This window comes from Bacillus sp. 491mf (genome assembly GCF_900112415.1).
In the GTDB taxonomy this organism is placed as follows: domain Bacteria; phylum Bacillota; class Bacilli; order Bacillales; family Bacillaceae_G; genus Bacillus_A.
This window is the reverse complement of the sequence record NZ_FOLV01000033.1, coordinates 1-42,351: the sequence shown is the minus strand read 5'-3', so window position 1 is coordinate 42,351 and position 42,351 is coordinate 1. Positions and strand designations below refer to the sequence as shown.

Sequence of the window (42,351 nt, the reverse complement as noted above, 5' to 3'; positions counted from 1 at the left end):
TCTTCTGCTACTTCGCTTATTTCTTCTTCCGCAAGTTCTTCTTCTGCTGATTCTTCTTGCTCCGCAGGGTCCTCTGTCTCTTCTTCCATGACTGGTTCTTCTGCTACTTCGTTTATTTCTTCTTCTACAAGTTCTTCTTGCTTTGCTGATTCCTCTGTCACTTCTTCCGTAACTGGTTCTTCAGTCATTTCAAAGCTTGTCCCTACAACAGTAGGTTCTTGTACTTCATTTTCAGATGTATGAATTTGCTTAGCAAAATCTTCACTTCGTACGATAACATCTTCAGGCATACCCAACTGTTCTTCTTCCTGGGTATGTAACGTTGCTTCATTTTTGTCTATATCTACTGTGTGCTCTGCATCTGCTTTAACAATGGTAGGTTCAACTTCTGTTAATTCATCTTGTGATACATCAGAACTTATATAGCCATTCTTTTCTAACCACGCATCAACAACTGATTTTCCTTCCATTGATATTTCAATATCTTCTCGTTGTTGCTGTTGTTTACTTTCCTCATTTTCCTTTTTCTTGGTTTCTGGACGATTGTATCCAAAAATAGGCGAAACCATTTCTGAAGGGCGGAACGGTCTTCGATTACTTTCAACTTTAGGAGTATGTCTTACCTTCTCAGTACTTGGTTCCATATATGTCATTTCTTGCACTTCTTCTACTCGTCTTGATTGGCGCCGCTCTCTAATCGGTCTTTCTTGTATAGCGTGCTTTTCTAGACGAGATGACCCCTGCGTAATCTCGTCAAATCCATCATCAGGAATTAACGGGAACCGGAAATTAGCACCCGAATTTGATTTAGACGCTTTCAGCTCATCTTCTCGTTTATCAGAGTAGTATTTTACACGAGGGATCTGAGAAGTAACTTTTTTCTCTGCAGGTGTTTCTATTGCACTTAATGCTGTCGCTTCATTTTCTTCCTCTTTTTTAAAAAGCTTTTTCATCCAATCTAACATGCTTACCACTCTTTCTACTAAATAGTAACACCCTTTATTGTATCAGCATTCAACAAAAAGTGCAGATGAAATTGCTTTCATTTCATTTACAGAAAAATAAAAAATATCATTACATAAAAACGGCTCCATATACAATGGAGCTAAGAAAAAATTACCCTTTATTAACTCGATAACTCTCAACACTATCTGCTACACTTTGCAGTAAAGAACGTAAATAATTTACGTCTGATAATTTTTTGTCTTCTTCTGGATTTGACATAAATCCTAGTTCTAATAAAACCCCTGGTACCTCAGCCCAGTTAAATCCAGACAAATCATCACGAAACTTAATTCCGTTTACTTGTACATTACTATTTTCCTTTACTTTATTCACAATGAACTCAGAAGCGGTTAAACTCTCCTGATAAATATTTTTTGTAAAAGCATTCTCTTTTGACGTCGTCAACACCGCAAAACCCTTTTCTGTTGCACTTTCCGAACCATCTGCATGAATTCGTAAAAACAAATTCGCATGATGCTCATTAGCAACTGTCGCCCGTTCTTTATTACTTATATTTACATCATGCGTCGTTCTTGTCATGACCACTTCAACGCCTTTTGCCTCTAACATCTCTTTTAATAGAACAGCAGCTTCTAAATTTAGTTCATACTCTCGCTTTTTCGTGACAACTCCTGTTGTTCCATCTGTTACTTTATATTTTTGTTTCGTTGCCCCTGGGCCGATTGGCTCTAGCTCTAAATTCGCTTTTCGTTGGTGACCTGGATCAATACATACGACGAACTTCGGTTTTTCCCCGGCAGGAGCAGGTGCTGGCTCTTCTTTCACTTGCTCAGCTTTCGGTTCATTGTTTTGTACAGGACTTTCGACATGAGGAGGTTTCTTTTCCTCTTGCTTCGGTTCTGTTTTTACAGTTTCCTTCGTGCATCCTATCATACAAAGTGCTGCTATCATCATTACAGAAACATTTTTTATGTGCTTCATATTATCTCCCTATCTATAAAAAGAATTTCTTATGTGCTCTATGATTTCATCTACATGATCCGCAATACAATCAGGATTCCAAGTACTCATTCCCCGCTCCGCCGTATACACATGTAAATTTTGTATATCTACAAAAATAGGATTGCCAAGATCCGTATCATATCCAATCACAAACCAACTCTCTTGCCAATTTCCTTCTTGTTCTCCTATTAATAAATTTCCTTTCTTATCATACCGATAACCAACTTGGCCATCTTTAAATTCTTGTTTATGAAATAGGTAGATTTCTAACGATTGCAATTCAATGTCATGAATACGAGAAGTTTGCACGAGTTGAAACAGTTCGTAAACTTTTGGATGATGCATCATGTGATATACCTCTTTTCATATTTTTCTAGATTTTACCTAATTTGATTTCAAAATACAATTCTTTTCCGGGAGAAAATAGAATGTTTGTGTATCGTAGTTGTGATCGGAGTGTCAAACTTTGTCGAAGAGCCTTTATTCCATGTCGAAGCGCTGATATATTCCGAAAAGCGCCGATATATCGGTGGACAAACAAAAATAAGAGCTGACTCCATAAGTATGGGGTCAGCTCTATTTTTTATTTAGAATTTAAACTCTTGTCCAACTTCATAGTTGTCTTCAAGTACAAGGATTCCTTTTTCTTGCGGCGCATCTGGAAGCTCTAATTCACGCGCTGAACAAATCATACCGGAAGATGGAATGCCGCGAAGCTCTGCTGGTTTAATTAACATACCGCTTGGCATTACTGCACCTATTTTCGCAACTACTACTTTTTGACCTGCGTCAACATTTGGTGCACCGCATACGATTTGTAATGTTTCTGTACCAACTTCTACTTTACATACGTTTAATTTATCTGCATTCGGATGCTTTTCTTTTTCTGCTACGTAACCAACAACAAATTTTGGTGAAAGATCTGCTTCTACTGTTTCTGTAAAATCGTTCTTCGCTAAAATTTCATTGATTTTTTCAACAAGCTCTTTCGTTAATGTAAGATTGCCTGTTTCTGTTATTTCCATATAAGAAGAAGCATTAAAAATATTGAATCCTGCTGTTACATTGCTTTCACGATCGAAAACGCGCGCTACATCTCCTTTGCGTTCAAATGTGCGGTTTTCTAATGTAATATCTTGCAGGGCAACAATTAATGTATCCCCAATACCTTCAAGGTTATAAAAAACGTTCACTTTGTTCATCCTTTCTCTTTTTCACTTCGTTCCTTCCGATTTTTCGCCAAAATAAAGATTGGTTCAAAATTACCATCTTCATATACGAATGAAAGTGATGTAATCGGAACATGACCTTCTGCAAAAAACTTCATTGTCATTTGTGCAATAATATCATAACCCATTTTGTTCACGATATCAGCAACAATTAATACATCTTGGTGCGGAACTGCAACAACCATATCACCGGAAATTTGTTTACGCATGTCTCGTAATAATGAATCATTTAAAATTCGGCTTGCGTCATATCCGTCATTTGTATTTAAGAAATAAAATGTATTTCCAGCAACTTCATCTTGCTTAAATTCAGTGCGTAAAGAGCGTACGTTAAACAATGCCATTTCACGCACTTGTTCTTCTGTCATCCCAATTTGCTTTAGCAAACGCTGATCAATCAGACGATACGTTTTATCTGAATCTAATGCATAGTAAACACGCGTTTCTGCTGTATGTTCCATCATGACAAACGGATTTCCTTTGTCTGCTTCTTTCGGAAACGAAGTGGAACGGATTACAGGCAAAATTTTCGCCGTACTCGTTACTTCTTTATGCATCGCAACGAGGGCTTCTTCTACGTAATAGACAACCTCTTCAATTGCCTTCTCTTTTTGTACCTCCCACTTCGCTACAATACCTGGAAGAGAAATCGTAATTCCCTTTTTCGTATTTGTTTGCTCAATGCGAAGTGTTTCCTTTTCACTATCGTACTGAAAACCCCAGTCTGCTCGTGCAAGGCGCTTCATCAATTCGTCTTTCATCTTTTTACTCGTCATTTTCATACAATTTACCTCCCTTCCGAAAAAAACAACCTCCACATATGAAGATAGAGGTTGTTTTCAGTTTCACTTTATTTTAAACCTTCAATGAATTCTTCAATTTGCTCTTGCGTTTTACGATCTTTGTTTACGTAGCGGCCAATTTCTTCTCCCTTATTGTAAGCGACAAAGCTTGGAATACCAAATACGTCTAACTTGATGCATAAATCGATATATTCATCGCGATCTACATAATAGAAAGAGAAATCGCTATATTTTTCTTCTACCTCTGGCATAAATGGATCAATAAAACGGCAATCCGGGCACCAATCTGCCGAAAATAAAAAGATCACTTTCTCCTCATTTTTCAATTCTTGAAACTGCTCCATACTTTCTAATGCTTTCATCTATAATTCCTCCCTAAAAAAGGTATGTACTTACTAATTAAATCGCTGCCATGCCGAGTAAAGCATGTCCGCTACTTGCTTTCTACTTTTGTTTTAACCCTTGCACGTGGCAGAAAAAAGCCCCGACCGCTCTACACATAGCCAGACGCTCTCGCCATCTAAAAAGAAGCATGTTTATCTTCCTTTACAGAAAGCACTGCCATGCACATTAAAACATGCCCGCTACTCGCTTGCTCCCTTTGTTTTAACCCTCGCACGTGGCAAAAATAGACCCTGACCGCTCTACACATAGCCAGACGCTCTCGTCATCTAAAAAGAAGCATATTTACTAATTTAATCTTTCTTTACACAAAGTACTGCCATGCAAAGTAAAACATGTCCGCTACTTGCTTTCTACTTTTGTTTTAAACCTTGCACGTGGCAGAAATAGGCCCTGACCGCCCTACACATGACCAGACGCTCTCGCCCATCTAAAAAAAAGAGGATTTTAAAGGTTTTTTTAAAGTTTTTTAAATTGTATTTCTATACTACCATACATTACTTCCAGTGCAAGGTTTATGCTTTACTTCTGTCATACATGTACTGTCCAACTAATAGCTTCACAACATGCACAAATAACTCCGTCCGATCTACATAATTATTTGTAAAAATACCGATTGCTCCTTCGTTGCTACGAATGTCACGTTGCTTCGTATAGTCTTCCATCACTTCGCTTAATTCTTTTCCTTCTTCAAGAGGGTGAATAAACTCATCTGGCAGTTTCATACGTGCTCCGCCTGCGGTAAATAGCTTGCCTTCTTTCGTTGCTAAAGCCCCCCAGTTACACATAAACAAGCCGTGCTTTGTATGCATCACGCCGCCTTCTAAACCAATTCCGATATCGGCTTTTCCTTCTGCTAATGCTAATTTTGCCCGGTTGCTTGCTCCTTGGAGCGTTTCTTCATCAGAAAATGGTTGCGCGGACACATGAGACGGGACAGACAGTGAAATCATTTCTGCTTCTGTAAGCACTTGCTGAACTGCATTTACTTTCACTTTGTTTTTGGATCCAACTGCTACTTTCATATTTTCACCTCGAATTCAAAAAGAAAAGGCCTCATTTGGCCTTTCCCTATTAAACATTTTCTTTAATTGTTTCAAACGTTGTTTTATCTGTCGCTTTTACTAATTGAATCAGCAATTCTTTTGCTGCTGCATAGTCATCGATATGTAAAATCGAAGCGTGTGTATGAATGTAACGAGCACATACACCGATAACTGCAGATGGTACACCAGAGTTACTTGTATGTACGCGACCTGCATCTGTACCGCCCTGTGATACGAAATATTGATACGGAATGTTATGCGTTTCCGCTGTATCTAAAATAAATTCACGAATGCCGTGGTGTGTTACCATTGAGCGATCATACAAGCGAAGTACAGCACCTTTTCCAATTTGACCAAACTGCGTTTTATCTCCTGATGCATCGTTTGCTGGGCCTGCATCTAACGCATAGAAAATATCAGGCTGAATCATATTCGCAGCTGTTTGTGCACCGCGAAGGCCGACCTCTTCTTGTACTGTTGCACCGGAATATAATGTGTTTGGCAATTTTTCATCTTTTAACTCTTTCAATAGCTCAATCGCAAGGCCACAGCCATAACGATTATCCCAAGCTTTCGCCATAATTTTCTTTGGATTTTTCATCGGTGTAAACGGACAAATTGGTACAATTTGTTGGCCAGGTTTCACACCAATTTCATGTGCTTCCTCACGGCTATCTGCACCGATATCAATTAACATGTTTTTTATATCCATCGGTCTGTTACGTTGTTCGTCGCTTAATAAGTGCGGAGGAACAGAACCTACTACACCAATAACCGGGCCGTTATCTGTCATAATTTGTACACGCTGCGCTAGTAATACTTGGCTCCACCAACCGCCTAATGTTTGAAAACGAACCATTCCGTTTGGCGTAATTTGCGTTACCATAAAGCCAACTTCATCCATATGACCAGCTACAAGAACGCGCGGGCCATTTTCGTCACCCTTTTTCAAACCGAAGATACTGCCTAAACGATCTTGTACGATTTCATCTGAGTATTTGCTTAGTTCTTGCTTCATAAAACGGCGTACATCATGCTCAAATCCTGAAGCACCTTGCAGTTCTGTTAACGTACGAAATAGTTCCATTGTCTCTTTATTCATCACGGTACCCTTCCTTCAATCCAGTAATAGAATCACTATTTTCATTGTAACGAAATTTTCGAAATCTTTCTAGTTTCTTCTTTTTTTATGTAATTTGATTTATACTTATGGGGAAAACTTTAACAGGATAGAGGTGAATGTATGAACTGGAAAAGCTTATTAGCGGGTGTTGGTTTAGGTTTTGCAGCTGGATATGTTGTTGCAAATAAAGTTCAAGAGCAATCCCACATTTCTTCTGAAAAAGCATTAACAATGGTCAAGCAAGCATTAAGTCATAAAGGTGAAATTACAGGTTCTTGGGTACATATGGTTCCTGAGACGTTTGAAAAATATGATGTTACTTACGATGTATACCGCGGTGGTATTACAACGTTATTACACGATGTGCAAGAACGATTTGAATTTTTAGTAGATGCAAAAACAGGTACAATTTTAGAAGTGAAAGTTGCTTAATGCGAGGTGCAAATTGGTTTTAAGTAGTTCTAGCACCCAAAAGCTTGGATTACGTGTAAATCCAAGCTTTTTTTATTTCTATTTCTTTAAATAAGCCTACTTTTCATAAACAGAACTTCGCTAATTGCTCACCCCAAGATGATAATTCCGTCTCTATAAAACCTGCCTTTTGATAAGCGAATTTTGCGGCAAGATTTTCAGGATGATATCCAATCATAATAAGTGGAATATTAATATCATTCCTTCTCTTTATTTCTTCAATAACCAATTTTATCGCATGTACTCCTATTCCTCTTCCTTGGAATCCTTTATCAACCATCAGTCTGTAAATCCAATAATTATTATCGTCACCGTCTATTCCATACATAGTAAAACCTACGATTTCGTTATCAAGATATATTCCTTTTGCATAGAAATTGTCTAGAAACTGCACTTCTGCAATGGAATACAAATTGGAAGCGATAAATGGCTGTTGCTCTCGATTCACTGATAATTGAATCGCATCTTCCCAATTATTCTTATCGATTGCTTTTAATGATATATGTTTCAATATAATGCTCCTTCAAAAGAATATTTCCATAGTCTTCTTGTCGACTTTGTATGTTTACATCGTTTCTGCACCTCTTGTTATATTCTTTCAATAATTGTTGCCGTTGACATCCCATGTCCGATACAAATTGTAAGCAAACCATATTTCCCGTTTCTTCTTTCTAGTTCATGAAGAAGAGACGTCATCAATTTCACACCTGTTGCTCCGAGTGGATGCCCTAATGCAATCGCACCGCCGTTCACATTTACTTTATGTAAATCTGCTTCTAGTTCTTTTTGCCATGCAAGAACAATAGAAGCAAATGCTTCGTTAATTTCGACTACGTCCATATCATGAATTGTTAAGTTTGCTTTTTGCAGTACCTTTTTCGTCGCGGGAATGACACCGTCTAACATCGTTGTAGGATCTGAACCAACTACAACTTGATTGACAATCCGCGCCCGTGCTTTCAATCCTAACTCTTTCGCTTTTTCACTATCCATTAACAAAATGGCCGCTGCTCCGTCACTAATTTGACTCGCATTCCCTGCTGTAATCGATCCGTTCTCTTTAAATACAGTCTTTAAATTTGCTAATGCTTCAAGAGAAGTGTCTGCTCTTGGTCCCTCATCGTTTGTAACGAGCATTGTATTGCCTTCTTTATCTATCCCATTTACTGGGACAATTTCACGTTTAAAGTTACCTACTTCTATTGCTTGCAACGCACGTTGATGACTTTCATAGGCATAGTTATCTAGCTGCTCTCTTGTAATTCCATATTTTTCAGCAATCATTTCTGCCGACACACCTTGATGGACAATTTCATATTTTTCATGAAGACTACTTGGAATTGTATTTGCATTACCATCGCTTAAAATTGGTACTTTCGTCATATGCTCAACACCAGCAGCAATGGTAATATCCATATCACCAGACTTAATTTCTTGCGCTGCAAAATGAATTGCTTGTTGCCCCGAACCGCAAAGACGATTAATCGTTACAGCTGGAACAGTGATCGGAAAATCCGCTTCTAAAGCAGCAAGTCTCCCAATATTAAAACCTTGCTCTGCAATCGGCGTCACACAGCCCATGACAATATCTTCTACCATACCTTTTTCTATATTGGCACGCTTCATCACCTCATCCAATGCAACTGCCGCCAGTTGCACGGGATGAAGTTCACGAAACGCACCGTTTCTTTTTCCAACTGGCGTACGTACCGCTTCAACAATGACAACTTCTCTGTTCATATTCTCTCTCCCACTTTCCCTTTTTCATAGTTATAGAACCCTTTTCCAGTTTTCCTTCCGAGATGCCCTGCCTCTACAAGTTTCACAAGCGTTTGCGGAGCGCGGAATCTATCACCAAATGCTTCGCTTAAACCTTGACTTGCAAATAACATCGTGTCTAATCCAACATAATCCGCTAACTCAAACGGCCCCATCGGATAGTTCAAGCCAAGTTTAATCGCTTTATCAATTTCTTCTTTACTTCCTACGCCTTCCTCATACATACGCATGCACTCTAACAAATGCACGGCAATCGCTCTTGAAGTGACAAACCCTTGCATATCTTTCACAACAACGGTTTCTTTGCCAATCTCTTCTGCTAACTCTTTCACCGCTTGTATTGTATGTTCCGCTGTATCAACTCCTCTCACAATTTCAATCAGTTTCATAACAGGTGCTGGATTAAACCAATGCATCCCTAACACCTTTTCCGGGCGATTTGTCGCACTTGCAATCGCCGTTACACTTAATTCAGATGTATTTGTTGCCAGAATGGTAGACGAGGAAGCGTAGCTATCTAGTTGTTTAAATATCTCTTTTTTCAACTGCAAATTCTCTGGAGCAGCTTCAATAATAAGCTCTACATCTTTACATGCTTCTTCTATCGTTATAGTAGACACGATATTCACAAGAACTTGCTCTTTCTCTTCTTCACTCATCCGCCCAGCTTTCACAAAACGCTCTAGACTTGTTGTAATCCCTTTGTATGCTTTTTGTATACTTTCTTCTGACACATCATACATTTTTACGCTCTTTCCACCCATCGCTAATGCCTGAACAATACCACTTCCCATAATCCCAGCACCAATTACCGCAATATTCCGAATCATCATCTTCCTCCCTTTCATTACAAACCCATACTTTTCGCAATAATATTTTTCATAATTTCATTTGTCCCCGCATAAATGGCGCTTACGGGAATGTCCCGGTACCTTCTAGCAATCTCGTATTCTTCCATATACCCATACCCACCGTGGAGCTGCATGCATTTTGCCGCTACTTTCTTTGCAAGGTCTGTTACCCACCACTTGGCCATCGATACTTTCGTTACAATGTTTTCACCTTGCATATGTGCTGCAATACATTCATTCACAAACGTGCGACCAATTTCAATTTCTGTATACATTTCAGCAAGCCTAAACTGCACCGTTTGAAAATCACTAATACTTTTCCCAAATGCTTTTCGTTCTTTTACATAGTCCTTCGTTAAGCGCAGCATCACTTCTGCCGCTGTTATCGCCGCAATTGCGACAATGAGGCGCTCTTGCTGTAATTTATCCATTAAATAATAGAAACCTTTTCCCTCTTCCCCTAACAAATTAGAAGCAGGAACTTTTACATCTTCAAAAATAAGTTCCGCTGTATCTTGACTATGCAATCCAACCTTTTCTAGTTTTCTTCCTCTCTTGAATCCTTCCATTCCTCTTTCTAAAACGAGTAAACTAATTCCTTTATGCGCCGGCTTTACAGTTGTATCTGTCTTACAAACAACAACGACTACATCCGCATGAATCCCGTTTGTAATGAATGTTTTTTCACCGTTTACAACATAATGATCGCCTTCTTTTCGCGCCGTTGTACGAATACCAGCTAAATCAGAACCAGCTCCCGGCTCTGTCATCGCAATAGCAGTAATATATTCACCGCTCACACACTTTGGAAGCCAGCGCTTCTTTTGTTCTTCTGTTCCATATGCCGTCAAATACGGAACGACAATGTCATTATGTAAACCAATTCCTACTAAACTTGAACCAACCTTTTCTAACTCTTCATTTATGACAACTGAGTATCCAAAATCAGCTTCAGCTCCGCCGTACTTCTCTTCTATCATCGGACAAAGAAAACCATTTTCCCCCATCTTTCTCCAGAGAGACCGTGGAATCATTCCGTCTTTCTCCCATTGGTTATAATGCGGATACGCTTCCTTTTCTAAAAATTTACGGAAAGCATCACGGAAAATGTGATGCTCCTCCTCTAAATAGGCATGCTTCATCGTATTTTTTTCACCTCTGTCCCTTGATTACGCAAAATAAACTTTTGAATTTTCCCGCTCGCATTTCTCGGTAGCTGCTCCGTAAATACATACCTACGCGGGCGTTTATAATCAGCGAGCTTATCACTTTGCCTGCAATATTCATCTAACTTTTCTTCTGTAAGCGACCCGTCCTTTGAAACAACGTATGCAACGACGCGCTGCCCCCACAAATCATCTTTCTCCCCTAATACCGCAACATCTAACACACCTTCATGCGTGTATAAAAAGTCTTCTACCTCGCGCGGATAAATATTCTCTCCGCCGCTCACGACCATATCGTCAACGCGATCAGCTACATATAAATACCCATCTCGATCGACATAACCTAAATCTCCTGAATGGTACCATCCTTTATATAAAGCTTTTTCCGTCACTTCTGGCTTGTTGTGATACCCCGCCATCACGCATGGACCTCTCATAATAATTTCTCCAATTTCATAGGGAGGTAACACATCATCAGGTTCAGACGGTCCATCATCGTTCGGACGGACAACACGGATTTCGTGATTATATCCAGCCTTTCCTGCCGAACCAACTTTGGAAAGTTGCTCATGCTCCCGTAAAAATGTAACGGCCGGTCCCATCTCTGTCATGCCGTAAGCTTGTATGAGCGAAACATTCAACTTTTCATCGCAAGCTTTAACGAGCGCAGGTGCCATCGAAGCCGCTCCGTATAAGCCGTATTGCAGCGATGACAAATCATACTGCGCTAAATCTTCCTGCAGCATCATATTCCACATTGTCGGTGCCGCAAACATCACCGTCACCTTTTCGTTTTGAATCGTCTCCAAGACAAGCTTTGCATCAAAATGATGAAGAATGATATTTGTCGCACCGCTATGTACTCTCGGAATGAAACAACAATGAAGCTCCGCACAATGAAACATTGGCGCCGTCACAAGGCCGCGGCTATTTTCCGTGTAATGTAAATACGCAACACCCATCATACTTTGATCAATAATTTCCCGGTGGCGATGAAGCACACCTTTTGGCTGACCTGTCGTTCCACTCGTATACATAATGGAACAAATGTCATCTTCCTTTACTTCTACTTTTTCAAAATGCGGCGTAGCATTTGCTACTTTTTCTTCATATGAAACAGAAAATGATGGTTTATTTTGGTCAATGTACCAAAATTGAATGTGAGGAAATTGTGTATGAATGCTTTCTACTTGAGAGGTTATTTGCTGTTCAAAAAGTACAATTTTAGGAGAAGCATCTTCTAATATATAGGCAAGTTCTTGTGGTTTTAATCGAAAGTTGATGGGATTAAATATAGCTCCTATTTTTGCACAAGCAAAACACGTCGTCGCAAGTCGGCTACTATTAAAAAGGAACGCCGAAACGCAGTCACCCTTTCGAATCCCGCTTTGTTGAAACGCATGAGCAAGTTTATTTACCTGTTCATTCCACTCTGCATACGTCCAGCGAATCTGTTTTTCAGGCTCAACAATCGCTTCCTTATTCGGATAATTCCCAGTTGTTACTTCCAGTAGTTTCCCAATGGTCATATACACGTTATCTTTTCCCTCCATTCATTAAAACGCTTTCATTTTTTTCGCTATCTTCCTATAAAAAAACAAGATAGCTTGGGAATTATTATAACAATTTTCAGAACACTTTACGGGTGAATCTTTCGACAAATAGAGACAACTCCAATTCGCTTTGATAGTTAAAAAGGCCAAACAAATAGCATTTGACTTGTTCATCAAATGCTTCGTTTCGCTTAAGAATGATTAGAGACATATTTGTTACTTCCAGGGAGTTTCTTAATGTTATTCCATGCTTCCATCGCTTCTTTACGACCTTTTCCTTTATTGTTTGGATCTGCGAAAAAGTCACGAGTAAATTGATTGTATTCAAATTGAGGAGCAATTTGTTTCTTATATGCCGGATCTTTCTTGCGCTCTTCTTCTTCATACCAAGCAGCTACAACATCACGATACGTTTTTCCTACATTATTTTTAATATAGTTTTGTATATAAGTAGAAAAGTGAAACTTAGGACTAATCACTGTCTTAAAAAAGACTCTTACATCCTGGCTACAACGATGATTTTCTGTAATGACTGTATCAAGACTTAAATTACCTTGTGTTTGGGACTTTGTCTTATCTTTTGGCTTTCTCAACGCTTTTTTGATCTCCCCGGTTTGAAGAAACGTTTCAATTCTATCTGTAATCTCTATCTTAGAACCAGATGCACTCATTCCATGTTCCCTGCAAAATGATTGCAGCTCTTCTTTTAACCAGTAAAAATCTTTAAAATCTTGAATCGAAATATCTTTTGTCAGATTAGGTCTCACTATTCACACCTCCACATGTACTTTTATTCTAGAATGTATGTTCGTAAATTACAATTCATCATAACGAAAAAAGAGTTTATTTTAACCAAAATCCATTAAAACAAACTCTGAACATATTTTACATATATACAACTTAAGCCTTTGCTAATTGTCGTTCTTTTTTTGGAGAATAACTCATTCCCGCAAACACGAGAAAAATGCCGAGAAGCTGATACAGATCAGGACGGTAATGTAAAATCGTAACATCTAGTAAAATTGCGACAATTGGATCCACAAAGACTAAAATCGCAATTGTTTGCGCCTTTAATTCTCGTAAACTACTAAAGAACAAATAGAACACAAATCCTGTATGAATAAATCCTGTCACAAGGATATAAAACCAATTTTCAGCAGTAAGATGCGTAAATTTTGACCAATCCACAAATGGAATCAACAAGATAACACCAAGACCCGTTTGAATCACGGTCGTTAACAACGGACTCAGTAGTTGAATTCCCTTTCCTGTGATGGAAGTAAGTGCATAGAAAAGGGCTGCAGCAAATGCCCATAAGACACCTGTGGATAAAAATTCGGAAACGCTTGTATGTTGATGAATCCCGCCAACTAACAATGTACCGACGAAGCAAACAAAGAAAAAGAACAATCCTGTTCCTGTTATTTTTTCTTTAAAGATAATAGAGCCTAATAGAAGTACAATCACTGGTGCTAAATGATAAATTGATATCGCGACAGTAATGGGCATGACTTCAATGGAGCGAAAGAAAAAGACCCAGTTTATAATAAGAAACAAGCCACATAGTAAGGCAAGACCATACTCGCGGCGCGGAATAACGTTTTCTTGTTTTGCTGTGAATGTGCGAAAAAGCCATATTCCCCCTAACAAAACACTTGCACAAAGACATCGTACAAAAACCAATTCAATCGACGGGAGGCCTGTTTTAATCGAAAATAGACCGATAGAACCAAAGATAGCCATAGAGGCGACAAATTTTAATTTCGCATACATGTAACTCCCCCTAAAGTAGTCATCGTTATAACGACTATTGTTTTGTGCGAAAAAAACAGCTTTATCCCGCATTAACGGGCAGTACCCCCCACCTCAAGATTGAAAAAATACGAAGAAGATAGGTGGGGGATAACTGCCCGTAAATGCCCGATTCGTTCAACTAACCATCAGTGGGGAATACCACCCCACTGATGGAAGTTTCACTTTATAATAAGCTGTTTTTTCCTGTCATAACATGAGTTAAATCTTCCCTTTTCTTCCATAGTTCATCTAGCTTTTCAGGACCGAACGCAGTTGTAACTTCCTCTACCATAATGTCATGCCGAATGTATTCAGTAGCAATTAGAACGAGCGCAGGATCAGTTGACTTCACAGCCCACTCCGAACCTCTGTCGCTAAACTTAGCAATTAGAGCTTCTTCTTCATCTCGAACGAGAATCGTCAAATACCCACCCATACGTTTGCTCACAATGTCCGGCGCCATGTAGTTGTGATGATATGTGTGCCCTAACTTCTTATCTTCTGCTCCAAATAAAACTGTAAAAATCGGGATTGATCCTTCTTTTTCTCGAACAGCTTTTTCAATGTCTTTCACAAGAGGAGACCAAATGGATAACCAAAGTTCTTTGTTTGCCTCTCGAATCATCGAAAGCATTTCTTGAACAATATGTTCATACTGAACAATTCTCGTGACAACATCTATCTTTTGATCACTTTCTAACGTCGTAAGAGATGATTCGAGCACTTCTAATGACGCATCCATCTCTTCTTTCAAACGAGCAAGCAACAGCTTCGGTTCAACAGGTTTATAGACAATCGGATCAGAAGGAACCGTTTGAATCGCTCCCTTATCAAGCAATTTCCCTAACACCTCATAAATCATAGAGCGCGGAACACCGGAACGCTTACTTAATTCATAGCCGGTGATAGCAGGTGATTTCAATAAACCGATGTAAGCCTTACACTCGTATTTCGAAAATCCATGTTTTTGCAATTCGGCAATTGCTTTCTCTTCCATAAGCCCTCCTAATAGTAGTTATTGTATTAACTACTATAAAACATCAAAATTGAAATGTCTATATTTTCAGACCCTTCAAACGCAAAAAAGTATCAGTCAGCATAGACCGATACTTTTACTCATACGAACTATCTTTTCCTTTGTACAACGGCTTCATATTCGCAAATCGAAATTTGTCCACAGACATCGTTGTTTTCTTTTCTTCAACTACTGAGTCTTGTTTTTTCTGTGGAATAGGCACAAACCTTGTATTGAGTCGTTCCTTTATTCCTTGAACCATAAGATTTAAAACAAAAATCGATATTGCAAAAGCTACTAACGGCGCCAATATAATCCACGGTGCTGTTAATAATTCATTTTTGTTCAATCCAATTAATCCCGACCACTCATTTGTAAGGGAAAACGCAGTAGGGGGACCTCCGAAAGGATCCTTTACCATTTTCCTTCCACCAATTAATACTTTAAAAAAGCCCATATATATGAGTAGCGTAAATAATTGAACAGCCTGTTGCAGGAACAGAATCACAAGAATCTCTTTCACAGAGAGCCAAATATGCTTTCGAAACAAATGAAATTTTCGAGCACCGAGCACAATGGCGCTTGTAATATATTCTTTTTTCATAAAAAGATTAATCTCTTGGCTAATGTAAAGAATGAGATTTGGCAAAGTGACGATGCAAAGAATGAGAAATTGCTTAATAACAATAGATTCCTGAAAACCCGTATGCTCACTTTGGATCATTAGCAGCATCATGAACAAATTAACTAAAACAACTGTCGGAACAAAGAAATACACCTTACATACTTTTTCAATAAACTTTTGTAATGAATCGGGTGTATATGCTAATAAACTCCCCAATAAAGTTCCTACTAATAGTTGAATAAAACAAATTCCAAACACAAATAAGATCGTAAACTTTGCGCCAATAATAAGTTTAAAGAATAAGTTATACCCACTTCGATCCGATCCGAAAGGAGGCATCACCAAAGGATTAAACGGTGCACTTTGTGAAACATTACCGTCAGCACCTTTGATTAACACTTGCGTCTGAGAATACAAATCTTTTCCGTACCATGTGAATAAAAAACTAGCTAACACAAGTCCGCCGAAAAAAGAAAGGCCAATCCAAAAACGTTTCGAATGGAACATGCTATTTTTCATTTGCAAGTCCTCCTGTCGTACGCTTCACTTGAAAATGAGCAATCGTAAACACAATGTAAAATGGAATAAATAATAAAAGGATCCATTGTGCTATCGTTACAGGATTTAAAACAAATGGCTTTAAAATAAATGACATGTATCCATTAATATTAAAAGCAGCCTCCACTAGCAATAGACTTGAAATCATAACTAGAAAAGTAGATTGCAAATGATTAAATAAATGATAAATTACATTTCGAAACAAATGAACAAATAAAATATATTTTCTACTCAAGCCCTTTGCACGAGCAAATTCGACATACGGCTTATTCTGTTCATCCAATAAAAATAAAACCATAATACGGAAGAAATGAAGAGCAGGCACAAGACTCATCGTCACAATCGGTAAGAAATAAGCTTGTTTACTGCCGAATGCGTAAATATTTACGAAATTGATTCCTGTTTGTTTATATAACCAAACAAAAAATATTTGTAGCATAAAAATTAGTAACAAATCAGGAATAGATTCGATCAGCACTAAACATCGCTCAATTGTTTTTTTCACTTTCAAAGACGACAGTACATAGCCAAAAGATAGACATGTAGCAATGATAACTGTTAAACAAGTAGATGCTAGTAAAATAATACCCGAATATATATACGGCTCCCAAATCTTATCCCAAAACGGAAATTGGCGCATGTCCATAGGATTCCCAGCATCTCCATGGGTAAATATCTGTTGTAAAAACGCAGTAAAACTAAGAGGATTGTTCCCCCAGAAAACAAATGGCACATAACTAATAACCATAATAACGACAATGCAAATGCAAAATTCTATACATTTCTCAATGAAAAACCCCTTCATTTTGACTCTCCTCGCATCGTGATTTATTACATCAAATAAAACAACCCTTCGTTACACTTTGCTCGTCATTTCTATTTCTTTTCGTTCTAATTTTTCTGCCATATGCCCATCTTCATCCCACTTCACCGCACGGTAATAGGCATCATGATAGAACGTAAACCACGCATTCTGCTCTATGCCATATTTCATCCACTTTTGTTTACTTTCAATAGATGTCATCGGATAATCATCATACGCCATGACCCACAGTACATTTTGATGCGCATGTGTTGGTAGTAAATCTGCTAAATGAAGGAATGTTTCATCTTTACTTTGCCCAACGACAACGGCATGTCCATCACTATGTCCGCCTGTATGAACCATTCGGATTTCATCTGTAATGTGTACTTCTTCCATAAATGTTTGGACTTGATGCACAATTGGCTCCCAATTTTCTTTCCAATATGTATTGCATGAGCGAATATTCGGATTTCTCATTTCATCCCATTCTGTTTGTGATACATATATTTTGGCATTCGGAAACGTCGGAACAAGCTTTTCACCTTCCCATTTCGTTAAACCAGAGGCATGATCAAAATGAAGATGCGTCATTAATACATAATGAATATCTTCCGCTTTTAATCCAAGCTGAGCAAGCGATTGCTCAACAGATGACTCTTCTGTCACTCCTTGATTTCGCTTCATCTTCTCATTCATTTTGTTGTTGCCCATCCCTGAATCGATAAGCATGTTTCCATCTTTCGTTTGCAGCAGCAATGGATCTGTTCGTAAATAAATTTGATTTTTATCGTTATGACTATATTTGCGTGACCAAAGTACTTTCGGTACAACGCCAAACATTGCTCCGCCGTCTAAATGTGTATTTCCTCCTCGCAGCCATGTTACTTGTATATCACCAATTTTTAAATGTTCCATTTTCTGTATCCCCCTTTTTTTATATGTTATCATATAATTCAGAAAAATAATAAATTATCCAATAGAAGCAGCTCTTACAGCATATAAAAGGAGAAATATGATGAAACTAACAAACGAACAAGACATTATCCGATTAGTAAAAGAAGATCCATGGATGATGGATCTATTACAAACTGCTAAACAATTACAATTACCCGATTGGTGGGTATGCGCTGGGTTTGTCCGTTCAAAAATATGGGATACCTTGCACGGGTTTGAAGAAAGAACGCCTCTTCCAGATGTTGATGTTGTTTATTTTGATGCTGAAAATATTGATGAATCCGCAGAAAAGAAATACGAGCAACAACTACTGAATATGTTTCCAAATGTACCTTGGTCTGTAAAAAACGAAGCAAGAATGCACATCATTAGCAACATGCCACCCTTTTCTTCTTCAGTAGATGCTATATCAAAATTTCCAGAAACAGCAACAGCACTAGGTTTGAAATTAAATGAACAGGATGAAATTGTACTAGCTGCTCCTTGGGGCGTGCAAGACGTCATTAACTTAGAACTAAGGCCGACCCCTTATTATGAGGAAATGAAGGAATATACAAATATATATGTGGAACGTGTACAGAAAAAGAAGTGGGAGGAGAAATGGCGTAAGGTGAAGGTTTTTTATCCTCTAAATTTTATATAGAAACATGCAGAACGCTATTCTCTCAAAAAGAATAGCGTCTTTCATTCTATTAGATTAAAACATGCCCACCTTCAACATGCAGAACTGTTCCTGTAACAAACCCATTCTGCATAGCGTATAGTACAGCTTGTGCTACATCTTCAGCATTTCCTACTCGCCCTACAGGAAGTTTATTTCCTAAGTCAGTATAAAATGTATTACGCGCTTCTTCTGCCATTTTGCTGCGTGACGGTGTATCAATAATTCCTGGTGAGACAACATTTATGCGAATTGGGGCTAGTTCTAGCGCTAACGTTTGACCAAGGTTAGAAACAGCGGCATTGACTGCACCAAGTGTTGCCGATCCAATCATTGATTTATAAGCGACAACTCCGGAAAATAAAGTGATGGAACCATTACCAGCAATTTTCGGAGCACCATATTTCGCTGCATAAAATTGTCCCCAAAATTTATTTTCAAATAACTGACGTGCTGCGGCTGTATCTGTATCGATAAAAGAGCCTCCAGATGTTTCTGCTGCTGTAACAACTAAATGATCAATTGGCCCTACTTTTTCAAAAAAAGATTGAACTTGTTGTTCTTGCATCGTATCAAGCACATGAATTGTTACGTTTCCCCCTAACTGATCCTTTGCTCTTTGCAACTTTCCCTCAGAACGACTAGCAATGATGACCTCGCTACCATGCATAAGTGCAAGTCTCGCTGTTTCTAAACCAATTCCAGAACTACCACCGATAATGACAACTTTTTTATTGTGTAACATGTTCATTTCCCCCAGTTTTTCTTATTTTGTTTTGCTGGGGTTATTGTAATTCTATAACTTTCTTTTTTGAAGTAGTGATATTTAATTCATATAGTTACTTTTTGGAAAGTTTCTTTTTTAATAAGGGGGAACTTCTAAAAAAATTTACTGTATTCACTTCATCTCTTCATCTGATCGACAAACTCACTAACCGACTTCACATATTCATCGTCAAATAACCCTCTAGGGTCAAAAATAGATTTCACAAACATACCCAACTCCGAATTTACATATTGTGGTTTCAACATGGAGTGATTTGCTTCAGGTAAATAAGATACCGATAACAACTCTTTCCGCACTTCTTTTTTATAAACTTCCATCGTGTTTTTAACATCTACATTTTCATCACAGCCACCAACAATTAACTGAACAGGCTTTTTTGTTTCTATGAGGTCCTTTGTTGCATCGCTATTTACATTCTTTTTAATAAAATTCCATCTTTCTTTAGAGATACCTCCTTTATCATTCGTTACATCTTTGTATTCTTCATAATTACTATTTTTCAAAAGTAACTCTAGAACTTTTTCATTATTTTTCATTCGTTGATTGATTTCTTCTTTCGTTGCACCAGTACTAGTCATACTTTTTCCGTATAATACTTTCCTTGTTCGATCCAATTAATCGCAGGTGACACTAAAATACTAAACGAAACATCATCACTAGCATTCGCTACTTTTGGGACAACCCATCCTCCTTGACTCGCTCCCCATAAACCTATTTTTTTAGGATCAATATCAAGATTTTTCTTTGCCCATTCAATCACTTCGATTACTTCATTGGCGCGATCTTCCATCGACTGATTTAGCCAATCTCCAGTTGATTTTCCAATACCAGGCTTATCCCAAGCTAAGGACGCATACCCTTTTTTCGCTAATTCCTCCCATAAAGGTAAATAGCCATCATCATACATTGCGTTTACAGGTCCATCACCATGAACAAAAATAATTAATCCTGGCTTTTCTTTTTCTTTAGGAAAAGAAACAACACCGTGTAATGTAGTTTCTTTCGTTTGAATCGTTACTTCTTCTTGCTTCATATCATAAAAATGTTGGTATACAATCCATCCTGCCAATCCCAGTATTACAATTCCTAGCACGAGTAAAATCCTTTTCATTTTTTCCTCCTTGTATGATGAAATTCTTGTTTTCATCATGCTTAATAAAGTGAAACTTTAATCAGTGGGGGTTTTCTTCATCCCCCACTGATTATCAGCCCTCACCAATCGGGCTTTTACGGGCAGTTATCCTCCACCTATCTTCTTCGCTTTTCTCTCAATCTTGAGGTGGAGGTCTTACTGCCCGTTAATGCGGGATAAAAAATGAGAATGACCATTGTAAATTTATGTTAAAATTTATTTAAAGATTACGAGAATTTGCACGTAAACTGATAAGTCGCATTCGTTGAATAGGAATTTAAGTTATGTCAGCAATGATAAAAAGGGAGAGAAACCAATGTTACAATCATTAATTTTTGATATGGACGGTACTTTATTTCAAACAGAAAAAATTCTAGAATTATCACTTGATGATACTTTTAATCATTTACGATCACTACGTTTATGGGATACAGTAACCCCTATTGATACATATCGTGAAATTATGGGAGTACCTTTACCAAAAGTATGGGAAGCTTTGTTACCTAATCATTCTAGTGAAGTAAGAGCACAAACGGATGCTTATTTTTTGGAAAGATTAATTGAAAACATAAGAAGCGGGAAAGGTGCTTTATATCCTAACGTTGAGGAAGTTTTCAGTTATTTAAAAGAAAATAATTATTCTATTTACATAGCAAGTAATGGTTTAACGGAATATTTACAAGCAATTGTAAGTTATTATAATTTGAATAATTGGGTTACTGAAACATTTAGTATTCAACAAATACAAACGCTCGATAAAGGTGATTTAGTTAAAACAATTATCGAAAAATATGATATAAAAAAGGCAGCAGTAGTCGGTGATCGTCTATCTGATATAAATGCAGCGAAAGATAATGCTTTGATCGCAATTGGATGTAATTTTGATTTTGCACAAGAAGAGGAACTTGCACAAGCTGATTTTGTAATAAATGACTTAATGGAGTTAAAGACATTGTTGCCTAAGATGAAAATCGCTTACGAAACAAATGAATACTTTACGAAATCATAAATCAGCGCTCAGAATGATAGAATTCTGAGCGCTTTTATTTGTGATTATTTACAGTGTTTTCTATAACGTTAATCCGAAGCGCTTTAATTCAATAAAAATATGTTCTAAACGTTCTCCCTTCTCCGTTAATGTATATTCAACCCGCGGGGGAACTTCTGGATATACCGTTCTTTCTACAATTCCGTGTGCTTCAAGTTCCTTCAAACGAAGCGAGAGCGTTTTCGGGCTAATTCCGTCTATTGATTTTTGCAAATCACTAAATCGCATCGTTCCTTCAATAAGAAGATCCCGAATAATTAAAAACGTCCACTTTGTCCCAATCACATCAAGTGTTTTCGCAATGGGACAAACCTGTCCTGGTGTCCCTTTTGTTAATTTGATTTGCTCCATGTTACTCACTGAACCACGCTCCTAAAATTTTTTCGATTCATTTTCTTTATAGTATCACAATTCTATCCTTACGGTAACTATATGAAATAAATATCACTACTTCCCAAAAGAAACTAGCTATACATACAATATCATTAAACCTAACACTATTTATAAAATTAAGGAGGTTATAAAAATGAGTGTAAAAAACATAGCTAGTGCCGTAAGTATCTTCGGGTTCATGATTATGTTGGCTGCTTGTCATACACAAACATCAGAATACAAGACTGCTGCACCAGCCAAGAAAGATATTCAATTGTTGAAGGATTTTCCACAACCTAAATCGATGACAATCGATCCTTCGTTGAATCAACAGAAAGCTATGGAAATGGTTCATGCTGCCCAGCGCTTCTATGCATTTTGGAATACTGGTAATGATGCTCTAATCCCACAAGCTGTTACAGACAACTTTTTTGATAACACGCTGCCAAAAGAGCGTCCTCAAGGACCAAAAGGCTTAACATTTGCATCAAGCAATTTCCGTAAAGCCGTTCCCGACTTACAGTGTAACATCGAGGATTTACTAGTAACTGGCGACAAAGTAACAGCCCGTCTATCCTTCACTGGAACACATAAAGGTAACTTTGGAGAGAAACAGCCAACTGGCAAAGCTGTTCACTTCTTTGCTATCGATATTTTACGAGTGAAAGATGGAAAAATTGTTGAAGATTGGCACTTAGAAGATAATCTAACGCTTATGCAACAACTCGGCGTTGTACCGGAAAATTAATGGAAACACATCATAAAATAAAGGGGAAAACTACAATGAAAAATATCCTTATTATAAACGGCCATCAAACTTACAGATCAGCAGAAGGAACATTAAATAAAACCTTAACAGATAACATAGTGAATGTATTAAGTGCAAATAACGATGTCCAAACAACAGTTGTTCAAAACGGATACAATATCGAGGAAGAACAAAGTAAGTTTTTATGGGCTGATATTATCATCTTTCAAACACCTATTTATTGGTTCAATGTGCCTGGTTTACTGAAGACATATATGGATGAAGTGTATGCTTATGGATTATTTTTCAAAGGATCTGAGCAATATGGAAGAGGCGGCTTATTAACTGACAAACACTATATGTTTTCAACTACATGGAATGCTCCTAAACAAGCATTTAACGATCCAGCACAATTCTTTGGAGGAAAGAGTTTAGAAGAAGCACTCAGTCATTTACACCGCACACAAGATTTTATCGGCATGAAACCATTAAAGAGCTTTGCTTGCTATGATGTAATAAAAAATCCAGATATTGATAAATTTATATTTGAACTGAATACACATCTAGAACAAGTATTACCGCTTTAAATCAGCTGTCATGAGAAAAGCCCCTTCATAAAATTGAAGGGGCTTGCAGTTTTTATACGAATTCCAGTTAAACGCTTATTATTTAATCGTTCCCACCCCACCAATTGTCACATGTACCTTAACGTTCACATCCCCTTTTGCCAATGCTTTATTCCAATTATTTTGGACTTTTTTCCACTCTGGATATGTATAAGTTCTTGCATATGTACCCAGTCCAATCGGATCGATTTCAGCAGCTTGTATTTTCTTTATTAAATTCTTGAAATCAGCTTGCAATTTCGTTTCAATAGCTTTTTCCAGCTTTGCTGCCTCCTTTTTTGTATTAAATGGAAAAAGTCGTTCTGTAATGGCGATTCTCATCTTTACATCTATATGAAACATAAATTTACTGTCATATTTCACCTTAGTCTTTACCTTAATATTTTGAGCAACAAAGCTTATCCAATCTTTATTACTGTCATCCGCTTTCGGATTGGTTGCAATTGTGAATAGAAACTCACCTTTATTTTTATGCTGTAAGATGCGTAACAATCTGTTTTCATCGGGTTTCAGCGTTAATTTATATTTTCCTTTTTCGTCCAAAAGGGCTGTTCCTGTCAGCCATATTTTCTTCTTTTTTTTCATCTCGGTAATACTCGCTGTCATCCCTTTATCTTTCATTTGTTCATGCAATTCTTGAAGAGTTGTTTTTACCACAACATTTCGTTTAGAGGCCGTTTCAACTAGTTTCGTTAAATACAAAGGGAGCCGTGGCTTATCTTTTGGGTTATAAAAAATTACGTCCGAAACAGGTCCATCAACAGCGACAACCCTTGTAGTCACTGTATTTTTGGGATCTCGGTAAAATGGTTCGAGGTAACCTGTCCAATTTTTTCGTTGCAGCAGCCGTTTCCCAACTAAGAAAACTTGTGTTTTACTTCCTGATGTTAACGCCATAACTGTAGCATCGAATTTCTCTCTAGCATTTCGAACTGTAACAGATTTCACGCCAGTATTTTCTTCTTTACTCTTTGCTTCTTTATTAAAAACAGGGCTTGACATGTACACCAATAAATTATCATTATGATCTAAATCCACACCAATTATAAGACTAAGGGAAACGTCTTCAACATTTGTTTGATCAAAACACCCTGTCATCATAAACGTCAATAACAAGACACAACATAGTATCTTCCTTTTCACTGCATTCCCCTCCGATGATACTTCTCATATACCCAGCTATATATCCATAAAATTATAGGTGATATATACGTCAATCCTAATCCCGCATTTGATACTGCCTGTTGCAAACTATCAGCTTTATTCCAAGTAGGAAGGTTCCAAAATATGAAACCTATAATAAGTAATAATAGAACGATGACGTGAGAACTATGGTCTTGTTTTCCAAGTAATTGACTAGAGCAGAATACAGCGCAGTATATGCAAGGCATCCAAGCTGTTGAAACAACAATTAAGTAAACAGCTAATAAAAACATGTCAAAACGTTCTAAAAACCGAAATTCAATTACTTTCAATAAATTTAGTACAGGCTGATTAAATTCCGTAATGCTGTCAGGGCTAAAATAGGCAAAGCAAATAAGAGTAGTAAATAAATAAAATAACATCGTCAAAGTATTGGCAATCACGATTCCATGGACTGCATACTGTTTTTTTTGTAAGAAGGGATATAAAAAGAACGCGATATCAAACCCTAAAAAAGTAAAAATAGTAGTTGGTACAGCTGTTAATACCGATTTCCATCCTTCTTTTAAGAGCGGAAAGAACGGCAGCCAACTCCAACCTCCTTTTAGCGGTATCAAAAAAAAGAGCGGAAGCCAAATCATCATATAAAAAACGAGTTCACAGTAACGCCCTATTATCCGAATGCCATTGCGCACAACAAGAAATGTAGGAATTGAAAACAAAAATATAATGATATAGTCAGGCGTTTTCGGAAGAAGCCACCCCTTAATATACAGCATGGTATTCACAAGAATGATGCACGAATAACAAGCAAAATAGATCATATAAATAACAATTAGCGCTTTCCCAACTATTTTGCCAAACAATCGTATAAGAATGTCATAAAGCGTGTCCTCTGGATATCTTGCAGATGTTTTCACGATAAAAATACCGGATATCGTGGAGAATATCCAACCGATAATTATAGCTATCCATCCATCCGTTCCAGCTTTTTCTGCAAGCACTCGTGGGAGAGATAAAACTCCAGTTCCTACCTGCATTCCATTAATTAAAAAAATATACTGCAGAAGAGTAATGTCATTATAGGCATACTTTTTCATAGTTTCACCTTTTATTATGGTTTTTTCCTTGTCGAATAGATTGAGTAGCTCCCGTACCCTTAGGACGATTTTTCATTGTCCATAAAGGAAAGCGTATAAAAGTATCCTTCATATTAGCAAAGCGAAACGGTGCTAACGGAGTCCCATAAGGAGTTCCGAGCGATTCAAGACTGATGAGATGTGCAACTAATGTCATCCACCCGATAACAATTCCGACAATCCCAAACAAAGCAGCCGATATCATCATAGGAAAGCGCAACAGTCTGATCGCCGCTCCCATATCATAATTAGGAATAATAAAAGAAGCGATAGCCGTAACAGCAACAACGATAATCATAATGTTGCTGACAATTCCCGCTTGAACAGCGGCCTGTCCAATAATAATCCCGCCTACAATTCCAACTGTTTGACCGATTGGAGCAGGTAGCCGCAGGGCGCCTTCTCTCATCATTTCCAGTGTCATTTCCATAAGTAGCGCTTCCATAACTGGAGAAAAAGGTACACGCGTTCTTGATTCTGCGATAGATAAAAAAAGTTCTACAGGAATAACTTCAAAATTAAAGGAAATAAACGCAACATAACTCGCAGGTAAAAATAGAGCTATCATAAAAGCAATAAACCGGAGTATCCGAATAAACGAAGCAACTAACCAACGTGTCCCGTAATCGTCGACTCCTTGAAAAAAGGAGATAAAGTTTGTTGGAGCAATTAATACATGGGGAGAACGATCCACTACAGCTACAAATCTTCCTTGAAGAATATGAGATATAGCCACGTCTGGTCTTTCAGTTAGCATAAATTGCGGAAACGGTGAATACGGATTATCTTCAATGAATTCGATAAGTTCACCCGCACTCGCTATAGAGTCGACCGTAATACCTTGAATCCGTGTTTCCAATTCTTTCAGAACATCTTCAGAAGCTACATCTTTCAAATATAAAATAGAAATTCTCGTTTTACTTCGCATACCAACTGTTATTTCTTGCACCTTGAATTCGCGATGAGGGATGTATCTTCGAATCATTGCGATATTTTGACTTCCAGTTTCTACAAACGCTTGATGAGAACCTTTTAGAGATATTTCATTACGAGTATCTTCAATATTTCTTTGCGGCCATCCTTTTGTATCTAATTGATACGCTGTAGCTTGGCCATGAAGGAATAAAATACTATCGCCTTCCAAAATAGCATTTTCAATCCGGCCCCACGCATTAATTATTTCAACATGACCCAATGGAATTGGAAGCTCCGCATTCGCATCATAGACGCTATCCATCAATGGAGTTAAAACATGTTTTTGAATCGATAGCTTATCAGTTAATCCAGACAAATATACTAAAGCTGCTTCTATTCCATCTCCTGACATTGAAAACCGCCGAATCACTAAATCAGGAGCTTGACGAAAGAGTTCCTGAAGCTCACCAATGTTTTTAGATAAATCCGCATCTAAGAGGGAGCCCTCTATATTTTCATCCTGAAAATGACGATCGTCGCGTCTTGAAAACGACCTAGGATTGCCCCTGCTTTTTAACCGTTTCAGAAAATTAACCATGAACTCCCCCACTCTCTACATACGTTTTATATTATTGTTTAGTATGTATTTCCTAAGGGAAAATATTCTAATGAGCATTTTGGCTCATTAGTCATGAACTATATATATCCGAGTTAAAAAAATAAAAACACCTTTCTTTTAGCGAAGGACAAGAGCATCTAGCCATGCATGGAATTAGTTAAGGCCTTTTCCTGCCACATGCGAGGTTTAAAACAAAGTGAGTGAGTGTAGATCATGTTGTATTCTCCATAGCAACGATTTATATAACAGTCCTATTAAGTAAAACAAAAAGCATTTCTTTCTATATGCATCATAGAAAGAAATGCTTTTTGTTTTAACGATATATAATACATATTTTTAATGATTTTCAATTTTTTTCTTTTTATTTCGTTCTAATTGAGCCGTAATACCAGTGCGGTCAATTTGAATCCAGTACTCCACAATTTTTCCGTCTTCTACACGATACACCGCGCTCGCTAATTCAATGATAGGAAGTCTGGTTGGTTGGTATCCATCAACTTCACCAATATGAGTACCTGTTTGTTTCCAGCGAACATATACACGATCTTGCTGAGATGCTAACAACTCTTGAATTTCTAAAGTAAACGTACCATAAACATCCAACATCTCTTGTACATGATCCGCATAATCCATAGGAGATCTTTCAACTGTTACTTCATCTTCAGCTTGAACTTGATGAGCCAACACTTTTTCTGCCATAAACTCTGTTACTAGATGCAGATTACGTCCTGAACGTATTTCTTCAAAAAATCCTCTAACTACAATCTCAGGCATCATATAACAATCGCTTCCTCTCAGTATTATTTTCTATGAAAATAACAAAAACCACCTCATTTTGCAAATGAGATGGTTTTTTCATCCGTCGACTCTCATCGAACAATCTTTATTTTGTGTCGAATCGCCGATAAATTGTAAAAAGCGCTGATATATTTCTTCTGCGCTACTTTCCGCTATATACTTTCGGGCATTCGTCTCCAGTCGGTTCGTAAAAACAATGATTCTTGTATTGTCCCGCATGAGGTTGATCCCACCACGTCGGAGGACAATTACCAACTGGCCGGAAAAACCACAAAGAATACACACCTGGCCATATACGAGCATAATTCAAACACTTTCTTGCCATTTCTTTCTCGCTCTCTCTTGCTCTTTGATAAAAATACCCTTTCGTCGTTGCTTCAAAGCCGCCTGGCTGCTGATACACCATTTGCGAAATATTTGTAATTTGTTTAAAATCTAGACAATCACACATGACGCGATTCACACCAACTGTCCCTACGGCCATCATCCCTTGTTGCCCTTCTCCTTCTGCTTCAGCACGCATGAGACGAGCTAATAAATCTACATCAGTTTCTGTATAGGCAATTCTCGTCATTTTTATCCCTCCATTCTCCCTATCACTATATGCAAAAAGGATTATTTGTTTTAAAAAGACAAGTTCTAAATAATAAAAAGCCCGAGTAGCGACTTTTTAACCTGTCTACTACTCGGGTTTTTTATTAAAAATAATCTAATTATTTAACTCTTCGACAGAATAATAACATTCCACCTAAAACAAACGACATCATTCCTCCTGCTACTGAAATCATCCATTCTGATGTTCCCCCTGTTTCAGGAAGTAATCCCTGCCCTTATTATCCTTTTTATTAGGCTTCTGGATTCTTAATATTCGTGTTTGTACCTGTGTTTGTTTTTGTATCTGTATTTGTATCTGTATCTGTATTTGTATCTGTATTTGTTGGGACTTTAATCTTTGTATTCGTAATGTCATAACCATTCACTTCGGATTGGTATCCTGCTACTGGTTGTTCTTTTACTTCATACTTGTACGCTACGCCGTTCGCATCGTACGATTGTAGAAAAGGTCCTGGCCGTTTCTATGCACGGCCAGGTGCTCTCGTCTATCTGGAAGTATACTGTTTTTTAACTTTCATATAAAAGAATGGTCATTCCTCCTACCTCACAGATCCTCCCACATACGCTGAAATATCAACGTTTAACGCTTCTGCTAAACGCATACCATATTTTCGATCTGCACGGAAGAAATTACAAATCGCAAGCAGTTTTGTTTGTTCATTTACACCTTTCAAATCATTTACCAAGTTTGCAATTAAATTATCTTGTTCTTCTTTTGAGAATGAACGATAACGCTCACCCGCTTGTTGGAAATCATTTGGCTTCTCAATTTTCTCACGAGATACATAACCTTCAAGTTTCATAGTTGAATCGCGATATACCGAATCTTCAGTTGGATTTTCCGCATGACGACTTGGTTCGTAATTGATTGTAGATGACTGTTGATTTACTTGCATGAAACCATCACGCTGTTGATTATGCACCGCTGCGTACGGACAGTTTACAGGGATTTGTAAGTAATTTGCCCCTAAGCGATAACGTTGTGTGTCTGGATAAGAGAATAAACGTCCTTGTAATAATTTATCCTCAGATGGCTCAATACCAGGCACAGTTGCGCTTGGTGAAAATGCCGCTTGCTCAACTTCTGCAAAGAAATTTTGTGGGTTACGATTTAACGTCATTGTACCTACTTCCGTTAATGGGAAACGATCTTCTGACCACATTTTTGTTGGATCTAGTGGATCAAACTCTAAGGAATCCATTTCATCTAGTTTCATAACTTGTACGTGAAGATCCCATTTTGGATAATTTCCACGCTCAATCGCATCAAATAAATCACGAGTTGCATGATTAAAATCTTTTCCTTGCATTTGTTCGGCTTCTTTTACATTAAAGTTACGTACACCTTGCTTTGGCTTCCAGTGATATTTTACATATACAACCTCGCCATTGTCGTTTACCCATTTAAATGAATGAACACCGAAGCCTTCCATTTCGCGATAATTTGCAGGTGTACCGTAATCAGAAAATACCCAAGTTAACATATGAGTCGATTCTGGTGTTAGCGTCATGAAATCCCAATAACGATCTGGTGTTTGAATATTTGTATTAGGCGCTGGTTTTAAAGAATGCACCATATCTGGGAATTTGATTGCATCACGAATGAAAAATACAGGTAAGTGGTTACCAACAAGATCATAGTTCCCTTCTTCTGTATAAAACTTCACCGCAAATCCCCTTGGATCACGAGCTGTTTCTGGAGAACCTTGCCCATGAATAACCGTTGAGAAACGAACAAATACAGGTGTTTCTGTTCCTTCTTTCTGTAAGAATGCTGCTCTTGTATATTCTTTCATACTATTTTTTGTTACGAAAACACCATGAGCACCAGCACCTCGTGCATGTACAACGCGCTCAGGAATACGTTCACGATCAAAATGAGCTAATTTTTCTACTAAATGATAATCCTCTAATAATACTGGCCCGCGACGACCTGCTGTACGAGAATTTTGATTATCCCCTACAGGAGCACCTTGGTTTGTTGTTAAGCGATTGTGTTGGTTCATTTTGGAGCCTCCTCTTATATAATAATTATTTATTTAAAATAATTATAATTTAATTATTATTAAAAAGAAAGCCAGTTGTCAACTATTTGTTTAAAATTTTTTAAAAACTACTCCTACTATATGATTGATAACCCTTCTTCATCACCTCCATGCCTATGTGCTTGATATAAGATAAAACAAAGAAAAAGTAGCCTATACACATACATAACAATCACAAAAAAACAGAGAAAACCTAAAAGAAATAGAATTTTCAGTCTTCTATTTCTAAAAAAAGAATTTGCTACTTCCTCTTTGTGAGTTCAAGTTTAACACTAAAAATACACGGCTACAAGATGAAAAGTGACAATTTTCTCATTAATTCGACATCATTCTACAATCTATCTTAAAATGTTCACATAATTTTAAAAACACTTATGATCCACGCTTATTTCCAACAAAAAAACTGCCCCCAAAAAACGTTTAGAACGCCATTTGGGAACAGCTTCATATGTACAAATGTATTTTGCTTTCATCAATACAACGCAGTTTACTTACCGGTCTTCCTACTTGTTGATACACCATTTCATTCTCTAAAACTCCAATTTCAATTAAAAACATGACATACTTTCGAATGGAAACTCTAGAAATCCCAACCAATTGTGCCATTTCTTCTGTTGTAAATATTTTTCCATGAAGCAATTGTATCTGTTTCCAAACTAGCTGCAATGTTTGCTTTGTTAGTCCTTTTGGCAGTTCTTTACCTGCAAGAGGTTCTATTTTTTCTTTTTGTAAAATCAATGCATCTAGTTCAGATTGATTAATATTAGGCTGCGCCTTCATAAATTTAAATTTTTCACGATAAGCAGATAATGCTTCCTTAAAACGTTCAAATGTAAATGGCTTAATTAAATAATCTACAACTCCATATTGCAGTGCCTTTTTAATACTTACCATATCATGCACCGCAGAAATCATCATCACATCAATTTCTTTTTCTTTATTTCGAATATGCAATAACAATTCAAACCCAGTATCACCAGGCATAAAAATATCAAGTAATATAAAATCTATATGGGATTCTTCTAGTACACGTAACGCTTCATCTACAGAGTTAGCTATATGAACAAGTTCAAACCCGCCAACTTGTTCTAAATAATGTTTATTTAACATCGCTACCATTGGGTCATCTTCTACAATTAAAACTTTGATCATAGTTCTATCTCATCCCTACTTTTATATGGTGTTTCAATTGAGATTGTCGTTCGCTTTCCTAATACTGAATCGATATGTATAGTTCCTTTTATGCGCTCTACGCTTTCTTTCACAAGATATAAGCCATATCCGCGATTTTCTCCTTTTGTAGAGTACCCTTTTACAAATAATTTATCTATTTCTTCTTGTTTAATCCCATTACCTGTATCTGTAACTTTTACAATTAGTCCATTGTAATATATAATTTCAACATTTACCTGCTTATTTTTACAATCCGCTACTGCATCCAAGGCATTATCAATTAAATTCCCTACAATTGTAATGAGTTCATGAATAATATCCTCATCTTCCGGCTCTGGTAAATAAGCATCTTCATTGATCGTTAATTCGATTCCTTTTTCTCTTGCATAGCTAAGTTTCCCAAGTAAAAAACCTGCAAACACAGGATTTTTTATCTTCCGCATCACATCTCCAATTTCATATTGATGCTCTGATACCATACTGCTAACATACGTTTCTAATTGTTCATAATTCTTCATATGTGTTAATCCCAAAACAACATGCATCTTGTTCATAAATTCATGAGATTGTGCACGCAAAGCCTCTGCATATAGTCGAATACCGGTTAACTGCTCTGCTAATTTTCTTATTTCTGTTTTATCACGAAATGTCGCAATCGCCCCAACAATTTCTCCCTTTACATATAATGGAACCCGGTTCGTAACAATTGTAATTCCATGTAGACTTTGTTCCTCATCGAACTGCGCTACTCCGGTTTGCAATACTTCTTTTATCCGTGAATTCGGCATATATTTCTTAATGTCTTTACCAATAAACTCTTCTTTAATCCCGCTTTTCCCAATTAACCGCCTGGCTTCGTTATTAATTAAAGTAATCCGCGCATCCTTATCAATTGCGATAATTCCTTCTTTGACAGACTGTAACATCGTATTGCGTTCTTCTAAAATCTTTGAAATTTCACTAGGTTCGAGACCGAATAAAATTTTCTTAATGTGTCTAGCCAATAAAATAGCCCCTATAATTCCTACTAAAATCCCAACGCTGACACCGATATACATAATATTTCTGCTTTCTTCGACCATCTCTTCTACATTATTAGCTGAAATTCCAACAGCTACAACCCCTATTTGTTTTTTCGTTTCAGAAAAGATTGGTACAAATACTCGCATAGACCTTCCTAATGTCCCTTTTGCTGTTGATACATACTCTTTTCCTTTCAAGGCCGTTTCCTCATCGCCTCCAACGAAATGTTGGCCTATTTTCGTTGGATCTGGATGAGATTTTCGTATCCCATTCATATCCATAACGACAATGAATTGAACATATGTATTTTTTAAAAGCCGATTTACATTCGGCTGAATTTCAGATTCATCTTTTCTTCCCGATAAAGCATCAATTACGAGCGGTGAATTTGCTGTAATACGTGCAACCACTTTTGCTTTTTCAATTTGACTTTCTTCTGTCGTACGTTCGACATGATGACTAATTAAAATATCAGTTACAAGTAAAGCAAATGCAACTACAGCACATACTAAAAATGCGATCGTTTTCTGCAAGTCCCAAAACGTCTTACTTTTCTCCATCCCGCCTGTTCCCCCTGTAATTTCTATATTGCATGCGAAATCTATAATACTGATTCTTTACAATGAAAACAACTTTTTTTCTTAAGTACGGTTATATGGAACATTTCACTCATTGAAACTCCAAAAAAATCCAGAGAAGTCTTCAACAGAATTATTGGAATATATAACGTTTTTTAGATAGACAAGAGAATATGGCCACGCATAGAAACAATCAGATCTTTTCCTACCACACGCAAGGTTTAAAACAAAAGGAGCCAGCAATTTTATGCTGCATAGCAGCGACTTATATGTTGAAAATAGATATATAAAGAAAGAATAAAACTTATCCCCACCTCTTAAGGTGGGGATAAGTTAAAAAAATGGATGATATGTATCCAACTTAGACATACACAATCCACACCTTTTGGATTCGTAGTATGTCCAAATTCAATATATTTATTTCATCACAGTTTCATTTTATCCCGCTTTAACGGGCAGTAAAGGCTAGCAAAGAACTAGGAAGTAAACTGCCCGTAAAAACCCGATTGGCTCAACTAACATCTTGGAAAGAAAAACCTTTCCCAAGACGAAGTTTCGCTTTATCCCGCTTTAACGGGCAGTAAAGGCTAGCAAAGAACCGGGAAGCTAACTGCCTGTAAAAACCCGATTGGTTCTACTAACCTCTTGGGAAGAATAGCCTTTCCCAAGAGGAAGTTTCACTTTAGTGTTCAATTGAATAGTTTGGCACTTTTGTAATTTGTGCCACTCCTGATTCAATTGCTGCTTTTGCGACTGCAGCTGCTACACTTGGTACAACTCGTTTATCGAGCGGATTTGGAATGACGTAATTTGCATTTCGTTCTTCATCTGTAATGATATTAGCAATTCCATATGCGGCAGCTAATTTCATTTCCTCCGTAACATCTGTCGCACGCACATCTAATGCACCGCGGAATATACCTGGGAATGCTAATACGTTGTTCACTTGGTTTGGATAATCAGAACGTCCTGTTCCAACAACAGCTACACCGGCCTCTAATGCCTCTTCTGGGAATATTTCTGGTACTGGATTTGCCATTGCAAACACGATCGGACTTTCATTCATTGTCTTCACAAGTTCTTTTGTTAATACGTTAGGAGCAGATACACCGATAAAAATGTCTGCGCCTCGAATCGCTTCTTTTAATGTTCCGCGTACATGTTCGCGATTCGTTTCTTTCGCAATCTCGATTTGTGCAGGGTTCATCCATGACTCTCCCTCGCACACGATACCTTCTAAATTTACTAATTTTATATGCTGTGCGCCTGCTTTTAATAATAATTTACCAATCGCAATCCCTGCAGAGCCAGCCCCGTTAATGACAAACTTTACTTCATCCATTGCTTTATCTACTACTTTTAACGCATTAATAACTGCCGCTAAAACAACAATTGCCGTTCCATGCTGGTCATCATGAAACACTGGAATATTCGTTTCTTCTTTTAAACGCTTTTCAATTTCAAAACAGTGTGGTGCTGCAATATCTTCTAAATTAATACCCCCAAATGTAGGTTCTAAATTTTTAACGATGGTTACGATTTCATCTACATCAGTCGTTCCAAGGCAAAGCGGAAATGCGTCGACATTCGCAAACTTTTTAAATAAAATACTTTTCCCTTCCATAACAGGCATAGCTGCTTTTGGTCCAATATTCCCTAATCCAAGTACTGCTGTTCCGTCTGAAACAACAGCAACCATATTACCGCGCGCGGTATAATCGTAAACTGTTTCTTCATCTGCAGCAATTGCCTTGCAAGACTCCGCTACGCCTGGTGTATATGTCAAACTTAAATCATCTGCTGAATTCACTTCTACTTTACTTGTAATTTCAATTTTCCCTACTAACTTTTTATGAAGTAATAATGAACGTTCCTTAATTTGGCTTTCTAACATAGAAATGACCTCCTCCGAATTTTACAAGCTAGCTTATCTGCATACATTACCAAAACATTTTTAATAAAAGAGTCTCCTTTTTATTTTGAATCCACATGCAGGCACCGCCTTATGTTCTTACTCACATAATAAAGCGCTTTCAACAATAAAAATAGATTTTGAAAGTTTTGTAATTCTTTTTGTAAATAAAAAAAGGAGATTAGCAAACGTAGAAAAACGCTATTCTTTTTATAGATTTCTACAAAAAGAATAGCAGATCAAGATGATGAGTTCTTTAATACGATACAATCGAAAGAGGAGTTCATGTACATTTTGTAAAAAGGGGTGGTTCCTTTTATATCGAGACTATTATGTTTTTTTGCAATATAAAAAGCCCCTTTAGTTTTTTTCTAAAGAGACTTTTGTATATTTCTAAATGTATCGAGTTCTTATAAAATGAAACTTCTATTCAAAGTTTCATTTTATCCCGCTTTTACGGGCAGTTAGCTTCCCATAAAAGCCCGATTGGTTCTACTAACCTCTTTTTCCCAAGAGGAAGTTTCACTTTACTGTTCGATTGAATAGTTTGGCATTTTTTTAATTTGCGCCACACCTGATTCAATTGCTGCTTTTGCAACTGCAGCTGCTACACTTGGTACAACTCGTTTATCGAGTGGATTTGGAATGACATAATTTGCATTTCGCTCTTCATCTGTAATGATATTAGCGATCCCATATGCGGCAGCTAATTTCATTTCCTCCGTAACATCTGTCGCACGCACATCTAATGCACCGCGGAATATACCCGGGAATGCTAATACGTTGTTCACTTGGTTTGGATAATCAGAACGCCCTGTTCCAACAACAGTTGCACCAGCCTCTAATGCCTCTTCTGGGAATATTTCTGGTACTGGATTTGCCATTGCAAATACAATCGGATTTTCGTTCATTGTCTTTACATGCTCTTTTGTTAACACATTAGGAGCAGATACGCCGATAAAAATGTCTGCGCCTTGAATCGCTTCTTTTAATGTTCCGCGTACATGTTCGCGATTTGTTGCTTTCGCAATCTCAATTTGTGCAGGATTCATCCATGATTCTCCTTCGCACACGATACCTTCTAAACTTACTAATGTCATATGCTGTGCGCCTGCTTTTAATAACAATTTACCAATCGCAATCCCTGCAGAACCAGCACCATTAATAACAATCTTCACTTCATCCATCGCTTTATCTACTACTTTTAATGCGTTAAGAACTGCCGCTAAAACAACAATTGCTGTTCCGTGCTGATCATCATGGAATACTGGAATATTTGTTTCTTCTTTTAAACGCTTTTCAATTTCGAAACAGCGCGGCGCTGCAATATCTTCTAAATTAATACCCGCAAATGTAGGTTCTAAATTTTTAACGATGGTTACGATTTCATCTACATCAGTCGTTCCAAGACAAAGCGGGAATGCATCGACATTCGCAAACTTTTTAAATAAAATACTTTTTCCTTCCATAACAGGCATAGCCGCTTTCGGTCCAATATCACCTAAGCCAAGTACTGCCGTTCCATCTGAGACAACCGCAACCATATTACCACGTGCTGTATAGTCATAAGCTGTTTCTTCATCTGCCGCAATTGCCTTACAAGATTCCGCTACGCCCGGTGTATATGTCAAACTTAAATCATCAGCTGAGTTTACTTCTACTTTACTTGTAATTTCAATTTTTCCTACTAATTCTTTATGAAGTAATAACGAACGCTCTTTAATTTGACTCTCTAACATAAAAATAATCTCCTCCTAATTTTACAAGCTAGCTACGTCTTTACATAGCTAGCTTGTCTGCTGTTACATTACGAAAACATTTTTAATAAAATTGATGCAGTTACAACCATTGCTGCTCCGCCTAAACGCGTTGAAATTTGTGCAAACGGCATTAATTCCATACGGTTTGAAGCTGATAAAATTGCAACGTCTCCCGTTCCGCCAAGTCCACTATGGCATCCTGTTACAATCGCTGACTCAACTGGGTACATTTTCATAACTTTCCCAACAAGGAAACCAGTTGCAATCATTGTTATTACTACTGATGCACACACCGCAACATATCCAACTGAAAGAACAGCTGCTACATCCTTTAACGGAATATACAATAATCCTAAACCAACCATTAATGGCCACGTTAAGCTTGTCGAAATAAATTTGTATAAATGATATGCACCTTGCTCCATTTTTGCTGGAATTAACTTGAAGTATTTCACAAGTGCTGCTGAGAAGATCATAATGATCGCCCCTGGAATACCAATAAATTTAGAAGCTAATCCACCGAAAATAAAGAACGTACATGCGATTAATAAACCTGCTCCCATTAATGAGAAGTCAATTGGTTTTTCAGTATTTTGTTCTTTTAATAAGTCATCTTGATTACCTGTTTTTACTAATACACCATTACCGCTAAGCTCTGGTTTTTTCTCACCTAATCGCTTCATATATCCAGCGCCTACAATCGCAAACATATTTCCAATAACCGCTGCTGGAATAAGCTGAGATACAAATGTTGCTGATGATTGATTTAAAATCTCACTGTAGGCTAAAGAAAGTGGTAAAATCCCCTCTCCGATACCACCGCTCACAATCGGTACAATGATAAAGAAGAACGTTCTCTTCATTTCGAATCCAAATAATGATCCAACTAATAATCCAACTGCAATAGAAGCAAGTGTTCCTACAACTAACGGAATAAACATACGAATAAAGCCTTGTACTAATACTTTACGGCTCATTCCTAAAACACTTCCGATTACTAAACAAGAAATGTATAAATATAAAAAGTTTGATTTTTTCATTAACATATTTACAGCATTCATTGATGCTGGGTTCATCCAGTTAAAGAACACAAGAAATGAAGGAATAAATAATGAAAGAATTGCTGGTCCGCCAATGTTCCTTAAAATTGGAATTCTCATTCCGATATCGCCGAGGAAAATACCCATAATCATAATAACTGCAAATCCGCCAATCATATCCGCTGGCAACTTATTATATACAGATGCTCCGTAAATAACTGCTGCTAGTACAAGATATAAAGGTAACGGTATAACACCAATTTTTATGTTCATAATTTTTGAAACAAATGTCTCCTGCTTTGTTTCTACCTCACCTGCAGGCGGCATTGTTTCCACTTGCTTTTGAATCCCCATAGAGGCACCCCCTTATGTTGTTATTTACAATGTTAAAACGCTTTCAATAGTAATAATAGTTTTTGTAACTTTTGTAAGTGGTTTTGTAATTAAAAAAAGTGCCCGAACTGTTTTCAATCTGACTTATTTGATTCTATCTTTCCCCTGTCTTCTTTGATTATGAACACTTTTTTTGTGTTATAATTTTAATATTAAGAATTATCAAATATTAGATGAGGTAAATTTACGAAATGAAATTATATGAATGGAGTAAAGATGTTCAAGAAATGTGTGAGGACTCAATTCCTTATGATCCCTTTGTTTTTTCTTTGCTGGCTTCCTTATCAGGATTCATCACGTACATGAAAAAATAATATAGGGGAGATACTTCATGCAGCGACTACAAAAAGAATATACAGAATTACAAGAGTATGATCAGACGAGAAAACGCAAAGGCGATTCAATTATGAATACTATTGATGCTTTTGCGAAGAATGCGCGTTATTTGGAGTGCTGATTGCTATTTTATGCATCCCTTTTTATTTAATTAAAAGTGCTAGAAGTGCGAAATAAAATAAGGGCATGCTAGCTAGAAAAATCTATCAGCATGCCCGTTTATTATGCAGTTTTATATTTTTTATTTTTAATGCTATATACAACATTTAGAACAACTTTATTTTATCCCCATATTTTAAAAATAAAGCTAAATCCCCAAAGAATGTATGCAAGTTGTGATACTATATACATGGAAAATTCAAAACCAGTAAGTTTTCTTTCTAGTTTAATTCTTCTTAGATACATGTAAAAGCAAAATGTAGATAAAACTAATAATAATTCAGCAGTTTTATTTATATTTCCTAATATAGTAATACCGACTCAACTCCTTACATTAAATGGTAGAGAGACATAACCTAAGGATACCATAAGGATTATTTAATTTAAATGAATTTTCACTTTATAAAAAATCTTACTTACTGATTTCTAAACCGTAAACATTATTTGTTTATAGAACAAACTACATAATTGATATTTTAATAAAATAAGCAGCTTGTGGATCTAGTTTCCACAAGCTGCTTATTTATTTCACACCTAACTTTTCCTTTGCTTTCCCAGGTACTTCATTCGCCTTTATTTCTTCGTAACTTTCAATACCATTTGTTTTGTCAGGATATTTACCACTTACATACACACGCAGAACTGCCCCTACTTTTAAGTTTTTCGTTGCAAAAAATTTAACTGTTTCTTCATTCCCTTTTTTATCATAGGATTTCATTGTATACCAATATATGGGTTGTTTTTTCTCATCATGATCTTCCACAGGCTCTTCTTTTCTATTCTCAGTGATTTGAACATAATATTCTTTTGCTATCCATTTTTTTATATCTATCGCATCATTTTTTTCAGCTGCAGCTAGAACTACCATTGAAGATACCGAGAATAATAGCATAAATAACGTAATCCCTATTACATATTTCTTCAAGTGAATCACACCTCTTCTGTCTATTTGCTATGTCTGTTTGTATCATAAAATTTTTATATATGATTTGTTATCGATTTACGTGACAGCAAGATTACATTTATGTAAGGTATTCCTTTTCTCATCACACATATTTTTTGTGATAAAATCAAGGTAAATTAAGGAAATAGAAGGGGGACTTGGGGATGAATCGAGTTGAAGACAAGTTTTTGTCTACTATACTTTCTCAATTTATACATATAAAAGAACGTGCTGGACAAGCAATTGAACAATTAACCGAACAAGAACTCCATTGGCAACCTAATGAAGAATCTAATAGCGTCGCAATCATTATGAAGCATTTAAGTGGAAATATGCATTCAAGATGGACTGGCTTTTTAACAACAGATGGAGAAAAAGAAGAAAGAGATCGCGACGATGAATTCGTTGATACGATCCAATCAAAAGAAGAATTACTCCATATTTGGGAAAAAGGATGGTTCCTTCTATTTTCAACTATTCAAGAACTCAAAACAGATGATCTACTGAAGGTTGTGACCATTAGAAAAAATCCCTTAACGGTTTTAGAGGCCATTCAAATTGAAATTGCCCATTGCAGCAATCACTTAGGACAAATTCTATATATCGGTAAGCAAATTAAAGGTTCAGAGTGGAAAATATTAAGCATTCCGAGAGGACAATCTAAAAACTTTGTTAAATAAAATCAATAAGAAAGGAGCGATATATGGACAAACCAGTTGTAATTGAAGAATATACGGCAAAGTGGGCATTACAATTTAAGAAAGAACAAAAAATCATTAAAGATATTATAGGTGATGCAGTGCTTGCTATTGAACATATCGGAAGTACATCTGTCGAAGGATTAAGCGCAAAACCTATCCTTGATATAATGGTTGGCGTTCATGATCTTAACGAAATAAATACGTTCATTGAACCACTGAAAACAATCGGATATGAACATGTATTTCATCAAGAATTTCCAAATAGAAGATTCTTTCGGAAAGGATTGTGGAGAGCAGGTACGCATCATTTACATATTTATCAATATGGTAGTGAGGACTGGCAAAACAACCTTTCATTTCGAAACTATTTAATAAATCATCCTGATGTACGTAGGCAATATGAGCAATTAAAGAGAGAATTAGCGACTAAGCATCGTTTTGATAGAGTTGCATACACAAATGCAAAAGCGCCATTTATCGTAGATATTATAAGAAAAGCGGAAAAGGAGAGATAAATGTGGATTCTTTACTTCTTACAGCAGTAATCGCTTTGGGTATGTTTTATATTTCCGGTCAGTTAAACAACATTCATACAAGATTAAAGCGAACAGAGGAAAAATTAGATCGAATCGCTAAACATATGGGACTCCCTGAGCATGAAATTAACGAAGAACTTCGCCAACTAGTGAAAGATGGGGATAAAATCAAAGCAATCAAGAAGGCACGAGAGATTTTAGGGTGATCATTGCTTGAAGCTAAACATTATGTTGATTCTTTATAGCGCTATAAAAGCTAGCAAAATGCTAGCTTTTTGCATTTTAAATATATTAAAATGTCGAATTTAAAAGAAAATTGTCTATTTTCCGTTGATTTCTTTTACTATACATGTTAAACTCTTAACAATAAAGAAAGAGTAGCGAAAAACCCTTAAGTTTATAAACTTTCTGAAAATTTAGTTTTCAAAACTTTTTTAACTTCATTGACATTCTTGTGCTGCTCCCGCTCTTTCTTTATCCTTTTAAGAAGCTGTCACAAAGCTAGTACTTTGTGGCGGCTTTTTTTATTTTTCTTACATCCCTGCACTATTCTTTATTGTTTGTTGCTCAATAGGACTTTTTATCAACTTTAAGCAAACTAAAACAATTAAAACAAACCCTACCTCTACCGGATCCGATATAAGAAATAATTTAGGTGGCCCATAAATATCTTGTAAAAACCCAATTAAACTACCCCCACCGTACAGTCAAATATTACATCTGTTCATATACTGATAATAAGTTTATTCTGTTCGTCAAAAAGGGGGGACTCTTTTGGAGTCATTTTATTCTAGAAGGAACTGCAATCCTTATTATTTTCCTTGTGCGCTTCCCGTTCCGGACGGACCAACTGGCGCTACTGGTGCTACCGGACCGACTGGCGCTACTGGATCAACTGGTGCTACTGGATCAACTGGCGCTACTGGATCAACTGGCGCTACCGGACCGACTGGCGCTACTGGATCAACTGGCGCTACCGGACCGACTGGCGCTACTGGATCAACTGG

The 42,351-nt window shown here is 37.0% G+C and carries 45 protein-coding genes and 2 pseudogenes; 9 read left to right on the top strand and 38 right to left on the bottom strand.

The window, feature by feature from the left end; all coding sequences use genetic code 11:
- The 8 genes and pseudogenes from BM211_RS20535 to BM211_RS20500 all read right to left on the bottom strand — a co-directional run.
- Positions 1 to 965: pseudogene (locus BM211_RS20535) on the bottom strand (hypothetical protein); the annotation flags it as partial.
- Positions 966 to 1,116: 151 nt separating this feature from the next.
- A complete protein-coding gene (locus BM211_RS20530) occupies positions 1,117 to 1,947 on the bottom strand; it encodes an N-acetylmuramoyl-L-alanine amidase family protein (protein ID WP_090999222.1) in 831 nt (276 codons plus the stop codon).
- A 9-nt stretch (positions 1,948 to 1,956) separates the two neighbouring features.
- A complete protein-coding gene (locus BM211_RS20525; RefSeq protein WP_090999220.1) occupies positions 1,957 to 2,316 on the bottom strand; it encodes a thiamine transporter in 360 nt (119 codons plus the stop codon).
- Between the two features lie 239 nt (positions 2,317 to 2,555).
- Positions 2,556 to 3,170, bottom strand: coding sequence for a YtpR family tRNA-binding protein (gene ytpR / locus BM211_RS20520; protein WP_035435863.1), 615 nt, complete (start codon positions 3,168 to 3,170; stop codon positions 2,556 to 2,558).
- Complete coding sequence (locus BM211_RS20515) at positions 3,167 to 3,979, bottom strand: DUF1444 domain-containing protein (protein ID WP_090999218.1); 813 nt, start codon at positions 3,977 to 3,979, stop codon at positions 3,167 to 3,169. Before BM211_RS20515 ends, ytpR begins: the two co-directional genes overlap by 4 nt.
- A 68-nt stretch (positions 3,980 to 4,047) precedes the next feature.
- Positions 4,048 to 4,362, bottom strand: a complete 315-nt coding sequence (locus tag BM211_RS20510) for a thioredoxin family protein (protein WP_090999216.1) — start codon at positions 4,360 to 4,362, stop codon at positions 4,048 to 4,050.
- Between the two features lie 555 nt (positions 4,363 to 4,917).
- Positions 4,918 to 5,427, bottom strand: a complete 510-nt coding sequence (locus tag BM211_RS20505; RefSeq protein WP_035435871.1) for a DUF84 family protein — start codon at positions 5,425 to 5,427, stop codon at positions 4,918 to 4,920.
- Between the two features lie 49 nt (positions 5,428 to 5,476).
- The gene (locus BM211_RS20500) at positions 5,477 to 6,550 is read right to left on the bottom strand and encodes a M42 family metallopeptidase (protein ID WP_090999215.1); all 1,074 of its coding nucleotides are present in this window, start codon (positions 6,548 to 6,550) and stop codon (positions 5,477 to 5,479) included.
- A gap of 141 nt (positions 6,551 to 6,691) precedes the next feature.
- Here BM211_RS20500 and BM211_RS20495 point away from each other — a divergent pair, with 141 nt between their 5' ends.
- The gene (locus BM211_RS20495; RefSeq protein ID WP_035435876.1) at positions 6,692 to 7,003 is read left to right on the top strand and encodes a PepSY domain-containing protein; all 312 of its coding nucleotides are present in this window, start codon (positions 6,692 to 6,694) and stop codon (positions 7,001 to 7,003) included.
- A 103-nt stretch (positions 7,004 to 7,106) separates the two neighbouring features.
- Here the strand turns inward: BM211_RS20495 and BM211_RS20490 are convergent, their stop codons facing one another.
- The 11 genes from BM211_RS20490 to BM211_RS20440 form a co-directional block, all read right to left on the bottom strand.
- On the bottom strand, positions 7,107 to 7,553 hold the full coding sequence (locus tag BM211_RS20490) for a GNAT family N-acetyltransferase (protein ID WP_035435878.1): 447 nt from the start codon (positions 7,551 to 7,553) through the stop codon (positions 7,107 to 7,109).
- A gap of 77 nt (positions 7,554 to 7,630) precedes the next feature.
- Positions 7,631 to 8,782 (bottom strand): thiolase family protein, encoded by a 1,152-nt coding sequence (locus BM211_RS20485; RefSeq protein WP_090999213.1) that lies wholly within the window; start codon positions 8,780 to 8,782, stop codon positions 7,631 to 7,633.
- Positions 8,779 to 9,651, bottom strand: coding sequence for a 3-hydroxyacyl-CoA dehydrogenase family protein (locus BM211_RS20480; RefSeq protein ID WP_090999212.1), 873 nt, complete (start codon positions 9,649 to 9,651; stop codon positions 8,779 to 8,781). The genes BM211_RS20485 and BM211_RS20480 overlap by 4 nt, the downstream gene beginning before the upstream one ends.
- Positions 9,652 to 9,668: 17 nt before the next feature.
- Positions 9,669 to 10,814 (bottom strand): acyl-CoA dehydrogenase family protein, encoded by a 1,146-nt coding sequence (locus BM211_RS20475; protein WP_035435884.1) that lies wholly within the window; start codon positions 10,812 to 10,814, stop codon positions 9,669 to 9,671.
- Positions 10,811 to 12,373, bottom strand: coding sequence for a fatty acid--CoA ligase (locus tag BM211_RS20470; RefSeq protein ID WP_035436364.1), 1,563 nt, complete (start codon positions 12,371 to 12,373; stop codon positions 10,811 to 10,813). The genes BM211_RS20475 and BM211_RS20470 overlap by 4 nt, the downstream gene beginning before the upstream one ends.
- A 209-nt stretch (positions 12,374 to 12,582) precedes the next feature.
- On the bottom strand, positions 12,583 to 13,158 hold the full coding sequence (locus BM211_RS20465; RefSeq protein WP_035435886.1) for a DUF6434 domain-containing protein: 576 nt from the start codon (positions 13,156 to 13,158) through the stop codon (positions 12,583 to 12,585).
- Between the two features lie 133 nt (positions 13,159 to 13,291).
- Complete coding sequence (locus BM211_RS20460; protein WP_090999210.1) at positions 13,292 to 14,164, bottom strand: DMT family transporter; 873 nt, start codon at positions 14,162 to 14,164, stop codon at positions 13,292 to 13,294.
- Between the two features lie 205 nt (positions 14,165 to 14,369).
- On the bottom strand, positions 14,370 to 15,182 hold the full coding sequence (locus BM211_RS20455) for a TrmB family transcriptional regulator (RefSeq protein ID WP_035435890.1): 813 nt from the start codon (positions 15,180 to 15,182) through the stop codon (positions 14,370 to 14,372).
- 115 nt (positions 15,183 to 15,297) lie between these two features.
- On the bottom strand, positions 15,298 to 16,344 hold the full coding sequence (locus BM211_RS20450; protein ID WP_090999208.1) for an ABC transporter permease subunit: 1,047 nt from the start codon (positions 16,342 to 16,344) through the stop codon (positions 15,298 to 15,300).
- Entirely contained in the window at positions 16,334 to 17,188 is an 855-nt protein-coding gene (locus tag BM211_RS20445) for an ABC transporter permease subunit (RefSeq protein WP_090999206.1), read from the bottom strand. The genes BM211_RS20450 and BM211_RS20445 overlap by 11 nt, the downstream gene beginning before the upstream one ends.
- A gap of 51 nt (positions 17,189 to 17,239) precedes the next feature.
- Entirely contained in the window at positions 17,240 to 18,103 is an 864-nt protein-coding gene (locus BM211_RS20440; protein WP_090999205.1) for a YtnP family quorum-quenching lactonase, read from the bottom strand.
- A 100-nt stretch (positions 18,104 to 18,203) separates the two neighbouring features.
- Here BM211_RS20440 and BM211_RS20435 point away from each other — a divergent pair, with 100 nt between their 5' ends.
- The gene (locus BM211_RS20435) at positions 18,204 to 18,785 is read left to right on the top strand and encodes a nucleotidyltransferase family protein (protein WP_090999202.1); all 582 of its coding nucleotides are present in this window, start codon (positions 18,204 to 18,206) and stop codon (positions 18,783 to 18,785) included.
- A 49-nt stretch (positions 18,786 to 18,834) separates the two neighbouring features.
- On the opposite strand, the gene BM211_RS20430 is transcribed toward BM211_RS20435, so the two are convergent.
- From BM211_RS20430 to BM211_RS20420, 3 genes are all read right to left on the bottom strand, one after another.
- Complete coding sequence (locus BM211_RS20430; protein WP_090999200.1) at positions 18,835 to 19,548, bottom strand: SDR family oxidoreductase; 714 nt, start codon at positions 19,546 to 19,548, stop codon at positions 18,835 to 18,837.
- Between the two features lie 158 nt (positions 19,549 to 19,706).
- A complete protein-coding gene (locus tag BM211_RS20425) occupies positions 19,707 to 20,168 on the bottom strand; it encodes a hypothetical protein (protein WP_090999198.1) in 462 nt (153 codons plus the stop codon).
- Complete coding sequence (locus tag BM211_RS20420; protein ID WP_177206968.1) at positions 20,165 to 20,701, bottom strand: alpha/beta hydrolase family protein; 537 nt, start codon at positions 20,699 to 20,701, stop codon at positions 20,165 to 20,167. The genes BM211_RS20425 and BM211_RS20420 overlap by 4 nt, the downstream gene beginning before the upstream one ends.
- Positions 20,702 to 21,038: 337 nt before the next feature.
- Between BM211_RS20420 and BM211_RS20415 the strand changes: the two genes are divergently transcribed.
- Entirely contained in the window at positions 21,039 to 21,731 is a 693-nt protein-coding gene (locus BM211_RS20415) for an HAD family hydrolase (protein WP_090999193.1), read from the top strand.
- A 60-nt stretch (positions 21,732 to 21,791) separates the two neighbouring features.
- On the opposite strand, the gene BM211_RS20410 is transcribed toward BM211_RS20415, so the two are convergent.
- Positions 21,792 to 22,121, bottom strand: coding sequence for a winged helix-turn-helix transcriptional regulator (locus BM211_RS20410; protein ID WP_177206969.1), 330 nt, complete (start codon positions 22,119 to 22,121; stop codon positions 21,792 to 21,794).
- 175 nt (positions 22,122 to 22,296) lie between these two features.
- Between BM211_RS20410 and BM211_RS20405 the strand changes: the two genes are divergently transcribed.
- Complete coding sequence (locus tag BM211_RS20405; protein ID WP_090999189.1) at positions 22,297 to 22,890, top strand: ester cyclase; 594 nt, start codon at positions 22,297 to 22,299, stop codon at positions 22,888 to 22,890.
- A 35-nt stretch (positions 22,891 to 22,925) separates the two neighbouring features.
- Positions 22,926 to 23,477 (top strand): NAD(P)H-dependent oxidoreductase, encoded by a 552-nt coding sequence (locus BM211_RS20400; protein WP_090999187.1) that lies wholly within the window; start codon positions 22,926 to 22,928, stop codon positions 23,475 to 23,477.
- A gap of 78 nt (positions 23,478 to 23,555) precedes the next feature.
- Here the strand turns inward: BM211_RS20400 and BM211_RS20395 are convergent, their stop codons facing one another.
- From BM211_RS20395 to BM211_RS20340, 13 genes and pseudogenes are all read right to left on the bottom strand, one after another.
- Entirely contained in the window at positions 23,556 to 24,659 is a 1,104-nt protein-coding gene (locus BM211_RS20395) for a Ger(x)C family spore germination protein (protein WP_090999185.1), read from the bottom strand.
- Positions 24,656 to 25,759: a GerAB/ArcD/ProY family transporter gene (locus BM211_RS20390; protein WP_090999183.1), complete on the bottom strand. Its 1,104-nt coding sequence runs from the start codon at positions 25,757 to 25,759 to the stop codon at positions 24,656 to 24,658. Before BM211_RS20390 ends, BM211_RS20395 begins: the two co-directional genes overlap by 4 nt.
- A gap of 4 nt (positions 25,760 to 25,763) precedes the next feature.
- Positions 25,764 to 27,311 (bottom strand): spore germination protein, encoded by a 1,548-nt coding sequence (locus BM211_RS20385; protein ID WP_090999182.1) that lies wholly within the window; start codon positions 27,309 to 27,311, stop codon positions 25,764 to 25,766.
- A gap of 357 nt (positions 27,312 to 27,668) precedes the next feature.
- Positions 27,669 to 28,109 carry an ester cyclase gene (locus BM211_RS20380; RefSeq protein WP_090999180.1) on the bottom strand — a complete coding sequence of 147 codons (441 nt, stop codon included), beginning with the start codon at positions 28,107 to 28,109 and terminating at the stop codon, positions 27,669 to 27,671.
- Between the two features lie 163 nt (positions 28,110 to 28,272).
- Positions 28,273 to 28,704: a cell wall hydrolase gene (locus BM211_RS20375; RefSeq protein WP_090999178.1), complete on the bottom strand. Its 432-nt coding sequence runs from the start codon at positions 28,702 to 28,704 to the stop codon at positions 28,273 to 28,275.
- A 139-nt stretch (positions 28,705 to 28,843) separates the two neighbouring features.
- Positions 28,844 to 28,936 (bottom strand): annotated as a pseudogene (locus tag BM211_RS27290) (hypothetical protein); the annotation flags it as partial.
- A gap of 39 nt (positions 28,937 to 28,975) precedes the next feature.
- Positions 28,976 to 29,110 (bottom strand): hypothetical protein, encoded by a 135-nt coding sequence (locus BM211_RS27285; RefSeq protein WP_371261894.1) that lies wholly within the window; start codon positions 29,108 to 29,110, stop codon positions 28,976 to 28,978.
- A gap of 174 nt (positions 29,111 to 29,284) precedes the next feature.
- Positions 29,285 to 30,751, bottom strand: a complete 1,467-nt coding sequence (locus BM211_RS20365; protein WP_035435964.1) for a catalase — start codon at positions 30,749 to 30,751, stop codon at positions 29,285 to 29,287.
- A gap of 483 nt (positions 30,752 to 31,234) precedes the next feature.
- Complete coding sequence (locus tag BM211_RS20360; RefSeq protein WP_035435965.1) at positions 31,235 to 31,942, bottom strand: response regulator; 708 nt, start codon at positions 31,940 to 31,942, stop codon at positions 31,235 to 31,237.
- On the bottom strand, positions 31,939 to 33,546 hold the full coding sequence (locus BM211_RS20355) for a sensor histidine kinase (protein WP_090999175.1): 1,608 nt from the start codon (positions 33,544 to 33,546) through the stop codon (positions 31,939 to 31,941). The genes BM211_RS20360 and BM211_RS20355 overlap by 4 nt, the downstream gene beginning before the upstream one ends.
- A gap of 700 nt (positions 33,547 to 34,246) precedes the next feature.
- Entirely contained in the window at positions 34,247 to 35,458 is a 1,212-nt protein-coding gene (locus tag BM211_RS20350; RefSeq protein ID WP_090999174.1) for an NAD(P)-dependent malic enzyme, read from the bottom strand.
- Positions 35,459 to 36,003: 545 nt separating this feature from the next.
- Positions 36,004 to 37,215 carry an NAD(P)-dependent malic enzyme gene (locus BM211_RS20345; RefSeq protein ID WP_035435970.1) on the bottom strand — a complete coding sequence of 404 codons (1,212 nt, stop codon included), beginning with the start codon at positions 37,213 to 37,215 and terminating at the stop codon, positions 36,004 to 36,006.
- Between the two features lie 68 nt (positions 37,216 to 37,283).
- Positions 37,284 to 38,630, bottom strand: a complete 1,347-nt coding sequence (locus BM211_RS20340; protein WP_090999170.1) for a 2-hydroxycarboxylate transporter family protein — start codon at positions 38,628 to 38,630, stop codon at positions 37,284 to 37,286.
- A 370-nt stretch (positions 38,631 to 39,000) separates the two neighbouring features.
- On the opposite strand from BM211_RS20340, the gene BM211_RS27280 reads away from it, so the two are divergent.
- Positions 39,001 to 39,126 (top strand): hypothetical protein, encoded by a 126-nt coding sequence (locus BM211_RS27280; protein WP_256217161.1) that lies wholly within the window; start codon positions 39,001 to 39,003, stop codon positions 39,124 to 39,126.
- A gap of 561 nt (positions 39,127 to 39,687) precedes the next feature.
- On the opposite strand, the gene BM211_RS20330 is transcribed toward BM211_RS27280, so the two are convergent.
- Positions 39,688 to 40,089: a YxeA family protein gene (locus BM211_RS20330; RefSeq protein WP_090999166.1), complete on the bottom strand. Its 402-nt coding sequence runs from the start codon at positions 40,087 to 40,089 to the stop codon at positions 39,688 to 39,690.
- A gap of 182 nt (positions 40,090 to 40,271) precedes the next feature.
- Here BM211_RS20330 and BM211_RS20325 point away from each other — a divergent pair, with 182 nt between their 5' ends.
- The 3 genes from BM211_RS20325 to BM211_RS20315 are packed head-to-tail and all read left to right on the top strand — an operon-like array spanning position 40,272 to position 41,550.
- On the top strand, positions 40,272 to 40,787 hold the full coding sequence (locus BM211_RS20325) for a DUF1572 family protein (protein WP_090999164.1): 516 nt from the start codon (positions 40,272 to 40,274) through the stop codon (positions 40,785 to 40,787).
- Positions 40,788 to 40,810: 23 nt separating this feature from the next.
- The gene (locus BM211_RS20320) at positions 40,811 to 41,323 is read left to right on the top strand and encodes a GrpB family protein (RefSeq protein ID WP_035435980.1); all 513 of its coding nucleotides are present in this window, start codon (positions 40,811 to 40,813) and stop codon (positions 41,321 to 41,323) included.
- 2 nt (positions 41,324 to 41,325) lie between these two features.
- Positions 41,326 to 41,550: a hypothetical protein gene (locus tag BM211_RS20315; RefSeq protein WP_090999162.1), complete on the top strand. Its 225-nt coding sequence runs from the start codon at positions 41,326 to 41,328 to the stop codon at positions 41,548 to 41,550.
- Positions 41,551 to 42,156: 606 nt separating this feature from the next.
- Here the strand turns inward: BM211_RS20315 and BM211_RS26815 are convergent.
- A partial coding sequence (locus BM211_RS26815; RefSeq protein ID WP_218160819.1) for a hypothetical protein occupies positions 42,157 to 42,351 on the bottom strand: 195 nt, incomplete at its 5' end.

Bases quoted from the DNA above. Each gene is read 5' to 3' on its own strand.
- BM211_RS20405 (WP_090999189.1), top strand. From the start codon at position 22,297: ATGAGTGTAAAAAACATAGCTAGTGCCGTAAGTATCTTCGGGTTCATG.
- BM211_RS20500 (WP_090999215.1), bottom strand. From the start codon at position 6,550: ATGAATAAAGAGACAATGGAACTATTTCGTACGTTAACAGAACTGCAA.
- BM211_RS20385 (WP_090999182.1), bottom strand. From the start codon at position 27,311: ATGGTTAATTTTCTGAAACGGTTAAAAAGCAGGGGCAATCCTAGGTCG.
- BM211_RS20360 (WP_035435965.1), bottom strand. From the start codon at position 31,942: ATGATCAAAGTTTTAATTGTAGAAGATGACCCAATGGTAGCGATGTTA.
- BM211_RS20415 (WP_090999193.1), top strand. From the start codon at position 21,039: ATGTTACAATCATTAATTTTTGATATGGACGGTACTTTATTTCAAACA.
- BM211_RS20345 (WP_035435970.1), bottom strand. From the start codon at position 37,215: ATGTTAGAGAGTCAAATTAAAGAGCGTTCGTTATTACTTCATAAAGAA.
- BM211_RS20350 (WP_090999174.1), bottom strand. From the start codon at position 35,458: ATGTTAGAAAGCCAAATTAAGGAACGTTCATTATTACTTCATAAAAAG.
- BM211_RS20365 (WP_035435964.1), bottom strand. From the start codon at position 30,751: ATGAACCAACACAATCGCTTAACAACAAACCAAGGTGCTCCTGTAGGG.
- BM211_RS20390 (WP_090999183.1), bottom strand. From the start codon at position 25,759: ATGAAAAAGTATGCCTATAATGACATTACTCTTCTGCAGTATATTTTT.
- BM211_RS20450 (WP_090999208.1), bottom strand. From the start codon at position 16,344: ATGAAAAATAGCATGTTCCATTCGAAACGTTTTTGGATTGGCCTTTCT.
- BM211_RS20525 (WP_090999220.1), bottom strand. From the start codon at position 2,316: ATGATGCATCATCCAAAAGTTTACGAACTGTTTCAACTCGTGCAAACT.
- ytpR (WP_035435863.1), bottom strand. From the start codon at position 3,170: ATGAACAAAGTGAACGTTTTTTATAACCTTGAAGGTATTGGGGATACA.
- BM211_RS20445 (WP_090999206.1), bottom strand. From the start codon at position 17,188: ATGAAGGGGTTTTTCATTGAGAAATGTATAGAATTTTGCATTTGCATT.
- BM211_RS20420 (WP_177206968.1), bottom strand. From the start codon at position 20,701: ATGAAAAGGATTTTACTCGTGCTAGGAATTGTAATACTGGGATTGGCA.
- BM211_RS20435 (WP_090999202.1), top strand. From the start codon at position 18,204: ATGAAACTAACAAACGAACAAGACATTATCCGATTAGTAAAAGAAGAT.
- BM211_RS20320 (WP_035435980.1), top strand. From the start codon at position 40,811: ATGGACAAACCAGTTGTAATTGAAGAATATACGGCAAAGTGGGCATTA.
- BM211_RS20425 (WP_090999198.1), bottom strand. From the start codon at position 20,168: ATGACTAGTACTGGTGCAACGAAAGAAGAAATCAATCAACGAATGAAA.
- BM211_RS20455 (WP_035435890.1), bottom strand. From the start codon at position 15,182: ATGGAAGAGAAAGCAATTGCCGAATTGCAAAAACATGGATTTTCGAAA.
- BM211_RS20380 (WP_090999180.1), bottom strand. From the start codon at position 28,109: ATGATGCCTGAGATTGTAGTTAGAGGATTTTTTGAAGAAATACGTTCA.
- BM211_RS20325 (WP_090999164.1), top strand. From the start codon at position 40,272: ATGAATCGAGTTGAAGACAAGTTTTTGTCTACTATACTTTCTCAATTT.
- BM211_RS20400 (WP_090999187.1), top strand. From the start codon at position 22,926: ATGAAAAATATCCTTATTATAAACGGCCATCAAACTTACAGATCAGCA.
- BM211_RS20460 (WP_090999210.1), bottom strand. From the start codon at position 14,164: ATGTATGCGAAATTAAAATTTGTCGCCTCTATGGCTATCTTTGGTTCT.
- BM211_RS20355 (WP_090999175.1), bottom strand. From the start codon at position 33,546: ATGGAGAAAAGTAAGACGTTTTGGGACTTGCAGAAAACGATCGCATTT.
- BM211_RS20495 (WP_035435876.1), top strand. From the start codon at position 6,692: ATGAACTGGAAAAGCTTATTAGCGGGTGTTGGTTTAGGTTTTGCAGCT.
- BM211_RS20530 (WP_090999222.1), bottom strand. From the start codon at position 1,947: ATGAAGCACATAAAAAATGTTTCTGTAATGATGATAGCAGCACTTTGT.
- BM211_RS20480 (WP_090999212.1), bottom strand. From the start codon at position 9,651: ATGATTCGGAATATTGCGGTAATTGGTGCTGGGATTATGGGAAGTGGT.
- BM211_RS20510 (WP_090999216.1), bottom strand. From the start codon at position 4,362: ATGAAAGCATTAGAAAGTATGGAGCAGTTTCAAGAATTGAAAAATGAG.
- BM211_RS27280 (WP_256217161.1), top strand. From the start codon at position 39,001: ATGCAGCGACTACAAAAAGAATATACAGAATTACAAGAGTATGATCAG.
- BM211_RS20475 (WP_035435884.1), bottom strand. From the start codon at position 10,814: ATGAAGCATGCCTATTTAGAGGAGGAGCATCACATTTTCCGTGATGCT.
- BM211_RS20505 (WP_035435871.1), bottom strand. From the start codon at position 5,427: ATGAAAGTAGCAGTTGGATCCAAAAACAAAGTGAAAGTAAATGCAGTT.
- BM211_RS20430 (WP_090999200.1), bottom strand. From the start codon at position 19,548: ATGTTACACAATAAAAAAGTTGTCATTATCGGTGGTAGTTCTGGAATT.
- BM211_RS20515 (WP_090999218.1), bottom strand. From the start codon at position 3,979: ATGAAAATGACGAGTAAAAAGATGAAAGACGAATTGATGAAGCGCCTT.
- BM211_RS20485 (WP_090999213.1), bottom strand. From the start codon at position 8,782: ATGAACAGAGAAGTTGTCATTGTTGAAGCGGTACGTACGCCAGTTGGA.
- BM211_RS20340 (WP_090999170.1), bottom strand. From the start codon at position 38,630: ATGGGGATTCAAAAGCAAGTGGAAACAATGCCGCCTGCAGGTGAGGTA.
- BM211_RS20440 (WP_090999205.1), bottom strand. From the start codon at position 18,103: ATGGAACATTTAAAAATTGGTGATATACAAGTAACATGGCTGCGAGGA.
- BM211_RS20375 (WP_090999178.1), bottom strand. From the start codon at position 28,704: ATGACGAGAATTGCCTATACAGAAACTGATGTAGATTTATTAGCTCGT.
- BM211_RS20410 (WP_177206969.1), bottom strand. From the start codon at position 22,121: ATGGAGCAAATCAAATTAACAAAAGGGACACCAGGACAGGTTTGTCCC.